Raw genomic sequence first — 55,734 nt, 5'->3', positions numbered from 1 at the left:
GGCGACCCAAACGGCCTTGCCGTTGTGGTGCTTGGTGTTGATGGTGAAGACACCGCCCGGGCCGATGACCAGGTGGTCGATGTCGGCGCCCTTGGTGCCGATGGGGAGGGCGTGGAACACCGTCCACCCCTCGGGCATCGCGTCGAGAATCGCGCCGACGACAATCTCGCCCTGTGCACCCAGATACCAGCTGACGCTGTCGTCGCCCAGCGGGGAGTAGCCGAAGAAGCGACCGAATCCGGTGCGCGGCGGCGTTGCGCTCTGCTGCCGCAGCAGCTCGTCGATCACGGCCTGCGCGGCGAATTGTTGCCGCATGCGTGGCAGTTCGATGGTCATTGGTCCCCCCTGTCCCCTGGGTTGAATCTAGTGGGCGGGGCGACACGGGTCGTAGCCCCAGTACGGGCCCCGACCAGCTGCAAACGCCGGCCATGCTCCAGCGATCTACGCTCCGAGCAACTGCACCTGACCTTGCTCACTGACCACCGGAATCCCGTAGTCGCGTGCCTTGGGTGCCTTTCCCGACAGAGAATCCAGATCGGCAGCCACGACGAGTTTGACCTTCTTGGTCACGGCCGGAGCGACCAAGAATCCGCGCACAGTCAACTCGCTGTGCCAGTCGTCGCGCCCACGCGACATCTCCCCGGTCAGCACGATCCGGTCGCCGACTTCAAGGGCGAAACGAGGGATGCCGAGGGCGGCCGCCTCACCGGTGGTGTGCTCGGCGTGGCCACCACTGGCTGTGTGCGTGGCGTGCCTCGACGCGCTCGGCTGTTGGAGGGCATCCGTCAGCGCACTCGCGGGAATGTCAAGAATTCTGCCGACGGCGGCCAGATCGGTGATCTCGTCCGCGGTTAGGATCCCGTCAGCCCAGGCCACCCGCGCCAGCGACTCAAAGTACTCGAGATGCAGAGCGACACAGCTGTTGCGGTCGAGTCCGAGGTCCTCCGCCAGCCCAACCAGAGCGTTGGTCTCATGTGCCGAAAGTGACCGGTCGAGCAGGCAGCGGTCGAGCAGGCAGCGGTCGAGCAGGCAGCGGTCGAGCAGGGCCAGGTGGTCGAGGTACTCGGTCGGGCCGCCGTACTCGGGCAACTTGAGCGTGATGCGTTCGATGAAGTCGGCGGTCGTCAGCGCGTGGGTATTGCCTTAAACGCAACGCCGGCTCCCGCTGCATCCGCGGAAGCTGCTGCAGCGAGCTGCCTAAACACACGCTGGATGATTCACCGCGACCAGTTCCGAAGGGCCAGGAGCGCGCACCCAAGGTCAACGGCGAACCTCTCCCCCACAAGAAATGCCGATCTCCTCAGGGACGCTTCGTCAACTCGCGAGAATCGCGACCCGGCCGTTCTCACCTGACGCCCAGCAGCTGCCATCTTCGGCGCATTCGACAGAGTCAAAACCTTCATTCAAGGGCAACCACTGCGCCCCATGATCGTAGCTGATGTCGCTTCCGCCCATCCCGACGGTCACGACGGTGTTTGGCCGGCGAGGGAAGACAGCAACCGCTGAGCGAAATCCGCGCGAAACGGGCCCGCCTGTTGCTTCCCATTTCGTGTTGCCCGATTCTGTCGTCATCATCGTCGTCATGTGAGGTAGACCTGGGTTGAGGTAGTTCCCTCCGACGGCAAAACCACGCCCCTCGCCAGTGAATGTGAGTCCAAAGATTCCAGCCATCTCCCGTGAACCCATCACGGTCTCAGAAACCGTCCATGTCTGCCCATGATCAACCGAACCAAAAACCCGGGCACGTTCAGCACCACCGGTCCCGAACCAAGCGGAGTTATTCCGCACCGCAAGGCAGCCGCCGCTCGCGGCGAATGCCCCTTCCCCCGGAAGTGCTTGCGGCATCGAGTCGGCAACCACTTTATGCCAGTTCCGGCCACCGTCAGTTGTTCGAAGGACCAAGAATCGCCCGTCAATCGGGTCTCCAAGGAGCAGCCCATTGCTACGGTCCGAAAACCGCAAACTGTTGAAATAGCTGTCGGGCTCTGTGCCCCGCATAACTTCGAGCCACGTGTTTCCACCATCTTCTGTCCGGTAGATGCGTGAGTCTGCGCCGATCCCGGCCGTCATCGCAAGAGCAGCGTGCGTGTCGAAAGCCGCAATCGCACGGAACTGCAGTTGTTCCGCGCCCTGTGGTGACACATTGTCCCAGTTGCGCCCGCCATCGATCGTACGAAGGATGACGCCGTCGTAACCGGCTAGCCAGACGATCTCCCGGTCAACTACAGCGAGTCCGCGAAAATGCGTGGAGTGCCCAGTGTCGACAAACTCCCATTGGTAAGCGGGTGATTGTGTGCGGGTCACGCTAGCTCTCCACCACTCACCACGTCCTCATGGTTATGGACGAGCACCGGCTGCCACACCATATCCTCGGATGTTCCCGGGAGAGGCCCGCAAATACGGTCGAAGTTCGCAGAAATACGGTTCATCGCTCTTACTTTCCTCAGGGAACGGGCTCGGTCAGCACACGCGCCGGCGAGAAAATGTAATCGACTATTTACTATGCTCGTCGCAAGTTCCCCGGGTCGCGGGGTTAGATTAGCGGAAGTTTGTGCCCGTTGTCACGGGGTGTAGTTCGTTGGACCCGGCGGCGTGGTTGCGGAGCCGGTAAGAGCCCGCCCGCCGGCAGCAGCAGATGGCCCAGTTCGATCACGAGCAGCGTCGGGCCGGCGAAGAACGGTCCCCTATCCCCGTGCCGAATCTAGTCGGTAGGGGCGCGCCGGCCGTAGCCCCAGTCCGGACTCAGCCCGGCTCTAGAAGCGAGCCGTGCGCCCATCGCTCACGCACCCAGCGACTGCACCAGTCCCTGCTTTCGCCGGACCATCGCAGACCTGCACGGCGACTCCCTGCTCGTCGTTGTCGAGTCCCTCGCCGTTGTCCACCAGGTCGAACGTTTGAACGCTGACTGTCGGTGGCGCGGGCTAACGTTGCGCCCAACATGAGCGATGCTCCCCAGGAGTCGCTGCCCGGACCGCCGACGGCCTCGACTGAATGAGATTGCCTCGTGTGAATTATGGAAGCCGCATAATGCCGCTTCACGTCAAGATTTCAAGACGGAGGATCCTGTGAACGACGAATCAACACAGATGCACCGCGAACTTCAGCACCTCATGGCGGATGCCGAGGCCGAGGTGAGAGCGAACGAGACTGAGGCCGCATCCCTCCGCGAGCAGGGATACGCCATTGTCAGCGAAGAGTGGTCCGCGATGATGGCAGAAGTAGCATCCGCGCATGAGGGAATGCGCCGGACGCAACTCGCTCTCGTCAACGCGAAGATTGAAGTGAGCAAGGCGATCTACGGCCCACGCTCACGGGCGTTTGCTGCGGCTGGTCGCCAAGCGGCGGATTTGATCGAAGCTGCTGAACGCGCGAGAGACGATGTGCTCGAGAAGGCGATGAAACCCGCCGCCGAACCCCACGATGCGACAGGAGAAGAAGCTCGGAAGCACTACCAGTCGGCGTTGTTCTCCACGACGATCTTCTTTGACAAAGTGGTGAGGCAGGCCACGGAGCTACTGGAAGCCGCAGAAGGTGACGTGAGCGACTTGTGGATGGAGCACGCTCATCGACCTTGATCAGGTGCAGACTCCCGTTCGTCGCTCTCTGAGGAGATGGGGATGTCGCTCAACGGCACGGTTGTCGCTCGCCAACGCGACAGCGCGCACCCAAACGTCACTCCTTCTTTACGGTCTCGGGGTGACCGAGCACGACGTGCGAGCGCGTGTGGGTGAGGTAGTCGTCTGCCCACGACAAGAGGGCCGATGCCTTCTGCCGGGCTCCGGAGAGCAACGCCACGTGCACGCCCAGCCAGGCGATGAACGCCAGCGGACCCTGCATCTGCACTCGTCTGCGCCCGATCTCCGCGACGGCGGCGCCCCGGCCCACCATGGCCATGTAGCCCTTGTCGACATACCGGAACGGCTCACGCGCGCCACCGGTGAGGTCGGCGTGGATGTTGCGGGCGGCCCATGCCCCTGACTGCTGGGCGACCGAGCCGAGTTGTGGCAGGTGCGCGCCGCGGGCATCCGTGATGTTCGCCGCATCGCCGAGCACGTAGACGCCGTCGACATCCGGCGCGGTCAGATCCGCTCGAACGTCGATGCGACCGCCCCGCCCCTGCGTGAGGCCGGAGCCGCTCAGGATGTCGCCCGCCTTCAGCCCGCCTGCCCACACGACGATGCGGCTGGGGATGGTGCTGCCGTCGGCGAGGGTCACGCCGTCGTCCCGCACCTCGGTCACTCCGGTGCCCATGTGCAGGGTGACGCCGACTTTGAGGAGGTGCTTGCGCGCGTAGGCCTGGGACTTCGCCGAAAACGGCCCGAGGACAGAGGGCACCAGGTCGACGAGGTGCACGTGGCAGCGCGCGGCCAGCGCGGTGGAGAAGTAGCCGGGAACGACGTACTTGATGTTCTCTGCGATCGCACCGGCCGTCTCCACCCCGGTCGGCCCGCCGCCGACGACGACGATGTTCACGCTTGCGGCCCCGGCGCTTTCGCGGTCTGACCGATCGAGGAGGTTCACCGTAGCGCCGCCGAGGCGGGTCGCGTCGAGGAGCGAATAGAGCGGATAGGCGTGCTCCTGAGCGCCCGGGGTGTTGAAGAAGTTCGCCTCGGCTCCGGCGGCGAGCACCAGAATTTCGCCCCGATACGTGGTGCCGTCGACCGTCGTCACCGTATGAGCCGCGGCATCGATTGCGGTGACCTCGTCGGTGAGCACCCGCACGCTCCTTCGACGGTGGAAGATCGCCCGCAACGGCCGGGAGACTTCGGACACCCCGATCTGCGAGGTAGCGACCTGATAGAGCAGCGGCTGGAACTGGTGGTAGTTGTTCTTGTCGATGAGCAGCACTTCGATGCCCTTGCGCCCCAGATCCCGCGCCGCGGCGACTCCGGCGAACCCACCACCGACGATGACGACTTGATATGTCTCAGTCATGCCGGCAGCGTACGCCTCGGTGGGGGTCGATGGCAGGGCTGGGGTGAAGAGCGGGCGGATGCCGGATGCCGGACGTCGGCAGAGACCTCGTGGATTGCGGAACTGTCGGCGCAGACCGCACCGCTCGAGCGGCATCCGTTGTCGCTTGCGGTTTCTCAGTCGCCGGAGCAGCATGAAAAACGGCAGGCACAGTGGAAAATACATGCATATGTATGGAATTTTGTGGCCCACGTGGCGGTTGCTACCAGAGATCGGTCAGCCGGTCACAACCAAGAATCGCGGGCCACGATCCCGCGGAGGAGGACAAAAATTATGGGCAACTTCGAAGGCAAGACCGCACTCGTCACAGGCGGCGGCTCAGGACTCGGGGAAGCGATTAGCAAAGACCTCGCGAAGAACGGCGTCAACGTCGTCGTCGTCGACCTCAATCTCGACGGTGCGAACCGCGTGGTCAACGAGATCACGGCCGCGGGCGGCACAGCCGTTGCGTTCCAAGCCAATACCGCGGTCGCCGAAGACAGCAAGAAGGCCGTCGACTTTGCGCTCGAGACCTATGGTGCGCTCAACTACGCGGTCAACAATGCCGGAATCGGTGGCGCCAACGCTCCCGTCGGCGACGTCGATGTGGAGGATTGGGACCGCGTCATTGCGATCAACCTGAGCGGCGTGCTCTACGGCATGCGCTACCAAATCCCAGCGATCCTCGCAGCTGGTGCATCAGAAGGCGCCATCGTGAACATGGCGTCGATCCATGGCACCGTTGCCGCTCCCGGAAACGCCGCCTACACCGCCGCCAAGCACGGCGTCGTGGGCCTCACCAAGAACGCTGCGGCCGAATATGGCGCCCAGGGGCTGCGAGTCAACGCCGTCGGCCCCGGCTACATTGAAACGCCGCTGCTGGTCGCCGCACCAAAGGAGATCCTCAACGGGCTTGCGGCGAAGCATCCGCTCGGTCGCCTCGGACAGCCGGAGGAAATCGCAAACGTCACCACATTCCTCCTCTCCGACAAAGCCAGCTTCATGACCGGGTCGTACGTGCTTGTTGACGGCGGCTACACCACCGTCTAAGCACCGCTCGTTCTGAATAGGCCACCCCACGGGGTGGCCTATTTGGCCTGCGCGGCGAACTGGTGCCGCATGCGTGGCAGGTCGAATGTCATTGATCGGTCACTATCCCCCGCGTTAAATCGAGTCGGCGGGGGCGCACACGCCGTAGCCCCGGTACGGGCTAAGGAGTGCGAGCCTCACCCCCAAAGGCCCGCCACCCCGCACGACACGCACCGATGACCGCCGGCCCGCCCATACCTCGGGATACGGTCGAGACTTCGTGCCGATCGCCACCAGGAGTTTCATGCCCCACCCCAACCGCCCCACATCGGATCAGCGTCAGCGCGCCTCGCGTCGCAAACTCAAGCCGACTCGCGGCACCTGGATCGTCGGGGCGCTCGTCCTCCTTCTGCTCGTCATCGGTGTGTCGACCTCTGGCGTCCCGGGACTCGTGATGATGAGTGGACTCGTGGCCCTCGTCACCGCCGCATACGTTCTCATCACCGGCCGCGCGTCCTGGGCGCTTCTGCCCTCGCGTAAGTTCGCCACGGCCGTTCTGGCCGCGAGCCTGGTTTCGGTCATTGTCGGCACGTCGCTGGCGCCGGATGCCGGCGGGTCGGGTTCGAGCGCACTCGGGGCAGCATCGGTTGGCCGGCCCACGAATACTCCGGTTGCGTCGCCGACGCGCACAGCCACCCCGACACCCACTCCGACTGCAACGGCGACCGCGACTCCAGGTACGACCCCGGCCGCCGCACCCGACGCGTCAGCTATCGCAGCGGACTCCTCGACCGCACTCACCCAGCTCGCCACCCTCCCGGTCAAGGGCAAGGCGCCGAAGACCGGCTACAACCGCACCGGAATGTTCGGCTCGGCCTGGCTCGACGTCGACCGCAATGGATGCGACACCCGCAACGACATCCTCGCGCGTGACCTGACCGAGACAACGAAGTCCGGGCGGTGCCGCGTGCTCACCGGGACCCTCACCGATCCTTACACCGGCACCCAGATCATGTTTGTGCGCGGCGACGCCACGTCGACAAAGGTGCAGATCGACCATGTCGTGGCCCTGCAGAATGCCTGGATCACTGGGGCGCAGCAGCTCACGCAGGAGAAGCGCGAAGCTCTCGCCAACGAGCCGCGCAACCTGCTCGCGGTCGACGGTCCGACGAACTCGGCCAAGGGAGCCGGCGATGCGGCGACCTGGTTGCCGCCGTCGAAGTCGTTCCGTTGTGCGTATGTGGCGCGGCAGATTGAGGTCAAGGCCGCGTATGGACTGTGGGTTGCACCGGCCGAGCATGATGCGATGGTGCGGGTGCTGGGTGCGTGCGGTGGGCAGGCTGTGGCTCCGGTACCGGTTGCGGTTCCTGAGCCTGCTCCGGCCGCTCCCGCTCCGGTCGTCGCGCCGGTTCCGGTTCCTGCTCCGGTCGAGCCCGCTCCCGCTCCGGCTCCGGCGCCTGCGCCGGCGCCCGCGCCCGCGCCCGCGCCCGCGGGCAACGTGCATCCCGGCGGATTCTGCTCCGAACCAGGCACGACGGGCGTCGCTGACAACGGCCGCACCTACACCTGCGGCGGCAAGGGCGCAGACGCAAACGGTAAGTATCACTGGAACGCGTAGCGCTCGCACCCGGCAGACCGGGTGAGTCGGCCTCGGAAAGCGCGTGATTTCGACAAGCTCAATCGCCGAACGGTGGTCGAGCTTGTCGAGACCTCGTGAGTTGACGTTCAAGACGCAACCAGAGTTCAAGGATCGGCTCGCCGGGTCTCGAGACGCGGCCTCCTTCGTCGGCTGCTCCTCGACCAACGAAATGGTCAGACTCGGCTCCGCGATTACGCGACGGCCGCCTTCTGCGCACTCCGCGGTAGGAGCACCGCGGCCAGAATCGCCGTCACCAGATAAACCGCGCCCTGGATCTCCAGCAGCGGCACCGTGCCGAGCGCCGACTGCAGCATCCCGGCGGCCAGCATCCCGATCGCCTGCCCGATCGCCATGACGAGCCCGAGCGCTGCGAAGACGCTCCCCCGCTCGCCATCGTCGCTGCCGAGCTGCAGGATGCTGACCAGCCCGGCCCCCATGAACACCCCGGGCGCCCCGACAATTGCGAACAGCACGACGTAGAGCCAGAGCTCGTTGGTGACGAACGGCAGATTCCAGGTCACCAGAGAAATGATCGCGAACGCCGCTACCCCAATCACGCTCAGCTGCCGCATGTCGGCCTTCGCCGCGACGAAACCGAGCAGCAATCCCGCCGCGATCGCCCCGACCGCCTGCACGCCCCGCAGCAGTCCGACATCCGCATCCGACCCGCCCAGCGTCTCGGTGACGAAGAAGACGAAGAGCACCACGAAGAGGCCCTGCGCGATCGAGGCGGCAAAGCACACCACAAAGGCGCCGCGCAACCGGGGGTCTCTGAGCACCCGAGTGATGCTGGATTTCACCTTCGCCGCACCGGATGCCTGCGGCCGCGAACGCGGAAGGGTCGCGACGAGCACCGCCGAGGCCAGGTAGCTCACGAAGTCGACGGCGACGACGAGGCCGAGGTCGCCGAGGGCGAGCAGCACGCCGCCGAGCGGTCCGCCGACGAGTCGGCCGAGGTTCTGATTGAGTCCGACGAGGGCGTTGGCCGAGACGATGCGATCGGCGCCGACCAGATCGGGCAGCAGCGCATTCTTAGCCGGTTCGAACGCGGCGCTGAACATGGCCTGCAGCACGATGACGAGGTAGACGAGCGGCAGATCGGCCTCGGTGTGCACGAACATCAGCGGGATCAGCGAGAGCGCCTGCCCCACGTTGACGATGCACATGAGCGCCTTGCGGTCGAAGCGGTCGACGAGCCGCGCCACAAATGGCGCGAGTAGCACGGCCGGGACGAGCTCGAGCAGGAACGCGAGTGACGTCGCGAGCGCCGAGCCGCTGAGCTGCAGCACGACGAGCGGGAGGGCGATGAAGAGGAGCCAGTCCCCCGCATCCGAGATGAGGCCTGCCGTCCAGAGCCGGCGGAACGGGGCGATCGCGAAGGCGGAGGCGCCGCCGGGCGGGCCGCTGGGCGGGGTCGTCGCGTTGGAGGATGTCGAGCTGGAGGACATCAAGTTCGACGGCCCATCTCCATTACCGGACACAGAGCTTGCTGGGCTGAGACTGCCGGCCGTCGAGCGGTCTGCCGAGGTCCCGTCACCGGGCCATGACAAGCCATCTGACACGGAGCTTCCGCCGACCTTCGAGCCACCCGACAGTGTGTCGCCGTCCGATGCGGAGCCGCCGGAGGCGGGGCCGCCGGAGGCGGGGCCGCCGGAGGCGGGGCCGCCGGAGGTGGGGCCGACGGAGGTGGGGCCGACGGAGGTGGGGCCGCCGCCTGCCGCTGCATCCGTCATGGCCGGCTGAACTGCGGTCGCGGGAACGCGGTCAGCGACAGGTGCGCGTGACCGGCGTCATCCGGGGCGTCGGTGCGAGTCGCGGCCAGGAACGGTCGGATCACCGCGTCGATCTGCTCGACGATGGTGCGGAGTTCGGCGGGCGTCACCTGGAGTCCGTAAGTCGCGTGCGCCTCGACGTCGCGCCACGCCTCGGGCACGGTAGCCCGCGTGCGCACATGCTCGCGAGCCAGCTGGTAGTCGAGCTGCAGGGATGCCTCGAGCATCGCGTCCAGGCCGGGCTGTTCGCCGGCACCCTCGGGAAACTCATTGGTGAACCCGGTGATTGTGGCCCGCCACGGCCTCGTGCGGCCGTCAGTGGACTCCTCGGCCGCGACGAGTCCATGACTGGCGAGCACGCGGAGATGGTAGCTGCAATTCGATGGAGTGTCGCCGATGGCCCGGGCGCACTCCGACGCGGTCGCCGCCCCGACCGACATCAGGTAGCCGAGCACGTCCAGCCGCACCGGATGCGCGAGGGCGTCGAGCACCGCTGGGTCGGTGAGATTGGGTCGGTGCTCGGGTGTGGGCTGCTCGCGTGTGGGCTGCTCGTTCATGCGTCACTCCTCGCGATCTGAAAGCGTCTTTCAGACTGTAGCCAGGGTCGGGGAGATCTGCAAGAGTCTTTCAGGTTTTAGAGACCGGTCGACGGATGCTGCCGCAGCCGCGATGCCGGATGCGTCGCGTGTCAGCAGAAAACGCAAGTGTCACCGAATGACGCACGATTTGTGCGCCGTACGGTGACAACGTGCCAAAACGTGCGGTTCTTGCTATGCGCAAGCAGCAGCCTAGAACCAGCTACTCAACCACGGCGTCACGGGCGAGTGGAACGCGGCATCCACCGCATCCGCTGAACCTGGTCGCAGCTCGGTAATCCGGCCGGCCCGCACGAGCGTGCGCGCCGAGACGCCGCCCAGGTAGAGCGCGCCGAGCTCGTTCACGCTCAGCGCGAGCGACGCCGCGTCAGCCGGAGCCGAACCGTCGAGCGGCGACACCGTGGCCGTTCCCGAGTCGTCGATCGAGACGAGCACGCGGCCGTGGGCGAACCCGAGCGGATCCGAAATGTCGAGCGCGATACGGCCGGGTGCGGCGTAGCGACGGGCCTCGAGCGCCGCGGTGACGTCGAGGATGCGCGCCCAGAGGTGGTCCCGGCGGCGCACTGCGCGCACGGCCCGCGGATCGCTGACCTGCCAGACGAGCGGCTCGTCGACCGCGCGCAACGGCGCCGACACCGTCGACACGAGCGGCAACTCGAGCAGGTAGCGCCAGAGCCCTGCATAGGCGTCATCCGTCACCGTGCGCAGGTGCTCGACGGTGGCCGTGTGCGAGGAGAAGTCGGCGGGATCGCCCTTGATCCGGTAGAGCGCGAAGCCCTGCGGCTGCCCGTCCGCGTCGTGGTAGATCACCGCGCGCAGGTTTTTGGACTCGCCCTTCTCGTCACCGAGCAACCCGATCAGCCGCCCCCACAGGTGATCGTCGAGTTCGATCTCGCCGGGCACGGCGCGCCGGGCCCGCTCGGCGACGTCTCGACCGACCTCGTTCAGCTGCTCCAATGAAATGAATTGCACACGACCGGATGCGGCGGGTCCCGTCCACGAGGCACGGCGCGTGTCGATCTCGAGGTCGGCCGTCATCGTGGTCGGGGAGAAGCCGAAGCGCGAGTAGATCGTGGCCTCCGACACGGTGAGGATCGCCAGCGGAACGCCGAGGCTGTGGGCGGTGCGCAGCTCGGCTTCGAGCAACGCCCGCGCGATGCCACGGCGCTGGTGGGTCGGGGCGACGGTGACCGAGCTGATCGCCCAGCCCGAAACACTCGTGTCGCCGGGCAGCGTCAGCGGGGCCGGCCAGGAGCTGACCGTGGCGACGGGGGTGGCGGCATCCGTGGTGCTGTCGTCCCAGACGGCGGTTGTGCGGCGGTAGGCGATGCGCTGCTGCTGCTCTTCGATCAGCTTCTCGGCCAGCGCGCCGGCGTGGAATCCACGCATCTCCGCCTGCACCCACGCCGCGAAGGCGTCCCGATCGCTGGTGTCGACGAGGCCGAGCCGCAGCCCACCGGCGTCAAGCTTCTCGAAGGAATCGGCATCGATGGGCGCGTCTGCAAAGCTCATGCTCTCAGGCTAGGGGAACTGTGGCGGGCGGTCGAGCGGCGCATGGTTCGGGCTCGCGCACCGGACCGAAATCAGGAACACACACGGAGTGTCGCATCCGGCGCCCCGTGATTCTGCGGGGACCAGGCGCGCGACACACCTCTACTCCTGAATTCGGCACGCGATGACGGATGCGTGACGCACCCGCACAGACGGGCGCACGACCCGCAGCAACCAGGGATTTGCAGCCCCATGACACGGCCGCGAGCTTGCCCCGACCCGCCAGACCCGCGAGACTGGGCCACAGGGGCGGCGCCTCAGATGCCTCCCCAGAATGAGGGTGCACCACATGGCCGAGCAGTTCCGCGAACGAGTCGGCGTCTATATCGACTTCGACAACATCGTCATCTCCCGGTATAGCCAGTTGCACGGCCGGACCGCCTGGGCGAAAGACCGCGTGCGCCAGCACGACGCGTCAAATGCGAATGCCGACCCTCAGGTCACCGCTCGCATCAAAGCGGCGACGATCGATCTCGGTGCGATCCTCGAGTACGCGTCATCGTTCGGCTCGATCGTGATCAGCCGGGCCTACGCCGACTGGTCTGCGGCCGTGAATGCCGACTACCAGCAGCAGCTCATCGACCGCGCAGTGGACCTGGTGCAGCTCTTCCCGACGGTCAGATCGCTGAAAAATGGGGCAGACATCCGTTTGGCCGTCGACGTGGTCGAAGACGTCTTTCGACTCGACGACCTCACCCACATCGTGATTGTGGCCGGGGATTCCGACTACATTCCGCTGGCGCAGCGGTGCAAACGCCTCGGCCGTTACGTGGTCGGCATCGGCGTCTCGGGTGCGACCAGCAGCTCGTTGGCTGCGGCCTGCGACGAGTTCGCCGACTACGACACCATGCCGGGCATCAGCAGCGGCATCCACGCCAGTTCGGTCAGCGGCAACAGCCCCACCCGCAGCCGTTCGGTGCACGAGGTCGAGTTCGTCGCGCCCGTGCCCGTGGCCGGGTCGGCGCCGGTCATCTTCACGGATGCGACGGCACCGGAACCGACAAAGTCACGCGCCGCATCGCGCTCGGTTGACAAAGACGCAGACAAAGACGTCGACAACGACCCGAGCAATGATGCAGACAAAGACGCCTCCCAAGTCGAGGAGGAACGCGCCACACCGAAGGTGCGCAAGGCCGCGACCGCGCTGCTGCTGCGAGCCATGGAGTTGCTCGCCAAGAACGACCTCGAATGGCAGCACGCGTCGGCGGTCAAGAACCAGATGCGCCGGATGGACCCGTCATTTCAGGAGCAGGCGCTGGGCTACCGCCAGTTCTCCGACTTCTTGAAGTCGCGCCACAACGTGGTCGAGTTGGAGCAGGAGACCCCGGCGAGCCCGATCATGTTGAGGTTGCGGGCGTAGCAATCTCGTTGGTCGAGGAGCGAGCGCTAGCGAGCGTCTCGAGACCTCGCGAGCCGCCGCCTGAACGCACCCACCTCGTTGGTCGAGCCTGTCGAGACCACCGCCGGCCGATCCTCAGACGCGACCCAGGTTCAGAGATCGGCTCACGTGGTTTCGAGACGCGGCCTCCGCCGTCGGCTGCTCCTCAACCAACGAAGTGGTCGAGGAGCAGCCGCGGTATGACCGCGAGGAATTAGTCGTCGGAAACGAGGATGTCCACCGTGATGTTGCCACGCGTCGCGTTGGAGTAGGGGCAGACCTCGTGAGCCCGGTCGGCGAGCGATGCCGCAACATCCGTCGGCACATCCGGCAGAACGACCTCAAGCGTGACCGCGAGACCGAAGCCGCCCTCGATCTGGCCGAAGTGAACCTGCGCGCCGACGCTGGAGCCGTCGATCGACACCTTGCGCTCCCGCGCAGCCATTTGAAGCGCGCTGTGGAAGCAGGCCGCATACCCTGCCGCGAAGAGCTGTTCGGGGTTCGACCCGTCGCCGGATCCGCCCATCGCTTGCGGAACAGCAAGCTCGAGGTTGATGCGGTTGTCGGTCGTGGTGACGTGGCCATTGCGGCCGCCGCCGGTCGCCAGAGCTTCTGCGGTGTACAGCGTGTTCATCGTGCTTCTTTCTTGTTGGTTGCCGGTTCGGAGCGAGCCGTTCCGACGAGGCAGATCTTGTTGAGGAGACGTCGGAGTTCGACTGCCTCCTCGTTTTCGAGCCCCAGGCGAGCGAAGAGTTCGGCCGGCACGCTCAGCGCTTCGTTGCGAAGCTCGGTGCCTTCTGTCGTCAGTGCAATCCGGACGACGCGCTCGTCATCAAGACTGCGCTGTCGCGCCACAAGACCCGAGGCTTCCAGGCGTTTCAGCAGGGGCGACAGGGTTCCGCTGTCGAGTCGAAGCCGTCCGCCCAGCCAGGAGACCGTGACGTCGTCCTGTTCCCAGAGCGCGAGCATCACCAGGTACTGCGGATACGTCAGCCCGAGCGGCTCGAGCAAGTCGCGGTACACACCGGTGACAGTCTTGCTGCCCGAATAGAGGGCGAAGCAGACCTGAGCATCCAGGGCCAGAGGGTTCACGGTCGACATGGAATGACGGTAGCACGCAATTGAGTTGTGCACAATTTACTTTCTAGAGTTCGCCAATCGCTCCGCCGCTGGGTACCGAATTCAGGAGCGCACCCGGCGTGTCGCATCCGCTGCCGCGTGATTCAGCGGGAGGAGACCGCGCGACACACCTCCACTCCTGAATTCGGTACGGGTGCGACACGTGGGCGCAGGCTCCGGATGCGGTGGCGCTGCCATCAGGGCGTGGCGTCGCGGTCTCAGCCCGACGCAGCAGGGCCGTTCACAACTTCGGAGATTTTGGTCAGATCGCCGATATGGCAGCCGTTTTGGCCGGGATTCGCGAGAATCTCCGCAGTTGCGAACCAGAGGTCGGCTCGCGGGGTCTCGAGACACGTGCTCGCAAGCTCGCGCGCTCCTCGACCAACGGAGTTGGGCACAGCCGAGCGACGATGCGTGCACCAGAATAGAGGGATGAGCTTTCAAGCCGTCGACGACTTCGATCGCAAGATCATCGATCAACTCCGCATCGACGGACGCCGCTCGTTCGGCGAGATCGGCCGATACGTCGGCCTGAGCGAAGCGAGCGTGCGCCAGCGCTACAACCGGCTGCTCGACCTCGGCATTGTGCAGGTCGTCGCCATGTCGGATGCGCCCAAGCTCGGCGAAGTTGAGGCTCATGTCTCGGTGCGTGTGCGTGGCGTCACCGTCGAAAGCGTCGCTCGGCAGCTTGCCTCACACCCCGAAGTCAAGCTCGTCGGCGCAACACTCGGCGCGTTCGACCTGATCGTCGACGTGCGCTGCGACGATGTGGCCCATCTCTCGACGTTCGTGCATGACACAGCCCGTCGGATTCGCGGTATCGAGAGCCTGGAGACGTCGACCGTGCTCGAGATTTTGAAGGACACGTACCTGTGGGAGGGATTCCGTGAGCCGGTCACGCGCTATGTTCCGACTCCCCCAGCCGCGCGAACCGGGTCGATTGCGACGGTTGCGCGCTAGCCAATCTCGTTGATTGAGGAGCGCCCGACGGAGTCGGCCGCGTCTCGAAACCTGGTGAGCCGATCTCTGGACCGTGGGTGCGTTTGAGGGTTGGCTCACGGGGTCTCGACAGGCTCGACCAACGAGGTAGGCGCGTTTGGACGTCGGCTCGCGAGGTCTCGAGACACGGGCTCGCTTCGCTCGCTCGCCCTCGACCAACGAGATGGGCACGTTTTGAGGGTTGGCCGACGGGGTCTCGACAGGCTCGACCTACGAGGTAGGCGCGTTTGGACGTCGGCTCGCGAGGTCTCGAGACGGCCGCGGGCGGCCTCCTCGACCAACGAGGTGGGTCACGATCGGTCGCCGCAGAGCTTCTACTCCGGCGGCGCCGTCGACGCCTGACCCACCCCACCGCGGAGGCCCACCCAGGAGTAGTCCTTGTAGAGCTCAGTGAGAATGAACTGGTCGATGAAGGCCACCCCGGGCACCCGGCGGATGTCATCGAGCAGTGTCACCAGCTGGTCGATGTCACGGCAGGTCGCCTCGAGGTAGATATCCCGCGCCCCGGTGATCAGCGCGACGTGATTGATCATGCGCATCTGACCGAGCGATTGCGCCACCGAACGCGCGGTGTGATCGCGCACCGAGATCAGAAAGCGCAGCGACTGGTGCCCCAGCGTCAGCGGACTACAGAGGGCGACGATGCTCAGGATGCCGAGATCCTGCAGCTTCGTGACCCGGCTGCGCACCGTGGCCTCGCTGACCTCCAACTCGGCCGCAATCGATGTGTACGGCCGGCGCCCGTCGCGCGTGAGCAGCTCGATGACACCACGGTCGATGGCATCCATCGCACTTACCTCACTACTTCATTGACCCCTCTTCGAGGATAGCCCGCGGCCACCCGGCCGACCGTCATCGGCTCCTCCAAGCGGCGCGGATTCGGGCTTCCCCCGTCATTCAGTCGTGCCAAGCTGGCCGACGGTCAATCCATCTAGCTGTCCCCACTCGGCGGTCGAGCCGACCTCAGCTGCCGACCTGCAGCCGCCCTGCAGCGGGCGGATTGTCCGGCCGCAGCAGGACGGACAATCCGCCCGAAGAGTCAGTGCGTCTGCGCGAGACTCGGGTGCGCCGGAGCGCTGTGCGCGGTCACCTGTTCGAACACCGCAGTGATCAGCACGTCGTTGCTCTCGGCGGGCGTTCCGTCGGGCAGTTCGAGCACGTCCTCGTAGCCGATCCGCGTCTCGACACCGTCTTCGATCGCGGCTTGTACGATCGGCCAAGTGGTCTGGTCGTAGCCGTGGTAGAGCAGCGAGGCCGTGACGCCAGCCGCGCGGATGGCCGCCGCCATTTCGCGGCAGGCCGCCACCGCGGCATCCGGATCTTCGTCTTCCGGCTCGATCAGAATGCGCACATTCTCGTGCAGGGTCGGCGAGTTAAGCAGGCCGGGGATGTCGGCCATCGACCAGACCGCGCTCTCGAGCACCATGCCCCGGTCAATCACGAGCTGCGCGGCCTCGGCCCCGCCTTCCTCGGCGAAGGTCACCGAGGCGAAGTCGGGCAGGGCATCTTCGGGCCAGGCCGCGAGCAGCCGCATCCGCTCTTCATGCCCGGAGCAGGTCCAGAGGCCGGTGGTCGTGCCGATGATCACGCTCGGGTCGACGGCACGTACCGCGCGCACCATCGCCCCGATCTCATCGGGGTGAATGGTCTGATCGCCGGTGGCCGTGCGGGCGTGTGCGTGCACGACGCCGGCCCCGAGGGCTGTCGCGCGCGACGCCGCCTGAGCAATCTCCTCCGGACTCAGCGGCACCGCGCCGTTTTCTTCGCGTGAGCGTCCGCCGTTGATTGCTGCCTTCAAGAACATGGATGTTTCCCCAATGATGCGATGGTGATGCGTGTGGATGGTGGAACGTGAAGCGGGTGGAACGTGGAACGAGGGTGCACTGCAGAGCTACGAAGCGAGCAGTCGCTGAATCGTCTCGGTGGCCCCGGTCGCCTCGCCGAGACGCGCGCCTTCGGCCAGTTCACGAACGAGGTCGGGTTCTTCGGCGTCGTCCTCGAGCGCGGTGTCGATAATGCCCTCGACGACGGCCGGTGAGGCGAAGAAGACTCCGTTCGCGTCAGCGAGCACGACGTCGCCGGCGTTGACGGTGATGCCGCCGCAGACGACGGGCACGTTCATTCCGCCGTCGTCGATGCCGTGCAGCTTCGTGGTCAGCACGCTGCGACCGCGGGCGTAGATCGGGATGCCGAGCTCCGAGACCTCGTCGATGTCGGTCACGACGCCGTCGACGATCACGCCACGCGCGCCGCGAAAGTTCGCCGCGGCCGCGAGCACGAGTCCGACCGGCGCGTGCCGCACGTCTCCCCCGGTGTCGACGACGAGCACGTCGCCGGGCTCGAGGTGCCCGGCCGCGTGGTGCAGCATCGTCGAGTCGGTGGAGGTGATGCGCACGGTGACGGCACGACCGACGACCCGGCCGGCGCCGGTCTGACGCACGAGGCCGGAGTCGGCGAAGCCCTGTTCGAGGTAGTGGCCGAGGGTCGGGAAGGAGACTTTCTCAAGCTTCTCGAGCAGCTGCGGCGAGAGAGCGGATGGCGCGGTGCCAATTTCGATGGGCATGGTTTTCTACTCCGAGACGGTGATGGCGAGGGACAGGCGACGGTTCTGCAGCGACGGCAGTTTGGCGCGCACCAGGTCGGTGCGTTCCGAAGTGACGTCGACGACGGCGATGGCGGATGCGGCGTCACCGAGGCTGGCCCGGGTGATGCCGAGCGGGTCGATGATCATGCTGTTGCCGATGCAATCCGGCGAGATGCTGCCGGCGGCGACCACCCAGACGGTGTTCTCGATGGCGCGGGCGCGGGCCAGGGTGTCCCAGTGGTCTTCCTTGCGCGCCCCGGCGACCCACGCAGCCGAGAGGCTGAGCACCTCGGCGCCCTGGTCGATCAAGAAGCGCGCCTGCTCCGGAAAACGCAGGTCGTAGCAATTGATCAGGCCCACACGGATGCCCGCTAGCTCGACCACAGGCGGCAGCTCGTGGCCAGGGGTCACGTATCCGCTCTCCTGGTAGGCGAACGCGTCATAGAGGTGGAGCTTGTGGTACCGGGCGGCGACGGTGCCGTCGGTGTCGATCGCGATCAGGGTGTTGAACGGGCGGTCGGTTCCGTTTGGCTCGTACCCGCCGGCGATGATTGCCACGCTGTGCTGCACGGCCAGCTCGATGAGGAACTCCTCGAACAACGCCCATTCGGTGGCGACGACCTCGGCGAGGGGCGCCGGGAGGTCCTCGGCCAGCAGCATGGCCTCTTCGGGAAGCACGACGAGGCGCGCACCCTCGGCAGCCGAATGGGCGACGAGCGAGCCGATCTCTGACCGGTTGGCTGCGGCATCCGTCGTCGGGCCGAACTGGGCGACTGAAATTTTCACGTGCGTTCCTTTCACGGAGAAAGCAGGGAAAGCGAAAAACGGGAAGTGAAGAAGTGGAAAAGCGAGGAGGATCAGGCCGGCAGCGCGCGGGCATCGGCCGCGTGCCACGACAGCCAGAGGGTGTCGCCGGGCGCGATGGCCGCGAGTTCCGGGGTGAGGTGGGTGCTCGGCACGGTGGCCGAGACGTGCACCCCGCCGTGCAGATCGATGCCGTAGCGCCACTCGTCACCGAGGTAGACGGAGTCGGTGACCACGCCCGCCGCAGAGAGCGGGCCGGGCGAGGAAACCGAGACGGTCATCCGTTCGGGGCGCACGGCCAGTGTAATCGGGGTGCCGGCAGCGGTGCCGGGCACGATGTCGGCGGGCACCGTGCCGAGGCCGGCGATGACGGCCTGCCCGGCGTCACCCGTGAACGTGGCGGGGATGACGTTGCAGCTGCCGATGAAGGAGGCGACGAATTTGGTCGCCGGCCGGTCGTAGATCTCCTGCGGCGGGCCGACCTGCAGCAGCTCTCCCTGCGACATGACAGCGATGCGGTCGCTCATCGTCAGGGCTTCTTCTTGGTCGTGGGTGACGTAGATGAAGGTGATGCCGACCTCGCGCTGCAGACGCTTGAGCTCGATCTGCATCTCCTTGCGCAGCTGCTGGTCGAGCGCGCCGAGCGGCTCGTCGAGCAGCACGACGGCGGGACGGCCGACCACGGCGCGGGCCAGGGCCACACGCTGACGCTGGCCGCCGGAGAGCTTGTCGGGCTTGCGATCACCGAGGTGGCCGAGGCGCACCAGGTCGAGCGCCTCGGTGACGCGGCGGGTGATCTCGGCTTTCGGCGCCTTGCGCACCCGCAGCTCGAACGCGACGTTTTCGAAGACGGTGAGGTGCGGAAAGAGCGCGTAGCTCTGAAAGAGCATGTTGAGGTCGCGCTTGCGGGTGGGAACGTTGTCGACGGGCGACCCCGCCAACTCAATGCTGCCGGCGGTCGGAATCTCGAATCCGGTGATCATGCGCATCAGCGTCGTCTTGCCGCAGCCCGACGGGCCGAGAATCGAGAAGAACTCGTTCTGGCCGATGTCGAGGGTGAGCGGCTTGACGACGACGTTGTCGCCGAACGTTTTCGTGATTCCGGTCAGACGAATCGCGGGGGTGGCGGATGTCTGCGCTGTCGCTTTCGTCTCTGCCGAACCGTGGGGGGAGGTCGCGGTGATCGTGGCGGCGGTGGCGGAAGCCTGAGTTGACGGGGTCATGGGTTTCTCCTAGGAGGCTTTGACGCGGGTCCAGCCGTCCTGGAAGAAGCGCATGGCCTCACCCGGGTCGACGATGAACTCGCTGTTGACGGTCTGCTCGGCCGGGGCGTAGACGCCGGCGTTGTCGAGCAATGTCTTGTCGGTGATGAACTCCGCAGCCGCCGTGTTCGGCGTGGCCAGTGAGCCGTCGTTGGTCGCCATGGCGGCGATTTCAGGCTTGAGCGTGAAGTTCAGCCACTGGTAGGCAGCCGCGCTGTGCGGGGCATCCGCCACGATCGAGAAGCTGTCGGTCCAGAGCGTGCCGCCCTCGGTCGGCAGCACGTAGTGCACGTCGGGGTTGTTGGCCACGACGTCGGCTACTCCCGCGCCGCCCCAGGCTTCGGCGATGCAGGCGTCACCGGTGGCGACGAGCTCGGTGTAGTTGGTCGAGTTGTAGCCGGCGAGGTTCGACTTCATGTCGATCAGCGTCTGCGTCGCCTTCTCGATATCGGCTTCGTCGGTGGTGGCGGCGCTCAGCCCGTTGATCTGCAGGCCCACGATGTAGGCGGCGAGCATGTTGTCGAGCAAGTAGACCTTGCCGGCGTACTCCGGGTCGGCCAGCGACTTCCAGCTGGTGATCGGCTTGCCGGTGCAGGTCTCGTTGTAGAGCAGGCCGGTCGTGCCCCAGACCCAGGGGATGCTGTGTTCGTTGTTCGGGTCGAAGCTCGGGTCGGTGAAGGACTCGGCGATGTTGTCCATGCCGGTGACCTTGCTGTAGTCGATCGGCGCGACGAGTTCCTGGCCGACGAGCAGCTGCACGGCGTACTGGCTGGGCTGCACGACGTCGTATCCGGAACCACCAGCGCTCAGCTTTGAGATCATGGTTTCGTTGCTGTCGAAGGTGTCGACCGTGACCTTGATGCCGGTTTCCTTTTCGAAGGCCGCGACGACGGTGTCGGGCACTTCACCGGCCCAGGCGTAGAGGTTCAGTTCGGTGGAGGCGGCGTTGTCGGAGCTGCCGGCATCCGCGCTGCAGCCGGTCAATGCGAGTGCAGAGACCGCGACGGCGGCGAGGAGAGCGTGTCTTTTCATGGACTGCCTTTCGTTGGTGTGGTGCAGGGGTGTGATGCGGGGGTCGTGGGGTGCGGGGCTGGGCGGGCTGGGCCGGGGTTAGCGCGTGGGGCTCGATGTGCCGACCAGGATGCGGCGCATCTGGCCGAGTCCGACCGCGAAGATGATCACGATCGTGAGCAGGATCAGCAGGGCGCCGAGGGCGTTGATCTCGGGGGTGATGCCGGTCTTCAGCAGGCTGTACACCCGGAGCGGCATGGTCGTGGAGCCGACGCCGCTGGTGAAGGTCGAGATCACGATGTTGCTGAACGAGGTGGTGAAGCTGAGCAGGAAGGAGGCGAGGATGGCCGAGCGGGTGAGCGGGAAGAGCACCCGGGTGAAGGTCTGCCAGGGGGTGCAACCGAGGTCGGTCGCCGCCTCGGGCAGGCTCGGATCGAGCGAGCTCATGGCGCCCATCAGGATGAGGGTGGTCAGCGGCAGGCAGATGATCAGGTGTCCGAGAATGATGGTGACGATCCCGAGCTTGATGCCCGAGGCGCTGAACACCGTGAGCAGAGCGGCGCCGAGCACGATCTCGGGGATGATCAGAGGCAGCAGTACCGCGCCGAGGAAGAACTTGCGGCCGCGCACCCGGTATTTGGTGAGGCCGAGTGCCGAGAGAAACCCGATGATCGTTGCGAGACCGGCGGCGACGATGCCGACGATGAAGCTGGTCTGCAGCGTCTGCAGCAGCGCCTTGTCGGTGAGTAGCTCGGCATACCAGTGCAGGCTCAGGCCTTCCCACCGGGTGGTGGTGGGCGAGGAATTGAACGAGTAGACGATGACGGCGACGATCGGCACGTAGAGAAACACGAGCACGACCTTGGTGATCCAGGCGAGCAGCTTGTCCATCAGACGGCCTTCTTTCGCGTCTTGAGCAGCAGTCCGGCGATGATCAGCGACGCGATCATCAGCGCCAGCACGATCATCGAGAGCGCGGCGCCCATCGGCTGGTTGCGGAACTCGGTGTACAGCGTGACGATCAGGTTGCCGACGAGCAGCTGCTTGCCGCCGCCGAGCAGCACCGGGATGACAAAGACGCCGAGGGTGGGCACGAAGGTGAGCAGAGCGGATGCGACGATGCCGGGCATGCTGAGCGGAGCAATGATGCGGCGGTGCGTCGCCCACCAGCCGCATCCGAGGTCGGCCGCAGCCTCGCGCAGCGACGGGTCGATACCGCGCATCGAGGCGTAGATCGGGAACACCGCGGTGGGCAGGAACGAGTAGATCATCGCGAACACCACAGCGGCTTGGCTCGGCACGAGCGAGTTGATCGGCAGCCCGATCAGGTCGAAGAGGCCGACGACGGGGCCGCCGCTGCCGAGCAGGGAGATCCAGGCGAAGGTGCGCACCAGGAAGTCGGTCCAGAACGGGACGATCAGCAGCAGGAGGAGCAGCGGCTGCCGGCTCGCCGGCTGCGACACGATGTAGTAGGAGACGATGTAGCCGATGGTGAGGCAGAGGGCAGTGACGACCACGGCCATCCCGAGGCTGTAACCCATGGTCTTGGCGTAGACCGGGTCGATCAGCCGCATGTAGTTCTCGACGGTGAAACCGCCCGTGACCTTGCCGTAGACGTCGCTCTCGGCGAAGCTGTTCCGGGCGATCAAGATGATCGGAACGATGGCAAGCAACAGCACCGTCAGAGCCCCGGGCGCCATCAGCGCCCAGCCCTTCAGTGTGTACGTGCGATTGGCACGGCGTGCTACGTCGACGGTATCCATGTAGCTTCACCTCCTCGTTGACTGGCGTGATCTCAATGTTGGGGGTTGGCCGGGAGGCCGAGAACCAGAACCGGGTGCGAGATTCGCAGAATGGATGTTGCGTACTGGCGCAATTCGCAGCACGCTGTCGGCTTTGCCGGAAAGAGCGAGTTTACCGGCGCGGAGAAGGCCGGTTTGGCGGGCGCAGCGGGGTGGGCATCGACTCTGAGGGATGCCTGAGCGAGGGCTGGGCGCGCAGAACGCAGAGGGTGAATTGAGCCTGAACGACGGGTGAATGCGGCGTGGGTGAGGGCGGGCGCGAGTGCGAAAACAGCAATGGACATCGAAAGCCGCACATCTCGGTGGTTGAGGAGGCCGCCCGCGGCCGTCTCGAAACCTCGTGAGCCGTTTTCCGGACGCTACTCCGGTTCGAGGATTGGCTCGCGCGGTTTCGAGACGCGTCCGACTCCGTCGGGCGCTCCTCAACCACCGAAATGGAATTTCCACGTCTCACTACGACGCAAAACGCCTCCGCTCCCAGGTGGGAGCGGAGGCGTTGACCATTTCGTTGATCGAGGAGCAGCCGACGCAGGAGGCCGCGTCTCGAGATCTCGCGAGCCGATCTCTGAACGTGGTTGCGTCTGAGCCTTGGCCCGCGAGGTCACTTCGACAGGCTCAGTACATCGCTCGAGACACGGGCTCGCTTCGCTCGCTCGCCCTCGACCAACGAGATGGGCGAGAGAGAGCGCGGCCGCGACGGCCGGGGCTACGCGGCGAGCACCGCCGCCAGGCTCTCGCGCACGATGGCGAGTCCGCGCTGCAGCTCAGCCTCGGTGATGGTGAGCGCCGGCAAGAACTTGAGCACCTCGTCGCGAGCACCCGACGTCTCGATGACGAGCCCGCGCGTGAAGGCTTCGGCAGCGACCTGACCGGCGAGGTCGGGGTGCGAGGTCGAGGCGATGCCGTAGATGAGTCCGCGGCCGCGCACGTCGAAGCCGAAGGTCGGGTTCGCTGCGGCGATCTCAAGCAGCGCCACCCGCAGCAGCTCGGACTTCTCCGCGATCTCGTCGACGAAGAGCGTGTCGGCCCAGTAGGTGTCGAGGGCGACGCGCGCCGTGACGAAGGCGAGATTGTTGCCCCGGAAGGTTCCGGTGTGGGCACCGGGCTTCCAGACGTCGACCTCGCGGCGCATCAGCACGAGCGACATCGGCAGGCCGGAGGCGGAGATCGACTTCGACACCGTGACGATGTCGGGAACGATGCCCGACTCTTCGAAGCTGAAGAATGCACCGGTGCGGCCGACACCCGCCTGGATGTCGTCGATGACCAGCAGGATTCCGCGCGCGCTCGTGATCGCGCGCAGGCGCTGCAGCCACGCGGAGCTCGCCACGTTGATGCCGCCCTCGCCCTGCACCGCCTCAACGATGACCGCGGCCGGAAGGTCAAGACCGCTTCCCGAGTCGTCGAGCATCTTCTCGAAGAGATCGAGCGTGTCGACATCCGCGCCCAGGTAACCGTCGTAGGGCAGACGGGTCACGTTGTCGAGCGGGGCGCCGGCCGCCTCGCGGTACTTCTTGTTGCCGGTCGCGGCGAGGGCGCCGAGGCTCAGCCCGTGAAAACCGTTGGTGAAGGCGACGACGTTCGAGCGGCCGGTCGCCTGACGGGCCACCTTGAGCGCGGCCTCGACGGCGTTCGCGCCGGTCGGACCGGTGAACTGCACCTTGTAGTCCAGGCCGCGGGGCGCCAGGATGCGTGCTTCGAACGTCTCGAGGAAGGCGCGCTTCGCGCTCGTGGCCATGTCGAGGCCGTGGATGATGCCGTCACGCTGAAGGTACTCGATGAGGGCCTGGGTGAAGAGCGGGTTGTTGTGGCCGTAGTTGAGCACACCGGCGCCGGCGAAGAAATCGAGATACTCGCGGCCGTCATTCGTGACGAGCGTTGAGCCGCTGGCCGAATCGAAGACAACGGGGAAGGAGCGGATGTATCCGCGCACCTCCGACTCGATGCGGTCAAAAATCTCGAGGTCGCTCATGGCTACCCTTTCTGGTTTCGGTGGACCGCGTCAGCAGTTCGGATGCGGCGAGGCGAGCGTTGGTCGGGGTGCCGACTCGTGCGCTCGGTGGGGCTGTGACGCAAGTGGCGACATCCGCCGTCGCGTCGTCGCCGCCCCCAGCCTACTTTCCGTCGGTGCCGCTCTGCTGAGCGCGCGCTGACTTCGCGCGTTCTGTCTGCGGCTGAACCTCCCGCACACCGGGCAGACCCGGCCCGATCAGCACCCGCCAGACCCAGTCGGCCGCGGTCTCGACCGGGGGGCGCGGCTCGCGATCGAGCCAGACTGCGATCACGCCGAGCGCGGATCCGGCGATTCCCGCACCGACGACATCGGGCGGGAGCCCGTCGAACGCGCGCGACCCCGATGCGGCGACGCCGGCGCTGGCCGCGGATTCGAGGCGGGCGCGGATGCGACCCGCCGCAACCGAGGAGCCGCCCTCGCAGAGCACGAGTCGGTACAGCGCCGCATTGGTTTCGAAGTGTTGGAGATAGGCGACCAGGTCGGCCGGCGGATGCTCGGGGAGCGGACCGTCGAATACGGGAACCATCGCACCCGCCTCCGATTCGACCACGTCGAGGGCGTCGGCGAGCAGGGTCTCCTTGTCGGAGTAGTGCTGGTAGAAACTGCTCCGGTTGACTCCGGCGCGTTCGACGATGCCCGCGATGGTGATGTCGCCCGGCGGATGCTCTTGGGCGAGCGCGAGGAGCGCCTGCTGCAGACTGCGGCGGGTGCGTTCGACTCGGACATCCATGCATCCAGTCTCTCAGCATCCCGAGAGTTCTCCAACATCTGTTGGTTTTCCGACATTCGTCGGATAGCCTGAAATTACGCGTGAACCGCGACAAAACGCTCTGGAAGGACACTCACATGGCAACGGATCCGAAGCCTCTCACCGGCAACAGCACCATCGGCGAATGGCTCGCCCACCCGGAGGGCGGAGCGGCGGTGCGCGGCCTGCTCGCCGCGTCGGGCGCCGATGAAGCATCGCTCGCCCCGGTACTCGGGCTGCCGCTTCAACAGCTCGTCGCGCTGAGCCAGGGACAGATGCCGCAGTCGGTCATCGATGAGCTCGTGAAATCGGTCAACGGCGGCGTGATCCCCGAGACCGAGGCAGCCGGCTGGCAGGAGAAGGTCAGCAACGGTCGTTTCGCCGGCAAGACGGTTGTCGTCACGGGTGCTGCCTCCGGCATCGGACGCGCGACAGCCACCCGCATCGCCCGCGAAGGCGGCCGTGTCGTGGCCGTCGATATCTCGGCCGACAAGCTCGCCGAGTTCGCCGCATCCGTGACCGCGTCGGTTCCGGGCGCCGAGATCGTCACCGTCGCCGGTGACATCACCCAGCAGGAATCAGTGGATGCGATCATCGCCGCAGCCGGCGACCGGATCGACGGCCTGGCCAACGTGGCCGGCATCAACGACGACTTCTCGCCGTTGCACGAGACCAGCGACGCCATGTGGGACCGCGTCATCGGCGTCAACCTGACCGGAACCTTCAAGCTCACCCGTGCTGTTCTGCCCGCGATGATGGCGGCCGGCTCGGGTTCGGTCGTCAATGTGGCCAGCGAGGCCGGCCTCCGCGGCAACGCGTCGGGCAACGCCTACACGACCTCGAAGCACGCTGTGGTGGGCCTCACCCGCAGCGCCGCTTTTATGTACGGACCGCAGGGCATCCGGGTGAACGCTGTCGCTCCGGGCGGCGTGGCCACCGGCATCCCGTTCCCCCCGCACGTGTCCGAGGCCGGCTCGGCGCGCCTGCACCCGTTCCAGATGGCGATTCCGTCGCTGGCAACCGCCGAACAGCTCGCGGCGTCGATCACCTTCTTGCTCAGCGACGACGGCGTGAACATCAATGGCGTGGTGCTTCCGTCTGACGGCGGCTGGTCGGTGCAGTAGCACCGTCTCGGTGGTCGAGGAGCGAGCGCTAGCGAACGTCTCGAGACCCGGCGAGCCGATCCTCAGACGCCACGTCAAGAGATCGGCTCGCGAGATCTCGAGACGCGTGCTCGCAAGCTCGCGCGCTCCTCGATCAGCGGACGGGCGGTCAGACCAAGCTGGAAACGAGCGACCCTTCGAGCGAGAGTGACCGGCGCACCTCGAATGCTCCGTGGTACGAGTGCTCATCGAGCATCGCGAAAATGAGCACATCGTCATCGGTGAACCCGTCTCGCAGCGCCTCTCGAATGAGATCCGACGGGCGAGCCGGGTATTCCATGGTGGAGAGAAAACTCTCCATCTGTCCGTTCAGTGTCATCGTGGTCCCCTTCCGACGATTATTGAGAATATCTCGGGTGCCCGACGACTTCAACGCCTTGAAATCGTCGGGCACCCCGTGTATCGGAACACCCTCGGTCGGGGAGTGCGCAGGTGCGCGGGTTGCGCGCCGTCATTTCTCAGCACGCGCCCGGCTGGGCTGCACCCGCGGCGGCTCCCCCGGCATCTTCGGAAAATCGGGCGGGAACGGCAGCTCGCCGAGGCCGTCTTCGAGATCGCGTTCCCACCAGAGCAGCAGGTCGCCGATGCTGCCCGGATGCGCGTGCAGCTTCGCCCACGGATCGCCGCGTTTCTTCAGTCGATCCGGCACAGTAGCAATGGTCAGCTCCCGCGGGTTGATGTTCTCGAGCTCGTCCCAGCCGATCGGGCACGACACCGATGCGTGCGGCACAGCCCGCGGGCTGTACGCGCCCGCCATGGTGCGATCGCGGTTGGCCTGGTTGAAGTCGACGAAGATGCGGGCGCCGCGCTCCTCCTTCCACCAGGACGTCGTGACCTGATCGGGCATCCGTCGTTCGAGTTCGCGAGCAGCGGCAATCACGGCATGCCGCACGTCGAGAAACTCGTGTGTCGGCTCGATCGGGGCCGCCAGGTGCAAGCCGCGGTTGCCCGAGGTCTTGATGAACGTGGTCAGGCCGGCCTCGGCGAGCACCGCACGCATTTCGAACGCGACGGGTATCGCATCGTCGAAGTCGGTGCCGGGCTGCGGGTCGAGGTCGATGCGCAATTCATCGGGATGGTCGGAATCCTCGGCGCGCGCCGGCCAGGGGTGAAAGACGATCGTGTTCATCTGCACGGCCCAGACGGCGGCGGCCGGTTCATCGATGACGAGCTGCGGATGTGTGCGCCCGCTCGGGTAGGTCACCATCACCGAGCGCACGAAGTCGGGGGTGCCCTTCGGCGGATTCTTGGAGAAGAATTGGTCGCCGTCGATGTTGCCGGCGAAGCGCTGCAGCGAGATCGGGCGGTCGCCGTTGGCCGCGACGAAGGCGTCGCCGATCGCGACGATGTAGTTGGCCAAGTCGAGTTTGGTGAAACCGGATTCGGGCCAGAGCACGCGGCTCGGGCTGGTGAGACGCATCTCGCGTGGGGTGCCTGTTCCTGTTCCTGTTCCGCTGGCGGCTCCGGTTCCTGTTCCGCCCGGGACCGTCACCATCACCACTTCGCTGACCATGCGGCACACGCTACCCGTGCCGCTCGCACGAGTCACCCCCCTCCGGCGGCACCGGCGTGCTCGACTCCTGGCGCCCGTCGTGTGTGCGTGCCTGCGTGCCTGTGTGGCTAACTCCGGTAATTCGCGGGCGGCAACATCCGCACCCGCATGATTCCGCGCCTTGCTCGCGTCGACGCGGCAGATTACCGGAGTTAGCCACCGAGCTGGGCGCGAAGGGATGCCCGTCGGCCGGGGTACACGCCGAACCCGCGAAGGTGAACGCCCGCGTTCCCCTGCTGTTCACCGCACGTTTCAGCGCCGCCGCCACTCTGAGTTCGAGCCCGTTCTGGGCGCCATCGACATGCTACGAAAGGCAGCCGAATGCGAACGACCTGGCGCGGCCCCACCGCCGCCCTCCTGACGTCTCTGGTGGTGCTCACCCCGCTGACCGGGGCGCTGAGCCCGGCCTCCGCCGCACCTGACGCATCGAGCGGCGTGCGCATCAACGAACTCGAATCCAGCGGCGGAACCCCCGGCGACTGGATCGAACTGACCAACACCGCCTCCTCAGCAGCGGATATTTCGGGTCTGGTTCTCAAGGACAACGACGACACGCACAGCTTCGTCATCCCCGCCGCAACCACGATTCCGGCCGGCGGATTTCTCGCCCTTGACGTCGACGTCTCCTACGGCCTGGGTGCTGCCGACTCCGCGCGACTCTTCGCCGCCGACGGCACGACACTCATCGACAGCTACAGCTGGACCGCTCACGCCGCGACCACCTACGGCCGCTGCCCCGACGGCACCGGCGAGTTCGTGACCACGACCACGGTGACGAAGGGCGCCGCCAACGACTGCAGCGTGCCTGTTCGCGTCAACGAGGTCGAGTCGAACGGCGGAGCACCCGGCGACTGGATCGAGCTGAAGAACCTCAGCCCGCGGGCGACGGATGTCTCCGGTCTGGTTCTCAAGGACAACAACGACACGCATAGCTTCGTCATCCCCGCGGCGACCACGATTCCCGCTGGCGGATACCTCGCCCTCGACGTCGACGTCTCCTACGGTCTGGGTGCCGCCGACTCCGCGCGACTCTTCGCTACCGACGGCACGACACTCATCGACAGCTACAGCTGGACCGCTCACGCCGCGACCACCTACGGCCGCTGCCCCGACGGCACCGGCGAGTTCGTGACCACGACCACGGTGACGAAGGGCGCCGCCAACGACTGCAGCGTTCCCGGCACCGATCCCGGCACGGATCCCGGACCCGAGAACCCCACCCCCTCGCCCTGGCCTGGTGGCACCACCATCAGCACGGTTGATGCCGCAGGCTACTTCGGAACCAATCTCAGCAGCCTGGCCTATCAGGCATCCGGTTCGTCGGCGCCTGGCACGATTTGGGCAGTCAAGAACGGCGTCGGCACGATGTATCAGCTCGCCTGGAACGGCACGAGCTGGGTCCCGGTCACGACGAACGGCTGGGCCGCAGGCAAGCCGCTGCACTACGCCGATGGCACCGGCGATGTCGATGCCGAAGGCATCGCGTTCACCGATGCCGGTGCGGCCGGTGGCATGTTCGTCTCGTCCGAACGCAACAACAATGCGAGCAAGGTCAGCCGCCCGTCGGTGTTGCGCTACGACGTGACCGGTGCCAGCCCCGCTCTGTCGGCAACGATGGAGTGGAATCTGGTCGCCGATCTGCCGGTCGTCGCTCCCAACAGCGGCCTCGAAGCCCTCGCCTGGGTGCCCGACAGCTTCCTCGTGGCGCAGGGACTCGTCGATGAAAGCACGACGAAGGCCTACGACCCCGCCGTATACGCGAACCACGGCGACGGACTCTTCTTCGTCGGCCTGGAGGCGAACGGCACGGTCTACGCCTACGCTCTCGACCAGGTGACCGGTGGCTACCACCGCGTCGCAACAATCGCCAGCAGTTTCCCCGGCGTGATGGACCTGGAGTTCGATGCCGAGCGCTCGGCACTGTGGGCTGTCTGCGATGACACTTGCGACGGCCGCAGTTCTCTTCTGCAGGTCGCGAAAACCGGTGGGCGTGCCGGCCACTTCGCCGTGACGGCGGTCTACGAGCGCCCGTCGGGCATGCCGAACGTCAACAATGAGGGATTCGCGCTCGCACCGCAGAAGCTCTGTGTCGACGGCGTGAAGCCGGTCTTCTGGTCTGACGACAACGGCACGGATGGCCACTCGCTGCGTCAAGGAACGATCGCGTGTACTCCGGCGCCGGTTGACCCCGTTGATCCGGTTGACCCGGTTGACCCGGTTGACCCGGTTGACCCGGTCACTCCCGTTGACCCCACCGACCCGGTCACGCCCGTCGCTCCGGTCCCGGTTCCGGCCGACTCGCTCACCGATGCCGCTCGCGGTCCTGTCACGGCGCCGCAGTCTGCGCACCCCGGCGACTCCATCGTCGTGACCGTGGGAGCGCCATCGGCCGGCACGACGGTCGATCTGTGGTTGCACTCCACCCCGGTTCACCTCGGACGCAACGTGGTCGGCGCCGCCGGAACCGCGAGCGTGACGATTCCGGCATCCGCTCCGATCGGCACACACCGCATCGCAGTCGTTGCCGCGAACGGCACACTGATCGGCTGGACCGCCATCAGCATCACGGCGTCCTCGGCCCCGGGAGAAGTGCCGGGATCCGGCACCGGCACCGGCGGGACAGGTACATCCGGGTCCGGAACGGTCTCACCGACGTCCGGACTCGCGTCGACGGGTGCCGATGTCCTGGCACCGGTGCTCGCGATTCTCTTGCTGCTCGCTGCGGGAAGTATCCTTCTCATCGTGCGTCGTCGGGGCCTGCCCGAGTAGTCGCCTGACCAACTCGCAACACACTCAGCGCGGCCCGGGCTTTTATCCCCGGGCCGCGCTGTGGCTAACTCCGGTAATTCGCGGGCGGCGACATGTGTACCCGCATGATTCCGCGCCCAACTCAAACCGATGCGGAAGATTACCGGAGTTAGCAACACAGCGACGGGCAGCGGCGAGAACAGCATCACCAGCCGATGCCAGGTCGCTCGCCTAGGCTGAAACCATGACTGACTCTGCCGCCACCGAATCGACGTCCACTGAATCCGCAAGCACCGACGAAGCCCAGCGCATCACGATGTTCGGCGCCGAATGGTGCGGCGACTGCCGCCGGTCGAAGAAGCTGCTCGACGGACTCGGCATCGACTACGACTATGTCGACCTGATGGTCGTCGACGACGGAGCCGACCGCGCCCACGCGATCAGCGGGCGCACCAACATCCCGGTCATCGTGTTTCCCGACGAGACTCACGTCGTCGAGCCGAGCGATGCCGTCGTGCGCGCCAAGCTGACAGAGCTCGGGCTCATCAACTGAAGAGCGTGCGGGTGGCCGACGGATGCCGCACTCCGGCCCGCCGACGCCGGCCGCCCGGCCGGTAGACTTCTGAGTGATTCAGTGGTGCCGGCGGTTCAGCCGGCATCCGTCACCGCAGGCCAGACTGACTGAAGTTCTCGCGCCGATCGCCGACAGAGGAGCGAGATGTCCACGACGCCGCTGCCCTCCGAGTCGGCGACCGAGCCGGGCACGGCATTCGTATCGCCTGTTCCGTCCGCTTTCGATGTACTCGCGTCCGATGCCCTCGCCGCAGACATTCCCGCTTCCGACGTTCGCGGCTCCGACGTTCGCGGCTCCGACGTTCGAAGCTCCGACGTCCACGGCTCCGATGCTCCTGCGTCGGCCGGCCCCGACGCGAGCATCCGCCGCACGCATCGCCTGCGCCTCGCGCTGATTCTCGGCGCCGCCCTCGTCGTCGGCCTCGCGATCGCCGTACCGGTTCTCCACGTCACCGCACAGAGCTCTTACGACGCCGCGCGGGAATCGCTGGCCTTCAAACAGTCGACCGTCGAGCCCATGGCCGCTGCGATGCGATCCAATCTGACCGACGCAAAGACCCTCCTCGACGAGAGCAACGGTCACGTGCTCGACGAGACCCCGCGCAGCCAACTCGCCGCAGCGATCGTCGAGGCCGACCGACGGATGGGCGTTGTCGAGACGGAGATCGCGCAATCCGAGGCGGCGGCGAAAGTCACACCGAACACCAGCATCCTGCTTGCCGGGTTTGGGTTGCGTCAGGGCATCGCCACACTCAATGCGTTCAAACTCAACGACGCCGGGGAGCTCGCCTCGATCGAGTCGACGCTCACCCCGGCGATGAACGCCGTCACCGACGCCGTCGCCGAGTGGACGGCCGAGCAGAAACGGCTGCGCTACACCAAGGATGTCTACGCGGCCGGCTGGTATCCCGAACTTGATGCCTGCCGCGGTTCAGTCGACCTGACCGCGCGCTACGGCGTCGCCACCATCGCCGAGCACTGGAGTTGCGGCGGCCGGGACTTTCCCGACGACGCCGGAACTCTGATCGAGCTGACCGGACTCTACGCCGGAACGTATCGGGTCGAGGGCATCAAGGCGATGCTCAACCAGGCGACGGCGACGACCGCCGATCTCCCGACCGGCTACGACCTGCTCTACCAGACTTGTCAGAACGGTCAGTCGTCGACGATGTCGATGACGGCGCTGACAAAGGTCGGCTGACGCGAGCGGTTCCGGCACCGGCCCGGAACCGGCGCCAGCCCAGTTAAGCGTGGTCAGCGGTGAACTCGATCAGCATCGTCGAATGACCAGTTCACGCGTCGTCTGGTTCCCGGGCGCCCGCCCGCTCGGTAGTCTGGCACCACCATCACCCGACGCATCCGAGTCGTGAAAGTCGGCAGTAATGACTACCCCAACCTCACCGCCGCCACCGCCGCCGGCATCGCCCGCATCGCCCGCATCGCCCGCGCCGCAGGCTCCCCGCGGCCTTTCCACGGCGAGCAAAATCGTGCTGTTCGTGGTGACGCCGCTTGTGCTGCTCGTTCTCCTCACGGGAGGGGTTGTCGTCGGGCTGAGCGTATTTCGAGGAGCGCCGATTTCCGAGACTGCCGAGGCTGTTGCCGAGCAGAGTGTCTCCGTCGGGATTCCGTCTGCCGAGCTGAATTTCAGCCCCAGCCCCGACGGCCTGGTGCACGCCAGCATGACGGGCACCTTCGCCGGGTCACGCCCCACGCTCAGCGTCACGTCGGCCAACGGGATCACCACCGTGAGCGGCGGCTGCCCCGACGGCTGGCTGTTCTCCCGCTGCAACGTCACCGTCTCGGTTCAGCTGCCTGCTGAGCTTCCGCTCACCGTGCAGGGCACCAATGGCAGCATCAGTCTCATCGGGCTCGACGGCGACATCGACGTGGCGACCTCGAACGGCCGCATCAAAGCGGCGGCGACCTCGGGCGATCTGAGTCTCCGCACCGTCAATGGGGCGATTCAGGTGATGAATACGACCTCGAGTCGACTCACCGCGAACGCCACCAACGGCAGCATCGAGCTGGAGTTCAATGACGCTCCATCCGCCGTCACGGCAACCACCACAAACGGGCAGATCACCGTGCGGGTGCCCGACGACGCCAGCCGCTACTTCATCGATGCGCAGACAGTGAACGGCCAGATCAACACGGATGGCGTGTCCAGCGACCGCACCGCCGAGCGCACGATCACGGCGAAGACGATCAATGGCGCCGTCACCGTGGAACGGTCGGGCCAGTAGGCGGGCTGAACGAACATCACCATCTCCGTGGTTGAGGAGCGAGCGCCAGCGAGCATCTCGAAACCTCGCGCGCTGCTCTCCAGACACAACATACGTTCGAGGATCGACTCGCGTGGTTTCGAGACGCGGCCTCCTGCGTCGGCTGCTCCTCAGCCTCCGAAATGGCTAGAAGAGCGTGTAGCCGCCGTCGACCGTCACGATCGAACCCGTCATGAAGCTGGAGGCATCGCTCGCCAAGAAAACCGCGACCGGGCCGACCTCGGCGGGCATCCCGTAGCGTTTCATCGCCGCCGGTTCCACGCACCACTCGCGGTACTCGGGCTGGTCAACCGGCGACATCTCGGTCAAGAAATAGCCGGGTGCCATCGCATTGACCCGGATGCCGTGGGGCGCCCACTCCGCCGCCAACGCCTTGGTCAGCTGATGCACCGCGGCCTTCGACGCCAGGTAGGGCGCCTGCCAGCGCGGCCGGTTCACGATCTCGGCCGACATCGACCCGACGTTCACGATCACCCCGCCGCCGCGCTCCTTCATGCGCCGGCCGACCGCCCGGCTGACGTGCCAGAGCCCGTCGACATTGGTGGCCATCACATCGCGCCATTCGGAATCGGCCAGGTCGAACGCGGCCCCGCTGACCCCGATCCCGGCGTTGTTCAGCAGCACATCGATCTCACCGAACGACTCACTGACTAGGGCGACGGCGCGCTCGACGTCCGCAACATCCGTCACCTCAAGCTGCACCCCGTATGCACGAATGCCGAGCGCACGCAGCTCTGCCGCCGCGGCCTCCGCCGCGTCGAGTGTGCGTGCGGTCACCGCGACGGCCGCACCGGCCTCGCCGAGTGCCTGGGCCATGGCCCGGCCGAGCCCGCGACTGCCGCCGGTGACGAGAGCGACCTTGCCGGCGAGCGAGAATGCCGCGAGAGCGTTCATGGGAGTTCAACCGTTCTACCGGTAGTGAGGGATTCGCGCGCTGCGAGTGACACGTCAAGGGCGAGGATCGCCGATTCCGTGGGACAGAGTGTCGGCAACGCACCGCTCTCGACACACTGCAGGAAGTAGGCGGCCTGGGCGGCATACGGGGAGTCCGGCGAGGCCGCTGAGTATTCGTAGTACTCCGACCCGACGGCACCGGTGAGCGTCAACGCGCTCGTGAAGGAGTAGCCAACCGGCATGGCATTGCAGGTCGTGACGGTGCCCATGCCCCCATCGGCATACGTCACGGTCGTCTCGACGAACCCGGGCTCCTCCCCGCGCATCGCCGTGACCGCGACCGGGGTGCCGAGATACAAATTCAGCTGGTCGAAGTCGTGGATGGCGAAGTCGACGAGCACGCCACCCGAGGCCGATTCGTCGGTCATCCAGGTGTCGCCCTGCCGTGGCGTGGAGAGGCGGCTGGCGTGCACCGCGAGCACCTCGCCGAGCCGACCGTCGGTCACGCTCTCGCGCAGCATCCGATAGCCCTCGAAGAAACGCACGACCTGGGCGACCATGAATGTGCCCGGACTCTCTGCCGCGACCTCGGCCACGCGCACCGCCTCGGCGTGAGTGAGCGCGATCGGCTTCTCGAGCAGCACGCTCTTGCCGGCGCGCAACGCACGGATGGCGATGTCGGCATGCGTCGGGGTCGGCGTGCACACCGAGAGGATGTCGACGGCCGGGTCGGCCAGCACAGCGTCGAGGTCGGTCACGAACCGGGCATTCGGCGCATCCTCGAGGGGTGCGCCCGGGCGAGGGGTGCAGACATACGCGATTTGCTCGCCGAGCCCGAGAGCAGACCAGGCCGCGGCGTGCGCCTGCGCCATCTTGCCCTGGCCGATCAGCGCGATCGAATGCGATGATCCCGCCCCGCTCACGCCTGCCCCGCTCATGCTGTGGCCAGGCTCTCGTTGATCACCGACGGGTCGAAGAGATGGTCGAGAATCACCCGGCCAGCCCCGATCACGCCGCCGCGCGCCTTGGTCTCGCTCACCGCGATCTCGAGATAGTCGGTGGCCATCGGCAGACATTCGGTGTAGATCGCCGAACGGAGCCCGGCCACAAAAGCCTCGGCCTCACTCAGCTGGCCGCCGAGCACCAGCCGCTGCGGGTTGAAGAAGTTCACGATCGTGGCGAGCACTCCGCCGGTGCGGGTTCCCGCCTCACGCAGCATCTGCGTGGCCAGGGGATGACCGAGCTGGGCGAGGTGCAGCACCGCCGCGGTGTCGGCGACGTCGACGCCGGCCTTGCGCAGGCTGTCGACGATCGCCGCTCCCCCGGCCACGGCGTCGAGGCAGCCCCAGCGCCCGCAGGTGCAGAGCGTGTGCGGGGCGTTCGGCACGGCGACATGGCTGATGTCTCCCGCCATTCCGCGATGGCCGCGGTGCAGGGCTCCGGAGGCGATCACGCCGCAACCGATGCTGGAGCCGGCTTTCACGAAGACGAGGTGGTCGACCGGCTCGGTGAGGCTCGCATGTTCGCCGAGCGCCATCAGGTTCGCGTCGTTGCCGACCAGCGAGGGAACCCCACTGAGCCTGCGCAGCAGCGCGGCCGCGTCGACGCCGTTCCAGCCGGGCATCCGCGAGGGCGAAACCAGCTGACCGGCGTGGGACTCGACCGGTCCCGGCAGGCCGACGCCGATGCCGCGCAGGCGCTGATCGGGGCCCGCCGATTCGGCGACCATTTCCTCGGCCTGCGCCACGATCCAGCCGAGGATGCGCTCGGGCCCGTCGCCGATGTCCATGTCGCGGTGGCGTTCGGCCAGCATCGTTCCCGCCATGTCGAAGAGGGCGAACGACGCGTGGCGGGCGCCGAGGTCGACGCCGAGCACCGCGCCGGTATCCGGATTGACCTCGAGCTGACGCGGGCGGCGTCCGCCCCGGGAGTCGCCGCGGCCGGCCTCGCGCAGCAAGCCGCCGAGAATCAAGGCCTCGACCCGCGCGGTGGCCGTCGATGGGGAGAGTCCGGTCGACCGGGCGATGTCGGCGCGGGACGACGAGGCCCCGGAGCGCACCAGATTGAGGATGCCGCCCGGCGAGGAGTCATGGCTGAAGACGGGAGGGGCAACGGAGGTCATCGTCATTGAGCCAATCCTGGAGGAAGCGGGTATTTGACTTTACTGTATCAACTTCCTGCATTTCTGGAGTAAGTAAATCCACTATTGCATAAACTGTTGTTTCAACTTACGATTGCGTGATTGCTGGATCGACGACGATACGAGGACTTCATGGCTGCGGCACCCGGGCACGACTCACGCCCCACCGACACGACTTCGACCGGGCACCCCATGGTGAACCTGGCCGGAGTCAACAAGCACTTCGGACCGTTGCACGTGCTGAAAGACATCAGCCTCACTGTGCAGCCCCGCGAAGTCATCGTCGTGGTCGGCCCGTCGGGTTCCGGCAAGTCCACCCTTTGCCGGGCGATCAACCGTCTGGAGCCGATCGACTCCGGCGAGATTCTGATCGACGGCACGGCGCTGCCGCGTGAGGGCGCCGCCCTGGCCGACCTGCGTGCCGACGTCGGCATGGTCTTCCAGTCGTTCAATCTCTTCGCCCACCGCACGGTGCTCGACAACGTCACTCTCGCGCCGATGAAGGTGCGCAAGGTGAAGAAGGCCGCAGCCGAGGCCGAAGCCATGGCGTTGCTGAAGCGAGTCGGCATCGCCGAGAAGGCCCACATGTACCCGGCCGAACTGTCGGGCGGCCAGCAGCAGCGCGCGGCGATCGCGCGTGCGCTGGCCATGCATCCGAAGGTCATGCTCTTCGACGAGCCGACCAGCGCCCTCGACCCCGAAATGGTCAGCGAGGTTCTCGACGTGATGGTCTCGCTCGCCCAGGAGGGAATGACGATGGTCGTCGTCACTCACGAGATGGGTTTCGCCCGCAAGGCCGCCGATCGCGTCATCTTCATGGATGCCGGTCAGATCGTCGAGCAGAACACTCCCGCCGCCTTCTTCGACAACCCCCAGACCGAGCGCGCGCGTTCGTTCCTGGCCTCAGTGCTGTCTCATTAACAACGCTGTCTCACTAAGACCCCCTCAACCACACCTCACCAAAATGCCAGCGGCCCTGCGTCGCAACGGTTCCCCACCAAAGAAGATAGGAAAAACCATGTCATTGCCCTCCTCACTGCGTCGGAGGCTCCCCGTTGCGGGTGCTGTTATCGCCGTTGCCGCGCTCGCGCTGACCGCCTGCTCGTCCGGCGGTTCCGCCAGCGTTCCCGGTGGCACCTCGAGCTCGGGCAGCGACGCCGCCGTATCCGCCGTCTTCAAGGATGCCCCGGTCGCTGCAGACTCGCTGATCATCCCCGACTCGACCATGGCCAAGATCAAGGCGCGCGGAAAGCTGATCGTCGGCGAGGCGCTCGACGCCCCGCTGCTCTCCCAGCAGGACCCGACCGACCCGACGAGCGTCACCGGCTTCGACGCCGACCTGGCGAAGCTGCTCGCGATCTACATCCTCGGCGAGCCCAACGTCGAGATCGTGCCGCCGGCATCCGAAACCCGTGAGGCACTTCTCGCCAACGGCACCGTCGACGTCGTGTTCAACACCTACACGATCACCGAAGAGCGGGCCACGCAGGTCGACTTCGCCGGCCCGTACTTCAGCTCCGGCCTGGCCGTTGCCGTCAAGTCGGACAACAAAGACATCAAGGGCATCGATGACCTCGGCGGCAAGACCGTGATCGTCGGCGCGAACACGCCGGCCGTCACCGAGGTTCCCGCGCAGCAGCCCACCGCGACCTTGCTCACCTTCGGCACCGACCCGCAGGCCGTGCAGGCACTCGTGCAGGGACGCGGCGACGCCTACGTGCAGGACTACACCCTGCTCGCCAGCGACGCCCTCGCCAACGACGGCATGAAGGTCGTCGGCCAGCCGTTCACCACCGAGCCCTACGGCATCGGCCTCAAGCACGGCGACGCCGACTTCAAGAGCTTCGTCAACAACTGGCTGCTTGAAATCCAGAAGGGCGGCCAGTGGGGTCAGGCCTGGAAGAACTCGCTCGGAACGGTTGTCGACTCCGACATCCCGACTCCCCCGGCCATCGGCTCGGTTCCCGGCTCCTAATCAACGGCGGCAGCGCCAGCGAACGGCAAAGTGATGAATAACATTCTGACTCCCGAAACCATCGGGCTCCTGCTTCAGGCGCTCGGCACGACGCTCATGATGGCCGTCGTCGCCGGCATCGGCTCCCTGATCCTCGGGGTGCTGGTGACGATGGCCCGAGTGAGCCCCATCCCGATTCTGCGGTGGGCCGCCTGGTGCTACGTGCAGTTCTTCATCAATGTGCCGCTGCTGGCGCTGCTCATTCTGGCTGTGTTCGCACTGCCGGATGCCGGTCTGATCGCCCCCCTGACGCCGACGGTCATCATCGTGCTCACCGTTTACGAGGCCGCGTATGTGGCCGAGGCGGTGCGCAGCGGTGTGAACACCGTCGGCGTCGGGCAGGTCGAAGCGGGCCGGGCGCTCGGCTTCTCCCTGCTGCAATCGTTCCGTTTCATCATCATTCCGCAGTCGCTGCGCGCCGTCGTGCAGCCGCTCGGCAACGTGATGATCGCCCTCGCCATGAACACGGCACTCGCTGCCGTCGTCGGCGTCGTCGAGTTCACCAGCGAGGTCAACAAGCTCAACCTCGTCTTTGCACAACCCATTCAAATCTTCACCGGCGCAGGCATCGTCTACATGGCGATCGCACTCGTGATCGGACTCGCCGCAGGCCGGATCGAACGAAGGGTGGCGATCGTCCGATGACCCAGTCACGACACAGTGCCGCAAGCTATCTCTACGAAGAACCTGGCCCCCGCGGCCGACGGTCGATCCTGATCGGTTCCATCATCAGCGCCCTCGTGCTGGTCGGTGTGTTCGCCCTCGGCCTCTATCAGTTCGGTTCGAACGGCCAGCTCGACGCCGAGAAATGGGCGCCATTCACTCAGTGGCCGATCTGGGAGTTCCTGCTCGTCGGCTTCCTCGGCACTCTCGCCGCAGCCGGAATCGTGGCGGTGCTCGGCTCCGCCCTCGGCATCATCCTGGCCCTCGGCCGGATCAGCCCGGTGAAGCCGGTGCGCTGGCTGGCCACCGTCTACATCGAGATCGGCCGCACCGTTCCGGTGCTGCTGCTGATCTACCTGATGCTGTTCGGTCTCCCGCAGCTCGGCATCAACCTTCCCACCCTGTGGAAGCTGGTTGTCCCGCTGACCATCGCCAACTCGGCGGTGTTCGCCGAAATCATCCGGGCCGGCATCCTGAGCCTGCCGCGCGGGCAGACCGAGGCGGCGCTCAGCCTGGGACTGCGTCAGTGGCAGACCATGGCGTTCGTCGTGTTGCCGCAGGCCCTCCGCAACGTCGTGCCGTCGTTGGTCAGCCAGCTGGTCAGTCTGCTGAAGGACACCTCGCTCGGCTACATCGTCGCCTACACGGAGCTGCTCTACCGCGGCCAGGTGCTGTCGACCTTCAACCACCTGCTCATTCAGACGTTCCTCGTCGTCACCCTGATCTACCTGGTCTTTAACGGCAGCCTGTCGGCTCTTGCCTCGCGGCTGCAGAAGCCCACGCGGCGGCGCAAGCCGATCGGACCGCTCGTCACGGCGCTGCCGATGCCGATCGGGCAACCAGAGAGTGAAGTCCGTGCGTAAGTCACCCTTGGTCGAGCTCGCCGCCGTGCGGCGCTCCGGCCTGATCGAGAGCCGTCACTTCGGCTCGCTGATCGCCCTCAACCCAGACGGCCAGGTCGTGCTCGCCCTCGGCGACCCCGATGCCGAGATCCTTCCGCGCTCGACCGTCAAACCGTTGCAGGCTCTCGCCTGCCTCACCGCCGGCGCCCCACTCGTCGGTGCAGAAATCGCGATCGCCTCGGGCAGCCACACCGGCGAAGACGAGCATGTGCGCGTCGTGCGCGGCATCCTGCAGAAGGCCGGACTCGACGAGTCGGCGCTCGGCTGCCCGGCCGATCGGCCGGAGAACGAGGCGACGTTCGAGCAGATGATTCGCTCCGGCGAGCCGCGCTCGGCGATTCGGATGAATTGTTCGGGCAAGCACGCGGCGATGCTGCTGACCTGCGCGGTGAACGACTGGAGCACCGACGACTATCTCGACCCGGCGCATCCGTTGCAGCAGCACATCGCAAAAACCATGGCGTCACTGACCGGTGTTGCCCTCACGCACACCGCCGTCGACGGCTGCGGCGCCCCGCTGTTCGCCACCTCCGTGCACGGAATCGCGACGGCATTCCAGCGTCTCGTGCTGGCGGATGCCGACGAGCCGGCCGGTCATGTCGCCGCGGCGATGCGGGAGTTCCCGTTCTACGTCGGCGGCAGCGGTCAGGCGAATACCGAGCTGATGCGTGCGCTGCCCGGCGTGCTCGCCAAGGGCGGCGCCGAAGGCGTGATCGGGGTCGCGGCAGCCGACGGCTCAGCGGTGTCGATGAAGATCATCGACGGCAGCCCCCGCGCCACGACGCTGATCGCCCTGCGCGTACTCGACTTCGTGGGTGTCTCTGTCACCGCCGCGCAGGCTCTGGCTGAGGTGCCGGTTCTCGGCGGCGGGCAGCGGGTCGGCGAAATCGTTCCCGGCGCTGACTTGCAGGCCGCGATCTTTGCGGCGGAGGCTGCAGCGTGAGCGAACAGGTAGTTCTCGCCGTCGATCTCGGCGGCTCCTCGATGAAGGGTGCGCTCGTCACCGAGCACGGCGAGACGCTCGTCACCGAGACCCGGCTCACGCCCGAGATCGACATCGTCGAGGCGCTCATCGAACTTCTCCACTCGTTGGAGGCGACGGCATCCGTTCACGGGCTGCAGGTCATCGCCGCGGGCGTCGTCACACCCGGCATCGTCGACGAGCAGGCCGGGGTGGTGCGGTATGCCTCGAATCTCGGCTGGAAAGACCTGCCACTATTGCACCTGCTGCGCGCCCGGCTCGACATGCCGGTGGCGATCGGGCATGACGTTCGGGCGGCCGGGCTGGCCGAACAGCTGCTCGGCGCCGCGCGGGGGGCCGACGATTTCGTGCTGATTCCGATCGGCACGGGAGTGGCTGCCGCACTCGTCTCTGCGGGCGGCACGCTCACCGGAGCGACCGGCGCAGCCGGAGAATTCGGGCACATTCCCGTGGTTCCGGGCGGGGAACTGTGCACCTGTGGGCAGCGCGGCTGCCTCGAAGTGTATGTCTCGGGAGCCGGTCTGGCGCGACGCTATCTGGCGCGTGGGGGTGAGGCGCTCAGCTCGAAGCAGATCGTCGCGCGCCTCGGCATCGACCCTCTCGCTGACGCGGTCTGGGCTGAAGCCGTGCAGGTGCTCGCGCAGGGGCTTGCGATCATGACGCTGCTGCTCGACCCGCGGGTCATTGTGATCGGCGGTGGTTTCGCGCATGCCGGCGAGGCGTTGTTCGGGCCGTTGCGCACCGCGCTGACGGCCGGGCTGGCCTGGCGGGAGGCGCCACGCGTCGTGCAGGCGCTGCTCGGCAGCGAGGCGGGCCGGATCGGCGCGTCGATTCTGGCGTTCCGCGCGGCGGGCCGGGGCGATGTTGTCGACGGGTGGGCGGTCGCGGAGGCTGTGGCGGTCTAGGTCCGACCGTGCCGGTGGTCGAGCCTGTCGAGACCGGCGAGCCGATACTCAGACGCAACCCGCGTTCAAGGATTGACTCGCGAGGTTTCGAGACGCGGCCGACTCCGTCGGGCGCTCCTCAACCACCGGCGCTTGCGACTAGGCCACGTCGGCCAGGCAACCCTCCGCCGCGACCCAGCCGAGCATCGCGCACTTGACGCGCATGACGAACTTCGAGACGCCCTGAAAAACCACGGCGTCGCCGAGCACGTCTTCATCGGGTTCGCCGACTCCGCGTGAGCGCATCATCTCGCGGAACGCGTCGATCGTGGCCTGCAGCTCCGCTGTCGTCAGTCCGGGGGCGAGGCCGGCCAGCACCGATGCAGACGCCTGCGAAATACTGCACCCCGCCCCGCGCCAGGCGAGCGCGGCGATCCGGTCGGTGCCGGGCTCCAGAGCGATCTGCAGGGTGATCTCATCGCCGCAGGCCGGGTTGCGTTCGAAGCGCACGGCATCCGCGTGCTCGAGTTCGCCGAATCCGGTGCGGAGCTTCGAATGGTCGAGAATGACCTGCTGGTACAGGCCGGCGAGGGCGTCGCTCATGAGGTTTCTCCGAAGTAGGGGCGCACCTGCGCGACGGCGGCGAGAAAACGGTCGACCTCGGCCTCGGTCGTGTACAGGTAGGCGCTGGCGCGGGTGGTGGCGGTGAGGCCGAGGCGGCGGTGCAACGGCTGGGCGCAGTGGTGTCCGACGCGCACCGCGATGCCGAGGGCGTCGAGGTACTGGCCGACATCGTGCGCGTGAACGCCGGCGACGTCGAAGCTGGCGAGTCCAGCGCGCGGAACACCGAGCCCGGGGCCGACCACACGGATGCCCGGGATCTGCGCGAGACCGGTCAGCATCCGTTCGGCGAGTTCTTCTTCGTGGGCCTCAACACGGTCAAGGCCCACCTCGTCGAGGTAGCGCACCGCGGCGGCGAGGGCGATCGCCTGGGAGACCGGCTGGGTGCCGGCTTCGAAACGTTGCGGGGCCGGGAGGAAGTCGGAGCTTTCCATGGTGACGGTCGTGATCATGGAGCCGCCGGTGCGGAACGGCGGCAGCGCGTTCAGCAGTTCGGCGCGCCCGTAGAGCACGCCGATGCCGGTCGGGCCGAGCATTTTGTGGCCGGAGAAGGCGGCGAAGTCCACGTCGAGGGCGACGACATCAAGGCGACGGTGCGGTGCCGACTGGCAGGCGTCGAGCACGACGAGCGCGCCGACGGCATGAGCGAGTGCGACGAGCTCGGTGACCGGGGCCACGAACCCGGTGACGTTGGACACGTGGGCGAAGGCCACAACCCGGGTCTTCTCACCGATGACGGCCGCGGCGTCGGCGACCGTGTAGATGCCGTTGTCGTCGACCGGGATGAAGCGCAAGGTCGCGCCGGTCGTCGCGGCGAGCTCCTGCCAGGGCACGAGGTTGGCGTGGTGCTCGGCCTCGGTAACGACGATTTCGTCGCCCTCGGTCAGCGCGAAGCGGCGAGCGGATGCTCCCCCCCGGCCGTGACTGGCGTTGGCCATCCCGTAGGCGACGAGGTTGAGCGCGTCGGTGGCGTTGGACGTCCAGACGATCTCGTCGGGCTGCGCACCGACGAAGGTGGCGACGGTCTCGCGGGCGTCTTCATAGGCTTCGGTGGCCAGGCCGGCGAGCGTGTGCGCGCCGCGGTGCACGGCCGCGTTGCTGTGGACCAGGAAGTCGCGTTCGGCATCGAGCACGACCAGCGGGCGCTGCGCGGTGGCGCCGGAGTCGAGGTAGGCGAGCGGGTGCCCGTTGACGGTCTCGGCGAGCGCGGGGAAGTCGGCCCGGATCCGCAGGATGTCCTGCTCGGTCAGGCGCGACGGGTGCGGTGCGGCGCTCGGCGCGGAGGCGCTCGGCGCGTTTGTGCTCGGGGCGGCGGCGCTCGGCGCGGTTTCGCGCTCGGAGGTCGACTCGGTGGTGGTGCCGGCGGCGGGTTGTGACACGGAATGCCTTTCGTAGCGACCTGGATGGCGGGTCGCCTGCTACAACCATTCTCCCCGTGTTCCTGTTCCGCAGCATCCGGATCAGCTGTGTGTGACGTAATTCGGCCGCCATCTGTGTGTGTGGTGTGTGGCTAACTCCTGCAATCCGGCCGGCCGCGCGAAAACTCCCGCATGATTCCGGGGGCCGGACGCGCGACATCCGGAAATTGCCGGAGTTAGCCACCAACCCGCACGACAGGGAGGCGATCGAGACGGTCGCCGGTGAGAATTGTTGAAGGCGTGCGGGTGGGAATAGTGAGCGGCACCGGCGCGCTGAGCCGAGTATGGACAAACGCATCGGCTTTCTCTCCTTCGGCCATTGGCAGGCGATCCCGGGTTCGCAGGTGCGCACCGCGCGCGACGTTCTGACGCAGAGCATCGAGCTCGCGGTCGCCGCCGAGGAGATCGGCATCGACGGCGCCTACGTGCGGGTGCACCACTTCGCGCAGCAGCTTTCCTCGCCGTTCCCGCTGCTGGCGGCGATGGCGGCGCGCACCAGTCGCATCGAGATCGGCACGGGCGTCATCAACATGCGCTACGAGAACCCGCTCTAACCGGGTAATAAACGCCCCGTCTTGGTCCTCTAGAACAAAAACCGGTTCTTACCGGGCAATAAACGCCCCGTGTTCATTTCCTCCTAGTAGCGCACTAGACGGCCCTCAACGGCTACGAGTCGTTCGGCTTCGTGCCAGGAGTTATGTTGTCACTCAAGCATCAGGTCCATGTCGTCCAGAACGGCAGCCGCCGCCGTCCGGCGCGCCGAGCTCTGCCCTCGATCTGCGAAGAACAAGCATGTTGCCCCCGCGACGCCGATCGCGGTGATGGTGACAAGTACCGTCCACATCCACCCGAACTGAGCACGCAGGTCCTCCGCAAGGGACTCATACGTGAAAGCCCAAGCGATGATCGCGAACACGCCCGAAACGGCGACACCTGCCAGCCCCCACGCCGCGGATTGCATCCATTGAGACTGGTCGCCTAGGCCGCTCACCTTGCCCTTGAGAGCGTCCCAACGATGCCTATCGAGCATCACCGTCTCAATCTTCGCGCGGGTGGTGAAACTGCGCTCAGACGTCAGCGTAAGGGTCTGCTGCTGCTCCACCCGGTCACTCCCCGCCCACTACAGGCTCGAGGACCCCCATGCCGATCGCGGAGAACTGGATGGTGTACACGCACCGCTTGCAGGTAACAAGCATCATCGGAAAGTAGGTGTCAAGAATGATGGTTCCGCCGTCGACACGGGACATGCCGAACGGACCCGCCACGTTCCAGCTATTCTCTCCGCAGATAGGGCATACTCGCCCGTTGGTCCAGTGACGATCCAACCACTCGATCGTGCGACTCTCTGGCGTACTCGCTTCATCCATGTCGCAATCCTATCGAGACGTTCACGAGGGACTCGCGTTCGCGGCGCATGGCGCGGGCCCGGCGCGGCTCGGCGCTGAGCATGTGCCAGACATGGCCAGTCAGCATGTGGGCTCCTCGACGCTAGCGGCCAGGATGACACTCAGGCACGCGCCTAGATCCAGGCGGAGGCTTTGGGCGGAAACCAGTCAATCAGCGCGCCACGGAGGTCCACCAGTGCCTCCAGAAGGGCCGCATCAGCGCTCGTACTCGCGGCGTGCTTGGGGTGCCACAAGGACGTACACGCTTGGCGACGTCGCGACGATCTCTGACACCTGCTGGCGAGCGGCGTAGATGAACGCCCGCGCGCGCCTCTACGGCGACGTTGCGACCATGTGCTCCATGGCCTCAACTTCGCCTGATGCAGCTATGTCCGCTCCAGCTCTCACTTTTAACTTGCATGTACAAGAACCAGCTCTTGCCGGGTAGCAAACGCCCGTATTTGTCCCCTAGTAATAGCGCACTAGGTATAGAACGAGAACCCGCTCTACATGGCCGAAGAGGCCGCAGCGACCGACCTGATCAGCGACGGGCGCCTGCAGCTCGGCATCAGCCGCGGGTCACCCGAACCGGCGCTACGCGGCTATGAGGCATTCGGTTATGTTCCCGCCGACGATCGTACGGATGCCGACGAAGCGCGGGTGCACACCGAACTGTTCCGCGCGGCGATCGACGGCGCCGGGGTCGTGCTCCCCAACCCGCAGATGTCGAGATCGGTGGCTCCGCTATCGATTCAGCCGCAGTCCCCCGGACTCCCCGACCGCATCTGGTGGGGTTCCGGCACCCGCAAGACCGCGGTCTGGACCGCCGAACAAGGCATGAATCTGATGAGCAGCACCCTCCTCACCGAAGACACCGGCGTGCCCTTCGACGAATTGCAGGCCGAGCAGATCGCGCTCTACCGCACCGCGTGGGCCGAGGCCGGCTGGCCGCGCGAGCCGCGCGTGTCGGTGAGCCGCAGCATCCTGCCGATCACGACCGCAGAGGACCGCGAGTACTTCGGCTCGATGGCGGCCGGCGAGCGCAGCGATCAGGTGGGATACCTCGACGGCGGGCTCGCCCGCTTCGGCAAGAGCTACGTCGGCGAGCCCGACCAGATTGTGGCCGAACTGGTTCAGGATGCTGCCGTGCAGGCCGCCGACACCATCCTGCTGACGATCCCGAATCAGTTGGGGGTCGACTACAACGCGCACCTGCTCGACACAATCGCGCGGCACATCGCGCCGGCGATCGGCTGGCGCAACAAGAAATAGCACTTGTTGTGTCGGCGGATCATGCAACGATCGCGGCATGACATCCATACAACGCATCCGGCCCGCCGGGCTCGTCGTGAGCCCGGCCTTCAGCCACGTGGCCGTCGTTCCACCTGGCGCAACAACGATCTATGTCGGCGGCCAGAATTCCGTTGACGAAGCGGGCGCACTCGTGGGCGCAGACGACGTGGCAGCGCAAGCAACACGTGCCCTCAGAAACGCGGTGACCGCGCTTCACGCCGTCGACGCGACTGTTGATGACGTCGTGCAGTGGACTGTCATGTTCGTCGACGGGATCGACCTCCGGGCCGCGTACGGGGCGATCGCCACGGAACTGGCATCCGACGAGCCACCGTTGGTGATGGGTGCACGAGTTGCGGGACTCGGGGTACCGGGTGCACTCGTGGAGATCAGCGCCATCGCCGCAGTCGTGCGATGACACCCTCCCCCGAATGGCTCGGCGGGCAACCACACCCATAGTCGAGCTGCTCGACACGCGGGCTGCTCGACGCTGCCCTGGCTGGTACCCGCGTCAGTGGCGGAACGTGGCGCTACGCACTGAAGCGAACGGGTCACGCGTTTTCGCTAATGAACTTCGGGGTCATATGAGCCTGAAGTTCATTAGCGAAAATGGAGCTCCCGCCGCCCGCGCGGGGTCAGCAAAAACCGCACGACAGTCTGAGCGCTGTCGACCATCCCGATGATCGAGGAGCAGCCGACGCAGGAGGCCGCATCTCGAGATCCCGCGAGCCGATCCCTGAACTTGGGTAGCGTCTGAGGGTCGGCTCGCTGGGTCACTTCGACAAGCTCAGTACATCGCTCGAGACGCGTGTTCGCAAGCTCACGCGCTCCTCGACCAACGAGATGGGCGGCGCCCTAGAGCTCGACCTCGCGGTCGCGATGCGCGATCAGCGCCTCGATGACGAGAGCGTGGTCCTCCCGCTGCGGGAGCCCGGAAACACCGACGACGCCGACCTGCATCCCGTTCACCCGGATCGGGAACGCCCCACCGTGGGCCGCATAGTCGCTGATATTCAGGCGCGAATCGACGTCGAAGTTCGCGCCGCGCGACCGGAAGTCGGTGCCGACGGCCAGCGAGGAGTGTCCGAATCGGCGCACCACCCGAAACTTGCGCTCCAGCCAGTCGTCGTTGTCGGCGGATGCCCCGGGCAAGCCCGCGTGGAACACCCGCTGGTCACCGAGCATGATCGCAATCGCGACAGGGTGCAGTCGCTCACTGGCGAGTTCGACGAGGTGGGTGCCGACGGTCCAGGCATCTGCATGGGTGAATGCGGCGAACTGGATGTCGCGCTCCTGCTCGAGAAGAGTGGCCAGGGCCGCCTCTTCTGCGTGACGGTCACTCATGTGACTCCTTCTGGTTGGGCGGTGCGGCACGATCGAGAGGAGCGCGTGCATCGCGGCGGCACCTTCCAGCGTAGGCCTCGCCGCCGCGCGGGTCGGGCGTCGCGACGCGGGTCGCCGCCAACGCGCGTTGCGGCGTTCAACTCGCGCGGCGGCATCCGGCAACATCGTTCACCTCAGATGGTGAAGTCAGATGGTGAAGCCGTCCCCCGACACCGGAGCCGGTTGCTGGCCCCCGGGCTCCAGCCCGTTTGGCGTCACCGCATCGCTGTAGGTGGCGTTCACCAGAATCGGCATGTGGTCCGAGGTTCCCCGCGGAAGAGTCTCGATGCTGTCGATGGACAGCCCGATCGACGTCGCCAGATCGTAGTGCCCGCGGAACACCTTGTAGCGGGTATACGTCCTGCTGTCGCTGAGCGTGAGGTCGTAGCCGCGGGACTGCACATTTTCGCTCAGGTTTTCTTTGAACAGCGGATAGTTGTAGTCGCCCACCATGAGGGTCGGCAGTCCCGGCCCGAGCGTGTGCAACTCCTCGTGCGCCGAACGGATCTGATTGCGCCGCAACGAATTGCGTGCGGTCAGCGGCGCCGCATGAAATGAGGCGACGACGAGCTCGCGTTCCGCCGTATGATCCTTCAGCCTGGTGCCGATCAGGCGCTCGTGCGCGGGGGTGAGCAGCCGGTCGTGGAGTGACTTCTTGAGCGCGAACGTGCGCGTTTGGACCGCAGCGAAGCGGTCCTTTCGGTAGTACAGCGCGAGGCCGAGCCGGTTGCGCGAGGTGGCATCGGCCAGGTGCAATGTGCTGATCTCCGCAGGCAGCGCCAACGTGTCAGCTTCCTGCAAACAGAGCATGTCGGGGTTATACCGATTCACCAGCGCCTCAAGCTCGACGCTCGCCCGGTTCTTGCGGAGGTTGTAACTAATCACCCTCACGATGGCCCTGCCTCTATCTCAGTAGTAGAGCTCCAGCCTACGTTCGGTTCGCTGATTCGGGATGCGACTGGCTCAGAATCCCAGCCGGATGTCTCTCGCACGCGACGGCAAGCGCACACTGCATCCGCCCGGGCGCTCGGCGCAGCATCCCTCTCCCAGCACCCCCTGGTACCGTTGATCCTGGTCGCCCTGCATTTCTCGGAGGCGGGCCTTCGAACCTCAACCCGATGGGATCCCCGTGCTCCGCACCATGAAGAGCTGGTCGTTCAACACGTGTGCGATCGCCGGATTCTCGTGCAGCAGTTTCGCGGTACTTCTCATCATCGTCAACGCCCTCACCGGCAGCGTCGCGGTCACCCAGATTGTGCCCGTGGCAGTTGTGTCGCTCGTGATCGGTGGCGCGCTCTCGGTGCGCGCCCACATCCTCTGGATGCACGGCAACAACGCCCCGGGAACCAACAAACCCAAGCGCTAACCGCACCACGGCAGGCCGTCGCCCGCGTGCACCCGACCGTTCATCAGTCAGCGTCGCCCGCTACAGTGCAGCAATGACTCCACGCCCCGTCCGCACCGGTCGCCGTCGCGCCTGGCTCCTCGGCTGTGCCGCCGGTGTCATCGCCTCAGGGTTGTTGGTGCACGTTATATGCAGCGGACCTGCGGCCGATTTCACGGCCGACGCCCTCTACGCCGTGCTCATCTCTCTGCTCGTCGCGATTCTGCTCCCCCGCGCCTCGAGCGTCACGGTGGCGGGCATCGCGCTCGCGTTCTGCGTGGCGATCGAGTTGTTCCAACTCACCGGGGTACCCGGCATCCTCTCCGACGCCTTCCCGCCAGCCCGGCTCGTCTTCGGCACCACGTTCGCACCGGTCGATCTGATCGCCTATGCGCTCGGAACCGGAGTGGCATTGGCCGCGGATGCCGCGGTGCGGCGCCCGAGAGCCAACCGTGTCAAGTCACCCGGCTCGGAACCGGTGCTCTGAAGCACGGTTCGCAAAATCACCGAGAAGTTCAGCCGAACATTCCCAAGGCGAGTGGCAGCAAAGCCATCGGGCTGACCACAAGCGCCCCGTAACCGACCAGCTTCCAGAAACCGCGACGCACCCGCGCCGATCGCACCTCGGCATCGATCAGCTCGAACGCGGCAAGCAGACCGACCGTCGTGCTGAACTGCGGTTGCGACGGCGCATCGGTCAAAATCGGCACCGGGCCGGTGGCATGCCAGGTGACCGGATTGTCGAGCAGTGAGACGATCTCGTCCTGCTCGGCGGGGCTGAGCACCGGGGACAGATTCGTCAGCCAGCGACGCAGCTGCCATGCATCGACGACCTTGACCTGAGTCGGTCGCTCTCGAATCGTCACCTGCTTGGGATCGATGAACGCAATGACCGGTTGCACCGGCGCGGGCAGGGGCATCCGTTCTTCGACGATGGCCGACACCCGCTGCGCCTCGACTTCGGCGGCCGGGATATAGCCTCGCGCCTCACCGTCAACGACCAGAGTGCTCTTGGCCACCCAGACATCTTTGTCGTGGTGGTGCTTGGTGTTGACGGTGAAGATTCCGCAGGGACCGATCACCAGGTGATCAATGTCCAGCGCGCCCATTCCGGCGGGCAGCGCGTGGAGCACCGTCCACTCGGGCGGCAGCATGTCGAGGATGCGTCCCATCGCGATTTCGCCCTGGGCGTCGAGGTACCACGCGGTGGCGTCCGCGTTCAGCGGCGAGCGTCCGACGAGTCGGGCCAGCGGCGAGCGGCGAGGCATGTCGGCCTGGTGGCGTACCAGATTCTCTATGACCGACTGGCCCGCGCAGCGCTGCCGCATGCTCAGGGTTTCGGCCACGGATCTCCTTCTTGAATGAATAGAATCTAGCGGGCTGGCCGGTTGAATGGGTAGCCCCAAACGGGGGTAGTGCGGCGAATTGTGCCGCTGAGCTATGCGCGTCAGCGTCGCCGGATCGCCTGAACCGACAGCTGCACACTCGCCAGGAGCAACAGCGCCACGAAGAGCATGTTCGCTACCGCGGCCGGCAGCCACAGCGCCAGCGCCACTCCCCCGAAGGATGCCGCGGTCGCCGCGACCCCCACGATGAGAACACTCGGCAGATCGATCAACTTGTTCGCACGATTGCGCAGCGTTCCGGTGATTCCCGTCGGAATCATGACGAGCAGCGAGGTGCCCTTAGCCACCAGATCGCTGGCACCGAACAGGATGATCAGGGCCGGCACGGCGATCAGACCGCCGCCGATGCCGAACAGGCCGGATGCGATGCCCATCAGCAGTCCGACGGCCAGCATGCTGAGCACCACACCGATGCTGAGCTCGACCGTGTCGCCACGGATCGGGGTGACCAGCAGCATCCGGATTGCAACGATCACGATCAGTGCGATGAAGGTCCAGCGCAGCCAGGCCAGCGACAGCCGGGCCAGCAGGGCCGACCCGATCATCGCACCGACAACAGCGCCCACGGCGATGACCAGTCCCGCGACGAGGTCAATGTGCCCGTTGGCCAGATAGTTGGCACTTCCGACGATCGCGGTCGGCACGATTGCGGCCAGAGAGGTCGCCGCGGCACGGCGCTGGTCCATGCCGGCCAGCCCGACCAGAAGCGGAACCATCAGGATGCCGCCACCGACGCCGAGAAGGCCGGAGAGCAGACCGCCCAGCAGACCGACAATCGCCAAGACCAGCCAGCGGCGCGGGGGTGCGAACAGGGCGTCGGCTGCGGCGTGGTCACGCACTGAAGTGACGTGCTCGGTCATACTGGCTGCTTTCGGTCGCGGGCGATCATGCCCGGGGAACGTCGGAAAGTCAGCGTTGACGGAGCGGGGCCGTCGCGGGATGCGCGTCGAGCCCCCGAGCGATTATAAGCACCCGCGAGAGACCTGCCCGTGCACGCAGGGCCGCGCTCGTCGTCATCGCCCGGCCGGCGGAGCAGAATGGAGTTGTGATCTGCCAACGAATTCTGGTGCGAGGCCGCGTGCAGGGCGTCGGATTTCGCTATTCCGCCCGAGCCGAAGCGATGCGTCTCGGCGTCGCCGGAACGGCCCGCAATCGCGACGACGGCGCAGTCGACGTTGTCGTCGAGGGCGATGCCGCACCCGTCGCGGCGATGCTCGACTGGCTGGCGGTCGGTCCGCCCGGGGCTCGCGTCGAGAGCGTCGAGGTGTCGGAGCTGACGCCGACCGGCCTGAGCGGTTTCAGGATCGTCGGCTAGGCAACCCGCGCTCAGCCGCACTGGCGTAGCGTTGAAGCATGCAAGCGCACGGGCATCTGGGTCTCTCCAGATGAGACTGAGCGTTCGGCAGGGGTTCGGCATCGGCCGGCTCGTTCTCGCTTGCGCGGGCGTTGTCGGGTTGATCGGCAATTTCGATTACGTGCTCGGCTTCAAGTCGTTCGGTGCCAACAACTTCTTCAGCTACTTCACGATTCAAAGCGCCATGGCGGCTGTGGTCATGTTCACGCTCGCCGCCATCGTCGCGTTTCGCCGGCGGGAGGACCCGCCCTGGCTCGACGTGCTGCGCACCCTGGTGACGACGTACATCATTGTCTCGGGCATCGTCTTCGCCGTGATGGTGGTGGAGTCCTCGTCGCGGGCGTATCGCATCGATGTGCCGTGGTCAGATCAGCTGCTGCACTTCTGGATTCCTGCCTTCGCGTTGCTCGACTGGCTTTTCGACCCGCACAAGAACCGGATGCGCTGGCGGTTGCTCGGTTGGGTGGTGATCTACCCGCTCGTCTGGGGTGTCTTCACTCTGATTCGCGGTGCCCAGGTCGGCTGGTACCCCTACTTCTTTCTCGATGGCAGCCAGGTCAGCGTCGCCGAAACGGTGATCTACTGCCTGATGTGTCTCGCAATCATCGTCGGCGTAACGGCGCTGCTGGTGGCCACCTCACGACTCAGATTGTCACCGTGGTGGACGCCCGCGCCGCAGCGGCATCCGGTGCCGGCCGGGCATCCGTCGACGGGGCATCAACCGGCCGGTCATCAACCGTCGGGTCATCAACYGCAGACCGGGGAGCGCGACGGCACCCCGCTACTGACCGACGAACGGCTCCAGGCTGCGGAGCGCCGCGGCTAAGACCTCGTCGTCATCCTGCTTCGCGAGACGACGTGCACTGTCGGCGGCGGTCAGCCCCATCAGCACGGGCTGCCCGGTGAGCGGCAGCAGGTTCACCCAGACCGGAAAGTCCACGGTGTCGCCGACGACGTTCCAGATTTCAGCTTCCGACGTCCAAAAGGGGGTGTCGTAGCGCAGCCAGATCTTGTCGAGAACTCCCATGCCGAGCTCCGCGATCGCCGCGCGGTGCGCAAACGGCAGCGGCGGGCTGAACTCGAGCGCGTCGGCCTTCAACACCCCGAGCGGCACCGTCACGATCACGCGGTCGACGTTGATCGATTCGCCGGTCGCCATCCGCAGGCTCACGGTCTGGGCTGTGTAGGCGACCTTGGTGACGATGGTCGACAGCATCACATCGAGGTCGGTGGCCATCGAGGTGAGCAGGGTCGAATAGCCGCCGAGCACAATGCGCTCGTCGGCGAATTCCGCGTTGACGGCACTGGGTGTCGGCGCGTACCAGGCCGAGACCTCCGCCGCGGATGCCCCAGTGGGCATCTCGACATCGGTGACGAGTTCGAGGCCCAGCCAGTCGGCATCCGTCGGCGCGGCACCCTCTGCCGCGGTCGGCGCGGTCGGCGGCGGCGTCGGCGCGCCGGAACCAACGAGGGCGTCGGCGACCGAGACGTCGTGGGGCTGGGTCGCGGCCCAGTCGAGCGCGGCGGTGAGCAGCCGGGCACCGGTGTCGGGAACCGTCACCGTCTCGCCCGAGCGATCGCGCGTTTCAGCGGGCGTGCTGACGGGGGCCGTCGCGACGCCCGCTGCGGTGAGTTCATCGTCGAGGCTCGGGCTGCCGACCGGGGCGGTCGAGTGCACGAACGAAGCGCCGAGCTCGATCGGGAACGGCCAGTCCGAGCCGGAGACGGTATCGATGCGACCGCCGACCCGGTCACGGGATTCGATCACGATCACCGAAAAACCGGCGTCGCTCAATTGGCGAGCAGCAGTGAGGCCGGCGAGGCCGGCGCCGATCACCGCGACGCGCTCCCGCGCCGAGGCAGCTGTAGAAACGGCGGTCGCCGCGACTCGGCCCGAATCCTGTGCACCCTGGGCCGTCCCGGGTGCGACCTCGGCAACGGCCTCCCCGGCCAGAAAGATGCGGTCGAGCACAGGAGCGGCTAGGTCGGCACGCTGCTCAGGAGCCGAACCGACTGCCTGATAGCTGAATGAACCGCCGGCAAACGGATCGTTTGACCAGTTCGTGCGCTGCATCCCGGCGGGCTTCGGGACCGGTGATGGGCTCGGTGAGCCGGTCGAGGTCGGCGACTTCGTCGGCGAGGGATTCACCGGCGTGCACGCGGCGAGCGCCGCGACAGAGAGGCCGGATGCCGACACGAGCAGAAAGGTTCGACGATCGATCACGATGCGCGCGTCACTTCGTGTGGTGCTGCGCCGGGTGTTGCGGCACCATGCGCTTTCGGGACCTCGCCATTCATAACCCTCAAACTAACCCATGAAGCTCGGGATGTTCGAGGCTTCGAGGTTCGGGCCTGTGGCAGGAATACGGGAGCGACGACCATCTCGGTGGTTGAGGAGCGCCCGACGGAGTCGGACGCGTCTCGAAACCGCGCGAGCAAATCCTTGAACGCGGGTCTGGAGATCGGCTCACGAGGTTTCGAGACGCTCGCTGACGCTCGCTCCTCAACCACCGGAAGCGCTCAGCGTCGCGCCTAGGCGGGCGCCTGCAGAAAGCCGTCGTCGAGAAGCTCGCGCACCCGCGGCAGCAACTCGGCCCGCAGGTCGGTCTCGTCGGCTTCGAGCAATTGGGCCAGTGCCCCGATGATCGCTCCCACCGACAATTCGCGGTCGCAGGCGCCGATCAGTGCGGCGAGCGCGGTGTCGAGCTGCACGGAGCGCCCGAACCCGCCGCCCTGGTGCAGGGTCATCAGGGTGGGGTCGTCCTGCCCTGGCCAGTAATGCCGCTCTTCCGTCACGTCGGGAGCGACAGTGAGATGGGAGGCGGCGAGCTGGGCGTCATCCGTCGCCACCTGCCAGTCGTGCGCCTGCAGGCAGGCGGCCAGGTGACTGCCGATGCCGGCGGCGTTCGCGCCGAGGGCGTCGTGAAGGCGTTCGAGGCGGCGGAGCGGCGCGGATGTCCCGGTTGCGTTGGGAGAGGCGCTGAGCGGAGCGCGCAGCAGCATGTAGCCGAAGCCGACCTTGCTCACACCGCGGGCTTCGAAGTCGTCGAGCCAGGCGCCGTAGAGGCGGTCGAAGTCAGCGGTGTCGGGACGGGTGCCTCCGTCACGAATCCAGGTTTCGGCGTAATCGGTCGGACCCTGAGCTTCGCGTTCGATGATCCACGCGTCAAGCGGCGTTCCCTCGGTGCCGTTCGGGGCGTCGAGCCACGAGCGCAGCCGGTCGAACGCGTCGCCGCTCGTACTCCCGGTCGACTCGGCACCCTCGTGGTACTCCCAGTTGCCGAGCAGCTGGGCAATTCCGCCCGGGTTCAAGTGAGCGGCCGCACCGGTCACGACCGCCTCGACGATCGCGTCGCCGACGAGGCCGCCGTCGCGGTACTCGTAGCTCGGCACCCCCTCGGTTCGCGGCGTGATCACGAACGGTGGGTTCGA

The 55,734-nt window shown here is 66.4% G+C and carries 55 protein-coding genes and 2 pseudogenes (2 of these 57 cut by a window edge); 23 read left to right on the top strand and 34 right to left on the bottom strand.

Annotated features, from left to right (window positions below; genetic code table 11):
* The 3 genes from AC1DCF_RS11065 to AC1DCF_RS11055 all read right to left on the bottom strand — a co-directional run.
* On the bottom strand, positions 1–336 hold the start of the coding sequence (locus AC1DCF_RS11065; protein WP_477211063.1) for a nuclease-related domain-containing protein. 492 nt of this gene lie to the left of the window's left edge; the window shows 336 of its 828 coding nt (coding positions 1–336); it begins with the start codon at positions 334–336; its stop codon lies off the left edge, out of view.
* Between the two features lie 105 nt (positions 337–441).
* Positions 442–1,089 (bottom strand): BRCT domain-containing protein, encoded by a 648-nt coding sequence (locus AC1DCF_RS11060; protein WP_477211062.1) that lies wholly within the window; start codon positions 1,087–1,089, stop codon positions 442–444.
* A gap of 225 nt (positions 1,090–1,314) precedes the next feature.
* On the bottom strand, positions 1,315–2,304 hold the full coding sequence (locus tag AC1DCF_RS11055) for a WD40/YVTN/BNR-like repeat-containing protein (RefSeq protein WP_477211061.1): 990 nt from the start codon (positions 2,302–2,304) through the stop codon (positions 1,315–1,317).
* Between the two features lie 761 nt (positions 2,305–3,065).
* On the opposite strand from AC1DCF_RS11055, the gene AC1DCF_RS11050 reads away from it, so the two are divergent.
* The gene (locus AC1DCF_RS11050; protein ID WP_477211060.1) at positions 3,066–3,575 is read left to right on the top strand and encodes a hypothetical protein; all 510 of its coding nucleotides are present in this window, start codon (positions 3,066–3,068) and stop codon (positions 3,573–3,575) included.
* 97 nt (positions 3,576–3,672) lie between these two features.
* Here AC1DCF_RS11050 and AC1DCF_RS11045 read toward each other — a convergent pair whose 3' ends face one another.
* On the bottom strand, positions 3,673–4,935 hold the full coding sequence (locus tag AC1DCF_RS11045) for an NAD(P)/FAD-dependent oxidoreductase (protein ID WP_477211059.1): 1,263 nt from the start codon (positions 4,933–4,935) through the stop codon (positions 3,673–3,675).
* A 312-nt stretch (positions 4,936–5,247) separates the two neighbouring features.
* Here AC1DCF_RS11045 and AC1DCF_RS11040 point away from each other — a divergent pair, with 312 nt between their 5' ends.
* Both AC1DCF_RS11040 and AC1DCF_RS11035 read left to right on the top strand, forming a co-directional pair.
* Positions 5,248–6,003, top strand: a complete 756-nt coding sequence (locus AC1DCF_RS11040) for an SDR family NAD(P)-dependent oxidoreductase (RefSeq protein ID WP_477211058.1) — start codon at positions 5,248–5,250, stop codon at positions 6,001–6,003.
* Positions 6,004–6,286: 283 nt separating this feature from the next.
* Positions 6,287–7,600 (top strand): HNH endonuclease family protein, encoded by a 1,314-nt coding sequence (locus AC1DCF_RS11035; protein ID WP_477211057.1) that lies wholly within the window; start codon positions 6,287–6,289, stop codon positions 7,598–7,600.
* 212 nt (positions 7,601–7,812) lie between these two features.
* Here AC1DCF_RS11035 and AC1DCF_RS11030 read toward each other — a convergent pair whose 3' ends face one another.
* The 3 genes from AC1DCF_RS11030 to AC1DCF_RS11020 all read right to left on the bottom strand — a co-directional run bounded on the left by AC1DCF_RS11030 (position 7,813) and on the right by AC1DCF_RS11020 (position 11,501).
* Positions 7,813–9,354, bottom strand: coding sequence for an MFS transporter (locus AC1DCF_RS11030; protein ID WP_477211056.1), 1,542 nt, complete (start codon positions 9,352–9,354; stop codon positions 7,813–7,815).
* Positions 9,351–9,950, bottom strand: a complete 600-nt coding sequence (locus AC1DCF_RS11025) for a winged helix-turn-helix domain-containing protein (protein WP_477211055.1) — start codon at positions 9,948–9,950, stop codon at positions 9,351–9,353. Before AC1DCF_RS11025 ends, AC1DCF_RS11030 begins: the two co-directional genes overlap by 4 nt.
* A 231-nt stretch (positions 9,951–10,181) precedes the next feature.
* Positions 10,182–11,501, bottom strand: coding sequence for a GNAT family N-acetyltransferase (locus tag AC1DCF_RS11020; protein ID WP_477211054.1), 1,320 nt, complete (start codon positions 11,499–11,501; stop codon positions 10,182–10,184).
* Positions 11,502–11,829: 328 nt separating this feature from the next.
* On the opposite strand from AC1DCF_RS11020, the gene AC1DCF_RS11015 reads away from it, so the two are divergent.
* Positions 11,830–12,900, top strand: a complete 1,071-nt coding sequence (locus AC1DCF_RS11015) for an NYN domain-containing protein (protein WP_477211053.1) — start codon at positions 11,830–11,832, stop codon at positions 12,898–12,900.
* 232 nt (positions 12,901–13,132) lie between these two features.
* Here the strand turns inward: AC1DCF_RS11015 and AC1DCF_RS11010 are convergent, their stop codons facing one another.
* The gene (locus AC1DCF_RS11010) at positions 13,133–13,552 is read right to left on the bottom strand and encodes an organic hydroperoxide resistance protein (protein ID WP_477211052.1); all 420 of its coding nucleotides are present in this window, start codon (positions 13,550–13,552) and stop codon (positions 13,133–13,135) included.
* On the bottom strand, positions 13,549–14,019 hold the full coding sequence (locus tag AC1DCF_RS11005) for a MarR family winged helix-turn-helix transcriptional regulator (protein WP_477211051.1): 471 nt from the start codon (positions 14,017–14,019) through the stop codon (positions 13,549–13,551). Before AC1DCF_RS11005 ends, AC1DCF_RS11010 begins: the two co-directional genes overlap by 4 nt.
* A 450-nt stretch (positions 14,020–14,469) precedes the next feature.
* Here AC1DCF_RS11005 and AC1DCF_RS11000 point away from each other — a divergent pair, with 450 nt between their 5' ends.
* Positions 14,470–14,997, top strand: a complete 528-nt coding sequence (locus tag AC1DCF_RS11000; protein ID WP_477211050.1) for an Lrp/AsnC family transcriptional regulator — start codon at positions 14,470–14,472, stop codon at positions 14,995–14,997.
* A gap of 353 nt (positions 14,998–15,350) precedes the next feature.
* Here the strand turns inward: AC1DCF_RS11000 and AC1DCF_RS10995 are convergent, their stop codons facing one another.
* The 10 genes from AC1DCF_RS10995 to AC1DCF_RS10950 all read right to left on the bottom strand — a co-directional run bounded on the left by AC1DCF_RS10995 (position 15,351) and on the right by AC1DCF_RS10950 (position 25,243).
* Entirely contained in the window at positions 15,351–15,824 is a 474-nt protein-coding gene (locus AC1DCF_RS10995; RefSeq protein ID WP_477211049.1) for an Lrp/AsnC family transcriptional regulator, read from the bottom strand.
* Positions 15,825–16,075: 251 nt separating this feature from the next.
* Positions 16,076–16,840, bottom strand: coding sequence for a 3-keto-5-aminohexanoate cleavage protein (locus tag AC1DCF_RS10990; protein ID WP_477211048.1), 765 nt, complete (start codon positions 16,838–16,840; stop codon positions 16,076–16,078).
* Positions 16,841–16,927: 87 nt separating this feature from the next.
* Positions 16,928–17,599, bottom strand: coding sequence for an RraA family protein (locus tag AC1DCF_RS10985; protein WP_477211047.1), 672 nt, complete (start codon positions 17,597–17,599; stop codon positions 16,928–16,930).
* A gap of 6 nt (positions 17,600–17,605) precedes the next feature.
* Positions 17,606–18,406 (bottom strand): carbon-nitrogen hydrolase family protein, encoded by an 801-nt coding sequence (locus AC1DCF_RS10980; RefSeq protein ID WP_477211046.1) that lies wholly within the window; start codon positions 18,404–18,406, stop codon positions 17,606–17,608.
* Between the two features lie 71 nt (positions 18,407–18,477).
* On the bottom strand, positions 18,478–19,647 hold the full coding sequence (locus AC1DCF_RS10975; protein WP_477211045.1) for an ABC transporter ATP-binding protein: 1,170 nt from the start codon (positions 19,645–19,647) through the stop codon (positions 18,478–18,480).
* A gap of 9 nt (positions 19,648–19,656) precedes the next feature.
* A complete protein-coding gene (locus AC1DCF_RS10970) occupies positions 19,657–20,718 on the bottom strand; it encodes an ABC transporter substrate-binding protein (protein WP_477211044.1) in 1,062 nt (353 codons plus the stop codon).
* A gap of 78 nt (positions 20,719–20,796) precedes the next feature.
* A complete protein-coding gene (locus tag AC1DCF_RS10965) occupies positions 20,797–21,588 on the bottom strand; it encodes an ABC transporter permease (RefSeq protein WP_477211043.1) in 792 nt (263 codons plus the stop codon).
* Positions 21,588–22,460, bottom strand: coding sequence for an ABC transporter permease (locus AC1DCF_RS10960; RefSeq protein WP_477211042.1), 873 nt, complete (start codon positions 22,458–22,460; stop codon positions 21,588–21,590). The genes AC1DCF_RS10965 and AC1DCF_RS10960 overlap by 1 nt, the downstream gene beginning before the upstream one ends.
* A 745-nt stretch (positions 22,461–23,205) precedes the next feature.
* Positions 23,206–24,471 carry a diaminobutyrate--2-oxoglutarate transaminase gene (ectB, locus tag AC1DCF_RS10955; RefSeq protein WP_477211041.1) on the bottom strand — a complete coding sequence of 422 codons (1,266 nt, stop codon included), beginning with the start codon at positions 24,469–24,471 and terminating at the stop codon, positions 23,206–23,208.
* Between the two features lie 142 nt (positions 24,472–24,613).
* Positions 24,614–25,243: a TetR/AcrR family transcriptional regulator gene (locus AC1DCF_RS10950; protein WP_477211040.1), complete on the bottom strand. Its 630-nt coding sequence runs from the start codon at positions 25,241–25,243 to the stop codon at positions 24,614–24,616.
* 116 nt (positions 25,244–25,359) lie between these two features.
* Here AC1DCF_RS10950 and AC1DCF_RS10945 point away from each other — a divergent pair, with 116 nt between their 5' ends.
* On the top strand, positions 25,360–26,385 hold the full coding sequence (locus tag AC1DCF_RS10945; RefSeq protein ID WP_477211039.1) for an SDR family NAD(P)-dependent oxidoreductase: 1,026 nt from the start codon (positions 25,360–25,362) through the stop codon (positions 26,383–26,385).
* A gap of 148 nt (positions 26,386–26,533) precedes the next feature.
* On the opposite strand, the gene AC1DCF_RS10940 is transcribed toward AC1DCF_RS10945, so the two are convergent.
* Together AC1DCF_RS10940 and ligD are read right to left on the bottom strand one after the other, a co-directional pair.
* Positions 26,534–26,743, bottom strand: coding sequence for a hypothetical protein (locus AC1DCF_RS10940; RefSeq protein ID WP_477211038.1), 210 nt, complete (start codon positions 26,741–26,743; stop codon positions 26,534–26,536).
* A gap of 132 nt (positions 26,744–26,875) precedes the next feature.
* Positions 26,876–27,937, bottom strand: coding sequence for a non-homologous end-joining DNA ligase (gene ligD / locus AC1DCF_RS10935; RefSeq protein ID WP_477211037.1), 1,062 nt, complete (start codon positions 27,935–27,937; stop codon positions 26,876–26,878).
* A gap of 360 nt (positions 27,938–28,297) precedes the next feature.
* On the opposite strand from ligD, the gene AC1DCF_RS10930 reads away from it, so the two are divergent.
* From AC1DCF_RS10930 to AC1DCF_RS10915, 4 genes are all read left to right on the top strand, one after another.
* A complete protein-coding gene (locus AC1DCF_RS10930) occupies positions 28,298–30,745 on the top strand; it encodes a lamin tail domain-containing protein (protein WP_477211036.1) in 2,448 nt (815 codons plus the stop codon).
* 223 nt (positions 30,746–30,968) lie between these two features.
* Positions 30,969–31,277, top strand: coding sequence for a glutaredoxin family protein (locus AC1DCF_RS10925; RefSeq protein WP_477211035.1), 309 nt, complete (start codon positions 30,969–30,971; stop codon positions 31,275–31,277).
* A gap of 165 nt (positions 31,278–31,442) precedes the next feature.
* A complete protein-coding gene (locus AC1DCF_RS10920; RefSeq protein ID WP_477211034.1) occupies positions 31,443–32,498 on the top strand; it encodes a hypothetical protein in 1,056 nt (351 codons plus the stop codon).
* Positions 32,499–32,679: 181 nt separating this feature from the next.
* Positions 32,680–33,540 (top strand): DUF4097 family beta strand repeat-containing protein, encoded by an 861-nt coding sequence (locus AC1DCF_RS10915; protein WP_477211033.1) that lies wholly within the window; start codon positions 32,680–32,682, stop codon positions 33,538–33,540.
* Between the two features lie 165 nt (positions 33,541–33,705).
* Here AC1DCF_RS10915 and AC1DCF_RS10910 read toward each other — a convergent pair whose 3' ends face one another.
* The 3 genes from AC1DCF_RS10910 to AC1DCF_RS10900 are packed head-to-tail and all read right to left on the bottom strand — an operon-like array spanning position 33,706 to position 36,601.
* Positions 33,706–34,473, bottom strand: coding sequence for an SDR family NAD(P)-dependent oxidoreductase (locus tag AC1DCF_RS10910; RefSeq protein ID WP_477211032.1), 768 nt, complete (start codon positions 34,471–34,473; stop codon positions 33,706–33,708).
* Complete coding sequence (locus AC1DCF_RS10905) at positions 34,470–35,411, bottom strand: Gfo/Idh/MocA family protein (protein WP_477211031.1); 942 nt, start codon at positions 35,409–35,411, stop codon at positions 34,470–34,472. Before AC1DCF_RS10905 ends, AC1DCF_RS10910 begins: the two co-directional genes overlap by 4 nt.
* Positions 35,408–36,601 carry an ROK family transcriptional regulator gene (locus tag AC1DCF_RS10900; protein WP_477211030.1) on the bottom strand — a complete coding sequence of 398 codons (1,194 nt, stop codon included), beginning with the start codon at positions 36,599–36,601 and terminating at the stop codon, positions 35,408–35,410. Before AC1DCF_RS10900 ends, AC1DCF_RS10905 begins: the two co-directional genes overlap by 4 nt.
* Positions 36,602–36,745: 144 nt before the next feature.
* Between AC1DCF_RS10900 and AC1DCF_RS10895 the strand changes: the two genes are divergently transcribed.
* The 6 genes from AC1DCF_RS10895 to AC1DCF_RS10870 all read left to right on the top strand — a co-directional run bounded on the left by AC1DCF_RS10895 (position 36,746) and on the right by AC1DCF_RS10870 (position 42,079).
* Positions 36,746–37,534, top strand: coding sequence for an amino acid ABC transporter ATP-binding protein (locus tag AC1DCF_RS10895; RefSeq protein WP_477211029.1), 789 nt, complete (start codon positions 36,746–36,748; stop codon positions 37,532–37,534).
* 97 nt (positions 37,535–37,631) lie between these two features.
* Positions 37,632–38,588, top strand: coding sequence for a glutamate ABC transporter substrate-binding protein (locus tag AC1DCF_RS10890; RefSeq protein ID WP_441790059.1), 957 nt, complete (start codon positions 37,632–37,634; stop codon positions 38,586–38,588).
* Positions 38,589–38,621: 33 nt separating this feature from the next.
* On the top strand, positions 38,622–39,272 hold the full coding sequence (locus AC1DCF_RS10885) for an amino acid ABC transporter permease (protein ID WP_477211028.1): 651 nt from the start codon (positions 38,622–38,624) through the stop codon (positions 39,270–39,272).
* The gene (locus AC1DCF_RS10880) at positions 39,269–40,153 is read left to right on the top strand and encodes an amino acid ABC transporter permease (protein ID WP_477211027.1); all 885 of its coding nucleotides are present in this window, start codon (positions 39,269–39,271) and stop codon (positions 40,151–40,153) included. The genes AC1DCF_RS10885 and AC1DCF_RS10880 overlap by 4 nt, the downstream gene beginning before the upstream one ends.
* Complete coding sequence (locus tag AC1DCF_RS10875; RefSeq protein WP_477211026.1) at positions 40,146–41,135, top strand: asparaginase; 990 nt, start codon at positions 40,146–40,148, stop codon at positions 41,133–41,135. Before AC1DCF_RS10880 ends, AC1DCF_RS10875 begins: the two co-directional genes overlap by 8 nt.
* The gene (locus AC1DCF_RS10870; RefSeq protein WP_477211025.1) at positions 41,132–42,079 is read left to right on the top strand and encodes an ROK family protein; all 948 of its coding nucleotides are present in this window, start codon (positions 41,132–41,134) and stop codon (positions 42,077–42,079) included. The genes AC1DCF_RS10875 and AC1DCF_RS10870 overlap by 4 nt, the downstream gene beginning before the upstream one ends.
* Before the next feature lie 138 nt (positions 42,080–42,217).
* Here the strand turns inward: AC1DCF_RS10870 and sufU are convergent, their stop codons facing one another.
* Positions 42,218–42,661 carry a Fe-S cluster assembly sulfur transfer protein SufU gene (gene sufU / locus AC1DCF_RS10865; RefSeq protein WP_477211024.1) on the bottom strand — a complete coding sequence of 148 codons (444 nt, stop codon included), beginning with the start codon at positions 42,659–42,661 and terminating at the stop codon, positions 42,218–42,220.
* The gene (locus tag AC1DCF_RS10860) at positions 42,658–43,929 is read right to left on the bottom strand and encodes an aminotransferase class V-fold PLP-dependent enzyme (protein ID WP_477211158.1); all 1,272 of its coding nucleotides are present in this window, start codon (positions 43,927–43,929) and stop codon (positions 42,658–42,660) included. The genes sufU and AC1DCF_RS10860 overlap by 4 nt, the downstream gene beginning before the upstream one ends.
* Before the next feature lie 452 nt (positions 43,930–44,381).
* Here AC1DCF_RS10860 and AC1DCF_RS10855 point away from each other — a divergent pair.
* Positions 44,382–44,648: pseudogene (locus tag AC1DCF_RS10855) on the top strand (LLM class flavin-dependent oxidoreductase); the annotation flags it as partial.
* Positions 44,649–44,800: 152 nt separating this feature from the next.
* On the opposite strand, the gene AC1DCF_RS10850 reads toward AC1DCF_RS10855, so the two are convergent.
* The gene (locus AC1DCF_RS10850) at positions 44,801–45,199 is read right to left on the bottom strand and encodes a hypothetical protein (RefSeq protein ID WP_477211023.1); all 399 of its coding nucleotides are present in this window, start codon (positions 45,197–45,199) and stop codon (positions 44,801–44,803) included.
* A gap of 4 nt (positions 45,200–45,203) precedes the next feature.
* Positions 45,204–45,464 (bottom strand): hypothetical protein, encoded by a 261-nt coding sequence (locus AC1DCF_RS10845; RefSeq protein ID WP_477211022.1) that lies wholly within the window; start codon positions 45,462–45,464, stop codon positions 45,204–45,206.
* Between the two features lie 513 nt (positions 45,465–45,977).
* Here AC1DCF_RS10845 and AC1DCF_RS10840 point away from each other — a divergent pair.
* Together AC1DCF_RS10840 and AC1DCF_RS10835 are read left to right on the top strand one after the other, a co-directional pair.
* Positions 45,978–46,754, top strand: a pseudogene (locus AC1DCF_RS10840) (LLM class flavin-dependent oxidoreductase); the annotation flags it as partial.
* A 37-nt stretch (positions 46,755–46,791) separates the two neighbouring features.
* Positions 46,792–47,193: a RidA family protein gene (locus tag AC1DCF_RS10835; RefSeq protein WP_477211021.1), complete on the top strand. Its 402-nt coding sequence runs from the start codon at positions 46,792–46,794 to the stop codon at positions 47,191–47,193.
* A gap of 437 nt (positions 47,194–47,630) precedes the next feature.
* On the opposite strand, the gene AC1DCF_RS10830 is transcribed toward AC1DCF_RS10835, so the two are convergent.
* Both AC1DCF_RS10830 and AC1DCF_RS10825 read right to left on the bottom strand, forming a co-directional pair.
* Positions 47,631–48,119 carry a heme-degrading domain-containing protein gene (locus AC1DCF_RS10830; protein WP_441790067.1) on the bottom strand — a complete coding sequence of 163 codons (489 nt, stop codon included), beginning with the start codon at positions 48,117–48,119 and terminating at the stop codon, positions 47,631–47,633.
* 186 nt (positions 48,120–48,305) lie between these two features.
* Positions 48,306–49,049: an endonuclease/exonuclease/phosphatase family protein gene (locus tag AC1DCF_RS10825; protein ID WP_477211020.1), complete on the bottom strand. Its 744-nt coding sequence runs from the start codon at positions 49,047–49,049 to the stop codon at positions 48,306–48,308.
* A 238-nt stretch (positions 49,050–49,287) separates the two neighbouring features.
* On the opposite strand from AC1DCF_RS10825, the gene AC1DCF_RS10820 reads away from it, so the two are divergent.
* Positions 49,288–49,524, top strand: a complete 237-nt coding sequence (locus tag AC1DCF_RS10820) for a hypothetical protein (RefSeq protein ID WP_477211019.1) — start codon at positions 49,288–49,290, stop codon at positions 49,522–49,524.
* 73 nt (positions 49,525–49,597) lie between these two features.
* Positions 49,598–50,029, top strand: a complete 432-nt coding sequence (locus AC1DCF_RS10815) for a ribosomal maturation YjgA family protein (protein ID WP_477211018.1) — start codon at positions 49,598–49,600, stop codon at positions 50,027–50,029.
* Between the two features lie 28 nt (positions 50,030–50,057).
* Here the strand turns inward: AC1DCF_RS10815 and AC1DCF_RS10810 are convergent, their stop codons facing one another.
* Both AC1DCF_RS10810 and AC1DCF_RS10805 read right to left on the bottom strand, forming a co-directional pair.
* Positions 50,058–50,888, bottom strand: coding sequence for a nuclease-related domain-containing protein (locus AC1DCF_RS10810; protein WP_441790071.1), 831 nt, complete (start codon positions 50,886–50,888; stop codon positions 50,058–50,060).
* A 101-nt stretch (positions 50,889–50,989) separates the two neighbouring features.
* Positions 50,990–51,808 carry a sulfite exporter TauE/SafE family protein gene (locus AC1DCF_RS10805; RefSeq protein ID WP_477211017.1) on the bottom strand — a complete coding sequence of 273 codons (819 nt, stop codon included), beginning with the start codon at positions 51,806–51,808 and terminating at the stop codon, positions 50,990–50,992.
* 185 nt (positions 51,809–51,993) lie between these two features.
* Between AC1DCF_RS10805 and AC1DCF_RS10800 the strand changes: the two genes are divergently transcribed.
* Both AC1DCF_RS10800 and AC1DCF_RS10795 read left to right on the top strand, forming a co-directional pair.
* Positions 51,994–52,263: an acylphosphatase gene (locus AC1DCF_RS10800; protein WP_477211016.1), complete on the top strand. Its 270-nt coding sequence runs from the start codon at positions 51,994–51,996 to the stop codon at positions 52,261–52,263.
* Between the two features lie 70 nt (positions 52,264–52,333).
* The gene (locus tag AC1DCF_RS10795) at positions 52,334–53,128 is read left to right on the top strand and encodes a Pr6Pr family membrane protein (protein WP_477211015.1); all 795 of its coding nucleotides are present in this window, start codon (positions 52,334–52,336) and stop codon (positions 53,126–53,128) included.
* On the opposite strand, the gene AC1DCF_RS10790 is transcribed toward AC1DCF_RS10795, so the two are convergent.
* Both AC1DCF_RS10790 and AC1DCF_RS10785 read right to left on the bottom strand, forming a co-directional pair.
* Complete coding sequence (locus AC1DCF_RS10790) at positions 53,084–54,526, bottom strand: flavin monoamine oxidase family protein (RefSeq protein WP_477211014.1); 1,443 nt, start codon at positions 54,524–54,526, stop codon at positions 53,084–53,086. The two genes, AC1DCF_RS10795 and AC1DCF_RS10790, sit on opposite strands and share 45 nt — an antisense overlap.
* Positions 54,527–54,834: 308 nt before the next feature.
* On the bottom strand, positions 54,835–55,734 hold the 3' portion of the coding sequence (locus AC1DCF_RS10785) for a DUF7059 domain-containing protein (protein WP_477211013.1). Its footprint extends 702 nt past the window's final position; 900 of the gene's 1,602 nt are visible here — the last part of the coding sequence; the start codon falls outside the window, past its right edge; it ends in the stop codon at positions 54,835–54,837.

It is taken from the genome of Leifsonia sp. 10L418 (genome assembly GCF_056395445.1).
This window is presented reverse-complemented; position numbering and strand designations above follow the sequence as displayed.

Bases quoted from the DNA above. Each gene is read 5' to 3' on its own strand.
- AC1DCF_RS11025 (WP_477211055.1), bottom strand. From the start codon at position 9,950: ATGAACGAGCAGCCCACACGCGAGCAGCCCACACCCGAGCACCGACCC.
- AC1DCF_RS10990 (WP_477211048.1), bottom strand. From the start codon at position 16,840: ATGTTCTTGAAGGCAGCAATCAACGGCGGACGCTCACGCGAAGAAAAC.
- AC1DCF_RS10815 (WP_477211018.1), top strand. From the start codon at position 49,598: ATGACTCCACGCCCCGTCCGCACCGGTCGCCGTCGCGCCTGGCTCCTC.
- AC1DCF_RS10970 (WP_477211044.1), bottom strand. From the start codon at position 20,718: ATGAAAAGACACGCTCTCCTCGCCGCCGTCGCGGTCTCTGCACTCGCA.
- sufU (WP_477211024.1), bottom strand. From the start codon at position 42,661: ATGAGCGACGCCCTCGCCGGCCTGTACCAGCAGGTCATTCTCGACCAT.
- AC1DCF_RS10925 (WP_477211035.1), top strand. From the start codon at position 30,969: ATGACTGACTCTGCCGCCACCGAATCGACGTCCACTGAATCCGCAAGC.
- AC1DCF_RS10805 (WP_477211017.1), bottom strand. From the start codon at position 51,808: ATGACCGAGCACGTCACTTCAGTGCGTGACCACGCCGCAGCCGACGCC.
- AC1DCF_RS10975 (WP_477211045.1), bottom strand. From the start codon at position 19,647: ATGACCCCGTCAACTCAGGCTTCCGCCACCGCCGCCACGATCACCGCG.
- AC1DCF_RS11040 (WP_477211058.1), top strand. From the start codon at position 5,248: ATGGGCAACTTCGAAGGCAAGACCGCACTCGTCACAGGCGGCGGCTCA.
- AC1DCF_RS10940 (WP_477211038.1), bottom strand. From the start codon at position 26,743: ATGACACTGAACGGACAGATGGAGAGTTTTCTCTCCACCATGGAATAC.
- AC1DCF_RS10830 (WP_441790067.1), bottom strand. From the start codon at position 48,119: ATGAGTGACCGTCACGCAGAAGAGGCGGCCCTGGCCACTCTTCTCGAG.
- AC1DCF_RS11015 (WP_477211053.1), top strand. From the start codon at position 11,830: ATGGCCGAGCAGTTCCGCGAACGAGTCGGCGTCTATATCGACTTCGAC.
- AC1DCF_RS10835 (WP_477211021.1), top strand. From the start codon at position 46,792: ATGACATCCATACAACGCATCCGGCCCGCCGGGCTCGTCGTGAGCCCG.
- AC1DCF_RS10900 (WP_477211030.1), bottom strand. From the start codon at position 36,601: ATGACGATGACCTCCGTTGCCCCTCCCGTCTTCAGCCATGACTCCTCG.
- AC1DCF_RS10915 (WP_477211033.1), top strand. From the start codon at position 32,680: ATGACTACCCCAACCTCACCGCCGCCACCGCCGCCGGCATCGCCCGCA.
- AC1DCF_RS11010 (WP_477211052.1), bottom strand. From the start codon at position 13,552: ATGAACACGCTGTACACCGCAGAAGCTCTGGCGACCGGCGGCGGCCGC.
- AC1DCF_RS11020 (WP_477211054.1), bottom strand. From the start codon at position 11,501: ATGAGCTTTGCAGACGCGCCCATCGATGCCGATTCCTTCGAGAAGCTT.
- AC1DCF_RS11045 (WP_477211059.1), bottom strand. From the start codon at position 4,935: ATGACTGAGACATATCAAGTCGTCATCGTCGGTGGTGGGTTCGCCGGA.
- AC1DCF_RS10995 (WP_477211049.1), bottom strand. From the start codon at position 15,824: ATGGATGCCATCGACCGTGGTGTCATCGAGCTGCTCACGCGCGACGGG.
- AC1DCF_RS10890 (WP_441790059.1), top strand. From the start codon at position 37,632: ATGTCATTGCCCTCCTCACTGCGTCGGAGGCTCCCCGTTGCGGGTGCT.
- AC1DCF_RS10960 (WP_477211042.1), bottom strand. From the start codon at position 22,460: ATGGATACCGTCGACGTAGCACGCCGTGCCAATCGCACGTACACACTG.
- AC1DCF_RS10895 (WP_477211029.1), top strand. From the start codon at position 36,746: ATGGCTGCGGCACCCGGGCACGACTCACGCCCCACCGACACGACTTCG.
- AC1DCF_RS10945 (WP_477211039.1), top strand. From the start codon at position 25,360: ATGGCAACGGATCCGAAGCCTCTCACCGGCAACAGCACCATCGGCGAA.
- ectB (WP_477211041.1), bottom strand. From the start codon at position 24,471: ATGAGCGACCTCGAGATTTTTGACCGCATCGAGTCGGAGGTGCGCGGA.
- AC1DCF_RS10920 (WP_477211034.1), top strand. From the start codon at position 31,443: ATGTCCACGACGCCGCTGCCCTCCGAGTCGGCGACCGAGCCGGGCACG.
- AC1DCF_RS10985 (WP_477211047.1), bottom strand. From the start codon at position 17,599: ATGCCCATCGAAATTGGCACCGCGCCATCCGCTCTCTCGCCGCAGCTG.
- AC1DCF_RS10965 (WP_477211043.1), bottom strand. From the start codon at position 21,588: ATGGACAAGCTGCTCGCCTGGATCACCAAGGTCGTGCTCGTGTTTCTC.
- AC1DCF_RS10905 (WP_477211031.1), bottom strand. From the start codon at position 35,411: ATGAGCGGGGCAGGCGTGAGCGGGGCGGGATCATCGCATTCGATCGCG.
- AC1DCF_RS10910 (WP_477211032.1), bottom strand. From the start codon at position 34,473: ATGAACGCTCTCGCGGCATTCTCGCTCGCCGGCAAGGTCGCTCTCGTC.
- AC1DCF_RS11000 (WP_477211050.1), top strand. From the start codon at position 14,470: ATGAGCTTTCAAGCCGTCGACGACTTCGATCGCAAGATCATCGATCAA.
- AC1DCF_RS10930 (WP_477211036.1), top strand. From the start codon at position 28,298: ATGCGAACGACCTGGCGCGGCCCCACCGCCGCCCTCCTGACGTCTCTG.
- AC1DCF_RS10885 (WP_477211028.1), top strand. From the start codon at position 38,622: ATGAATAACATTCTGACTCCCGAAACCATCGGGCTCCTGCTTCAGGCG.
- AC1DCF_RS11005 (WP_477211051.1), bottom strand. From the start codon at position 14,019: ATGTCGACCGTGAACCCTCTGGCCCTGGATGCTCAGGTCTGCTTCGCC.
- ligD (WP_477211037.1), bottom strand. From the start codon at position 27,937: ATGGTCAGCGAAGTGGTGATGGTGACGGTCCCGGGCGGAACAGGAACC.
- AC1DCF_RS10950 (WP_477211040.1), bottom strand. From the start codon at position 25,243: ATGGATGTCCGAGTCGAACGCACCCGCCGCAGTCTGCAGCAGGCGCTC.
- AC1DCF_RS10845 (WP_477211022.1), bottom strand. From the start codon at position 45,464: ATGGATGAAGCGAGTACGCCAGAGAGTCGCACGATCGAGTGGTTGGAT.
- AC1DCF_RS10880 (WP_477211027.1), top strand. From the start codon at position 39,269: ATGACCCAGTCACGACACAGTGCCGCAAGCTATCTCTACGAAGAACCT.
- AC1DCF_RS11035 (WP_477211057.1), top strand. From the start codon at position 6,287: ATGCCCCACCCCAACCGCCCCACATCGGATCAGCGTCAGCGCGCCTCG.
- AC1DCF_RS11030 (WP_477211056.1), bottom strand. From the start codon at position 9,354: ATGACGGATGCAGCGGCAGGCGGCGGCCCCACCTCCGTCGGCCCCACC.